This window comes from Rhodococcus sp. NPDC003348 (assembly GCF_053589375.1).
On sequence record NZ_JBSFRT010000003.1, the window covers coordinates 1 to 56,359 of the forward strand.

53 protein-coding genes (1 of these 53 cut by a window edge) are annotated in these 56,359 nt (G+C 68.8%); 20 read left to right on the plus strand and 33 right to left on the minus strand.

Annotated elements, in window-relative coordinates; genetic code table 11:
• Positions 1–97 precede the first annotated feature (97 nt).
• On the minus strand, positions 98–973 hold the full coding sequence (locus ACWDU4_RS02460) for an SDR family NAD(P)-dependent oxidoreductase (protein WP_450112257.1): 876 nt from the start codon (positions 971–973) through the stop codon (positions 98–100).
• Positions 974–1,137: 164 nt separating this feature from the next.
• Between ACWDU4_RS02460 and ACWDU4_RS02465 the strand changes: the two genes are divergently transcribed.
• Positions 1,138–2,172: a 2Fe-2S iron-sulfur cluster-binding protein gene (locus tag ACWDU4_RS02465; protein ID WP_450112258.1), complete on the plus strand. Its 1,035-nt coding sequence runs from the start codon at positions 1,138–1,140 to the stop codon at positions 2,170–2,172.
• 80 nt (positions 2,173–2,252) lie between these two features.
• Here ACWDU4_RS02465 and hsaB read toward each other — a convergent pair whose 3' ends face one another.
• Genes hsaB through hsaA form a run of 4 tightly spaced genes read right to left on the minus strand, consistent with a single transcriptional unit; the run spans position 2,253 to position 5,796 of the window.
• Positions 2,253–2,834, minus strand: coding sequence for a 3-hydroxy-9,10-secoandrosta-1,3,5(10)-triene-9,17-dione monooxygenase reductase subunit (gene hsaB, locus ACWDU4_RS02470; protein ID WP_450112259.1), 582 nt, complete (start codon positions 2,832–2,834; stop codon positions 2,253–2,255).
• Positions 2,834–3,733 carry an iron-dependent extradiol dioxygenase HsaC gene (gene hsaC / locus ACWDU4_RS02475; protein ID WP_450112260.1) on the minus strand — a complete coding sequence of 300 codons (900 nt, stop codon included), beginning with the start codon at positions 3,731–3,733 and terminating at the stop codon, positions 2,834–2,836. Before hsaC ends, hsaB begins: the two co-directional genes overlap by 1 nt.
• Positions 3,733–4,608, minus strand: a complete 876-nt coding sequence (gene hsaD / locus ACWDU4_RS02480) for a 4,5:9,10-diseco-3-hydroxy-5,9,17-trioxoandrosta-1(10),2-diene-4-oate hydrolase (protein WP_450112261.1) — start codon at positions 4,606–4,608, stop codon at positions 3,733–3,735. The genes hsaC and hsaD overlap by 1 nt, the downstream gene beginning before the upstream one ends.
• A 12-nt stretch (positions 4,609–4,620) precedes the next feature.
• Positions 4,621–5,796 (minus strand): 3-hydroxy-9,10-secoandrosta-1,3,5(10)-triene-9,17-dione monooxygenase oxygenase subunit, encoded by a 1,176-nt coding sequence (gene hsaA / locus ACWDU4_RS02485; RefSeq protein WP_450112262.1) that lies wholly within the window; start codon positions 5,794–5,796, stop codon positions 4,621–4,623.
• 237 nt (positions 5,797–6,033) lie between these two features.
• Between hsaA and ACWDU4_RS02490 the strand changes: the two genes are divergently transcribed.
• Entirely contained in the window at positions 6,034–7,215 is a 1,182-nt protein-coding gene (locus tag ACWDU4_RS02490) for a Rieske 2Fe-2S domain-containing protein (RefSeq protein ID WP_450112263.1), read from the plus strand.
• Positions 7,212–7,553 carry a hypothetical protein gene (locus ACWDU4_RS02495; protein ID WP_450112456.1) on the plus strand — a complete coding sequence of 114 codons (342 nt, stop codon included), beginning with the start codon at positions 7,212–7,214 and terminating at the stop codon, positions 7,551–7,553. The genes ACWDU4_RS02490 and ACWDU4_RS02495 overlap by 4 nt, the downstream gene beginning before the upstream one ends.
• Before the next feature lie 193 nt (positions 7,554–7,746).
• Here ACWDU4_RS02495 and dmpG read toward each other — a convergent pair whose 3' ends face one another.
• The 3 genes from dmpG to ACWDU4_RS02510 all read right to left on the minus strand — a co-directional run bounded on the left by dmpG (position 7,747) and on the right by ACWDU4_RS02510 (position 11,556).
• On the minus strand, positions 7,747–8,799 hold the full coding sequence (gene dmpG, locus ACWDU4_RS02500) for a 4-hydroxy-2-oxovalerate aldolase (RefSeq protein WP_450112457.1): 1,053 nt from the start codon (positions 8,797–8,799) through the stop codon (positions 7,747–7,749).
• Positions 8,800–8,804: 5 nt separating this feature from the next.
• Complete coding sequence (locus ACWDU4_RS02505) at positions 8,805–9,728, minus strand: acetaldehyde dehydrogenase (acetylating) (RefSeq protein ID WP_450112264.1); 924 nt, start codon at positions 9,726–9,728, stop codon at positions 8,805–8,807.
• Between the two features lie 205 nt (positions 9,729–9,933).
• Positions 9,934–11,556: an FAD-binding protein gene (locus ACWDU4_RS02510; RefSeq protein ID WP_450112265.1), complete on the minus strand. Its 1,623-nt coding sequence runs from the start codon at positions 11,554–11,556 to the stop codon at positions 9,934–9,936.
• A gap of 125 nt (positions 11,557–11,681) precedes the next feature.
• Here ACWDU4_RS02510 and kstD point away from each other — a divergent pair, with 125 nt between their 5' ends.
• From kstD to ACWDU4_RS02525, 3 genes are all read left to right on the plus strand, one after another.
• Positions 11,682–13,391: a 3-oxosteroid 1-dehydrogenase gene (kstD, locus tag ACWDU4_RS02515; protein ID WP_450112266.1), complete on the plus strand. Its 1,710-nt coding sequence runs from the start codon at positions 11,682–11,684 to the stop codon at positions 13,389–13,391.
• A gap of 12 nt (positions 13,392–13,403) precedes the next feature.
• Positions 13,404–14,264: a MaoC/PaaZ C-terminal domain-containing protein gene (locus ACWDU4_RS02520; protein WP_450112267.1), complete on the plus strand. Its 861-nt coding sequence runs from the start codon at positions 13,404–13,406 to the stop codon at positions 14,262–14,264.
• 77 nt (positions 14,265–14,341) lie between these two features.
• Positions 14,342–16,126, plus strand: a complete 1,785-nt coding sequence (locus tag ACWDU4_RS02525; protein ID WP_450112268.1) for a cholesterol oxidase substrate-binding domain-containing protein — start codon at positions 14,342–14,344, stop codon at positions 16,124–16,126.
• Between the two features lie 93 nt (positions 16,127–16,219).
• Here the strand turns inward: ACWDU4_RS02525 and ACWDU4_RS02530 are convergent, their stop codons facing one another.
• Both ACWDU4_RS02530 and ACWDU4_RS02535 read right to left on the minus strand, forming a co-directional pair.
• Positions 16,220–17,662, minus strand: a complete 1,443-nt coding sequence (locus ACWDU4_RS02530; RefSeq protein WP_450112269.1) for an MFS transporter — start codon at positions 17,660–17,662, stop codon at positions 16,220–16,222.
• Positions 17,659–18,495, minus strand: a complete 837-nt coding sequence (locus ACWDU4_RS02535; protein WP_450112270.1) for a mycofactocin-coupled SDR family oxidoreductase — start codon at positions 18,493–18,495, stop codon at positions 17,659–17,661. Before ACWDU4_RS02535 ends, ACWDU4_RS02530 begins: the two co-directional genes overlap by 4 nt.
• 185 nt (positions 18,496–18,680) lie before the next feature.
• On the opposite strand from ACWDU4_RS02535, the gene ACWDU4_RS02540 reads away from it, so the two are divergent.
• Positions 18,681–19,589, plus strand: coding sequence for a bile acid:sodium symporter family protein (locus tag ACWDU4_RS02540; protein ID WP_450112271.1), 909 nt, complete (start codon positions 18,681–18,683; stop codon positions 19,587–19,589).
• Here the strand turns inward: ACWDU4_RS02540 and zapE are convergent.
• On the minus strand, positions 19,472–20,536 hold the full coding sequence (zapE, locus tag ACWDU4_RS02545) for a cell division protein ZapE (protein WP_450112272.1): 1,065 nt from the start codon (positions 20,534–20,536) through the stop codon (positions 19,472–19,474). The genes ACWDU4_RS02540 and zapE overlap by 118 nt on opposite strands.
• Positions 20,537–20,604: 68 nt before the next feature.
• Between zapE and ACWDU4_RS02550 the strand changes: the two genes are divergently transcribed.
• Positions 20,605–21,258: a TetR/AcrR family transcriptional regulator gene (locus ACWDU4_RS02550; protein WP_450112273.1), complete on the plus strand. Its 654-nt coding sequence runs from the start codon at positions 20,605–20,607 to the stop codon at positions 21,256–21,258.
• 33 nt (positions 21,259–21,291) lie between these two features.
• On the opposite strand, the gene ACWDU4_RS02555 is transcribed toward ACWDU4_RS02550, so the two are convergent.
• From ACWDU4_RS02555 to ACWDU4_RS02570, 4 genes are read right to left on the minus strand one after another with little or no spacing between them, the layout of a single operon-like run.
• On the minus strand, positions 21,292–21,627 hold the full coding sequence (locus ACWDU4_RS02555) for a DUF202 domain-containing protein (RefSeq protein ID WP_450112274.1): 336 nt from the start codon (positions 21,625–21,627) through the stop codon (positions 21,292–21,294).
• Positions 21,624–22,043 (minus strand): YidH family protein, encoded by a 420-nt coding sequence (locus ACWDU4_RS02560; RefSeq protein ID WP_450112275.1) that lies wholly within the window; start codon positions 22,041–22,043, stop codon positions 21,624–21,626. The genes ACWDU4_RS02555 and ACWDU4_RS02560 overlap by 4 nt, the downstream gene beginning before the upstream one ends.
• The gene (locus ACWDU4_RS02565) at positions 22,030–22,947 is read right to left on the minus strand and encodes a TauD/TfdA dioxygenase family protein (RefSeq protein WP_450112276.1); all 918 of its coding nucleotides are present in this window, start codon (positions 22,945–22,947) and stop codon (positions 22,030–22,032) included. The genes ACWDU4_RS02560 and ACWDU4_RS02565 overlap by 14 nt, the downstream gene beginning before the upstream one ends.
• 21 nt (positions 22,948–22,968) lie before the next feature.
• Entirely contained in the window at positions 22,969–23,628 is a 660-nt protein-coding gene (locus ACWDU4_RS02570; RefSeq protein WP_450112277.1) for a TetR/AcrR family transcriptional regulator, read from the minus strand.
• A gap of 294 nt (positions 23,629–23,922) precedes the next feature.
• On the opposite strand from ACWDU4_RS02570, the gene ACWDU4_RS02575 reads away from it, so the two are divergent.
• The 5 genes from ACWDU4_RS02575 (at position 23,923) to ACWDU4_RS02595 (ending at position 30,123) form a co-directional block, all read left to right on the plus strand.
• The gene (locus ACWDU4_RS02575) at positions 23,923–25,419 is read left to right on the plus strand and encodes an MFS transporter (RefSeq protein WP_450112278.1); all 1,497 of its coding nucleotides are present in this window, start codon (positions 23,923–23,925) and stop codon (positions 25,417–25,419) included.
• A 39-nt stretch (positions 25,420–25,458) separates the two neighbouring features.
• Positions 25,459–27,807 carry an arylsulfatase gene (locus tag ACWDU4_RS02580; protein ID WP_450112279.1) on the plus strand — a complete coding sequence of 783 codons (2,349 nt, stop codon included), beginning with the start codon at positions 25,459–25,461 and terminating at the stop codon, positions 27,805–27,807.
• A 92-nt stretch (positions 27,808–27,899) separates the two neighbouring features.
• The gene (locus tag ACWDU4_RS02585; RefSeq protein ID WP_450112280.1) at positions 27,900–28,835 is read left to right on the plus strand and encodes an ABC transporter ATP-binding protein; all 936 of its coding nucleotides are present in this window, start codon (positions 27,900–27,902) and stop codon (positions 28,833–28,835) included.
• Entirely contained in the window at positions 28,825–29,637 is an 813-nt protein-coding gene (locus ACWDU4_RS02590; RefSeq protein ID WP_450112281.1) for an ABC transporter permease, read from the plus strand. The genes ACWDU4_RS02585 and ACWDU4_RS02590 overlap by 11 nt, the downstream gene beginning before the upstream one ends.
• A 132-nt stretch (positions 29,638–29,769) precedes the next feature.
• Positions 29,770–30,123: a VOC family protein gene (locus ACWDU4_RS02595; protein WP_450112282.1), complete on the plus strand. Its 354-nt coding sequence runs from the start codon at positions 29,770–29,772 to the stop codon at positions 30,121–30,123.
• A gap of 79 nt (positions 30,124–30,202) precedes the next feature.
• On the opposite strand, the gene ACWDU4_RS02600 is transcribed toward ACWDU4_RS02595, so the two are convergent.
• Genes ACWDU4_RS02600 through ACWDU4_RS02625 form a run of 6 tightly spaced genes read right to left on the minus strand, consistent with a single transcriptional unit; the run spans position 30,203 to position 37,018 of the window.
• Positions 30,203–31,930 carry a CocE/NonD family hydrolase gene (locus ACWDU4_RS02600; protein WP_450112283.1) on the minus strand — a complete coding sequence of 576 codons (1,728 nt, stop codon included), beginning with the start codon at positions 31,928–31,930 and terminating at the stop codon, positions 30,203–30,205.
• Positions 31,923–32,888 carry an MBL fold metallo-hydrolase gene (locus ACWDU4_RS02605; protein WP_450112284.1) on the minus strand — a complete coding sequence of 322 codons (966 nt, stop codon included), beginning with the start codon at positions 32,886–32,888 and terminating at the stop codon, positions 31,923–31,925. The genes ACWDU4_RS02600 and ACWDU4_RS02605 overlap by 8 nt, the downstream gene beginning before the upstream one ends.
• A gap of 1 nt (position 32,889) precedes the next feature.
• Entirely contained in the window at positions 32,890–33,807 is a 918-nt protein-coding gene (locus tag ACWDU4_RS02610) for an alpha/beta hydrolase (RefSeq protein WP_450112285.1), read from the minus strand.
• 12 nt (positions 33,808–33,819) lie between these two features.
• Complete coding sequence (locus ACWDU4_RS02615; RefSeq protein ID WP_450112286.1) at positions 33,820–34,947, minus strand: FAD-dependent oxidoreductase; 1,128 nt, start codon at positions 34,945–34,947, stop codon at positions 33,820–33,822.
• Between the two features lie 54 nt (positions 34,948–35,001).
• Entirely contained in the window at positions 35,002–35,955 is a 954-nt protein-coding gene (locus tag ACWDU4_RS02620) for a phosphotriesterase family protein (RefSeq protein WP_450112287.1), read from the minus strand.
• Positions 35,956–36,001: 46 nt separating this feature from the next.
• Positions 36,002–37,018 carry a phosphotriesterase family protein gene (locus tag ACWDU4_RS02625; RefSeq protein WP_450112288.1) on the minus strand — a complete coding sequence of 339 codons (1,017 nt, stop codon included), beginning with the start codon at positions 37,016–37,018 and terminating at the stop codon, positions 36,002–36,004.
• 147 nt (positions 37,019–37,165) lie between these two features.
• On the opposite strand from ACWDU4_RS02625, the gene ACWDU4_RS02630 reads away from it, so the two are divergent.
• Positions 37,166–37,753 carry a TetR/AcrR family transcriptional regulator gene (locus ACWDU4_RS02630; protein ID WP_450112289.1) on the plus strand — a complete coding sequence of 196 codons (588 nt, stop codon included), beginning with the start codon at positions 37,166–37,168 and terminating at the stop codon, positions 37,751–37,753.
• Here ACWDU4_RS02630 and ACWDU4_RS02635 read toward each other — a convergent pair.
• The 6 genes from ACWDU4_RS02635 to ACWDU4_RS02660 form a co-directional block, all read right to left on the minus strand.
• Complete coding sequence (locus ACWDU4_RS02635; RefSeq protein WP_450112290.1) at positions 37,713–39,422, minus strand: MFS transporter; 1,710 nt, start codon at positions 39,420–39,422, stop codon at positions 37,713–37,715. The two genes, ACWDU4_RS02630 and ACWDU4_RS02635, sit on opposite strands and share 41 nt — an antisense overlap.
• Positions 39,423–39,644: 222 nt before the next feature.
• On the minus strand, positions 39,645–40,568 hold the full coding sequence (locus tag ACWDU4_RS02640; RefSeq protein ID WP_450112291.1) for a LysR family transcriptional regulator: 924 nt from the start codon (positions 40,566–40,568) through the stop codon (positions 39,645–39,647).
• 41 nt (positions 40,569–40,609) lie between these two features.
• Positions 40,610–41,746: an NAD(P)/FAD-dependent oxidoreductase gene (locus tag ACWDU4_RS02645; protein ID WP_450112292.1), complete on the minus strand. Its 1,137-nt coding sequence runs from the start codon at positions 41,744–41,746 to the stop codon at positions 40,610–40,612.
• Positions 41,743–41,952, minus strand: a complete 210-nt coding sequence (locus ACWDU4_RS02650; RefSeq protein WP_450112293.1) for a ferredoxin — start codon at positions 41,950–41,952, stop codon at positions 41,743–41,745. Before ACWDU4_RS02650 ends, ACWDU4_RS02645 begins: the two co-directional genes overlap by 4 nt.
• On the minus strand, positions 41,949–43,127 hold the full coding sequence (locus ACWDU4_RS02655; RefSeq protein WP_450112294.1) for a cytochrome P450: 1,179 nt from the start codon (positions 43,125–43,127) through the stop codon (positions 41,949–41,951). The genes ACWDU4_RS02650 and ACWDU4_RS02655 overlap by 4 nt, the downstream gene beginning before the upstream one ends.
• 89 nt (positions 43,128–43,216) lie before the next feature.
• Positions 43,217–43,984, minus strand: coding sequence for an IclR family transcriptional regulator (locus ACWDU4_RS02660; protein WP_450112295.1), 768 nt, complete (start codon positions 43,982–43,984; stop codon positions 43,217–43,219).
• Positions 43,985–44,043: 59 nt separating this feature from the next.
• On the opposite strand from ACWDU4_RS02660, the gene ACWDU4_RS02665 reads away from it, so the two are divergent.
• Genes ACWDU4_RS02665 through ACWDU4_RS02680 form a run of 4 tightly spaced genes read left to right on the plus strand, consistent with a single transcriptional unit; the run spans position 44,044 to position 47,991 of the window.
• Positions 44,044–45,180 carry a cupin domain-containing protein gene (locus tag ACWDU4_RS02665; RefSeq protein ID WP_450112296.1) on the plus strand — a complete coding sequence of 379 codons (1,137 nt, stop codon included), beginning with the start codon at positions 44,044–44,046 and terminating at the stop codon, positions 45,178–45,180.
• Positions 45,177–46,013, plus strand: coding sequence for a fumarylacetoacetate hydrolase family protein (locus ACWDU4_RS02670; RefSeq protein ID WP_450112297.1), 837 nt, complete (start codon positions 45,177–45,179; stop codon positions 46,011–46,013). Before ACWDU4_RS02665 ends, ACWDU4_RS02670 begins: the two co-directional genes overlap by 4 nt.
• A complete protein-coding gene (locus ACWDU4_RS02675; protein WP_450112298.1) occupies positions 46,010–46,720 on the plus strand; it encodes a maleylpyruvate isomerase family mycothiol-dependent enzyme in 711 nt (236 codons plus the stop codon). The genes ACWDU4_RS02670 and ACWDU4_RS02675 overlap by 4 nt, the downstream gene beginning before the upstream one ends.
• 11 nt (positions 46,721–46,731) lie before the next feature.
• The gene (locus ACWDU4_RS02680) at positions 46,732–47,991 is read left to right on the plus strand and encodes an FAD-dependent monooxygenase (RefSeq protein WP_450112299.1); all 1,260 of its coding nucleotides are present in this window, start codon (positions 46,732–46,734) and stop codon (positions 47,989–47,991) included.
• Positions 47,992–48,073: 82 nt separating this feature from the next.
• Here ACWDU4_RS02680 and ACWDU4_RS02685 read toward each other — a convergent pair whose 3' ends face one another.
• The 6 genes from ACWDU4_RS02685 to ACWDU4_RS02710 all read right to left on the minus strand — a co-directional run bounded on the left by ACWDU4_RS02685 (position 48,074) and on the right by ACWDU4_RS02710 (position 55,196).
• On the minus strand, positions 48,074–49,243 hold the full coding sequence (locus ACWDU4_RS02685; protein WP_450112300.1) for a lipid-transfer protein: 1,170 nt from the start codon (positions 49,241–49,243) through the stop codon (positions 48,074–48,076).
• Complete coding sequence (locus ACWDU4_RS02690) at positions 49,240–49,650, minus strand: MaoC family dehydratase (protein WP_450112301.1); 411 nt, start codon at positions 49,648–49,650, stop codon at positions 49,240–49,242. Before ACWDU4_RS02690 ends, ACWDU4_RS02685 begins: the two co-directional genes overlap by 4 nt.
• Positions 49,650–50,651 carry a bifunctional MaoC family dehydratase N-terminal/OB-fold nucleic acid binding domain-containing protein gene (locus tag ACWDU4_RS02695; RefSeq protein WP_450112302.1) on the minus strand — a complete coding sequence of 334 codons (1,002 nt, stop codon included), beginning with the start codon at positions 50,649–50,651 and terminating at the stop codon, positions 49,650–49,652. Before ACWDU4_RS02695 ends, ACWDU4_RS02690 begins: the two co-directional genes overlap by 1 nt.
• Positions 50,648–51,814, minus strand: a complete 1,167-nt coding sequence (locus tag ACWDU4_RS02700) for an acyl-CoA dehydrogenase family protein (RefSeq protein ID WP_450112303.1) — start codon at positions 51,812–51,814, stop codon at positions 50,648–50,650. The genes ACWDU4_RS02695 and ACWDU4_RS02700 overlap by 4 nt, the downstream gene beginning before the upstream one ends.
• Positions 51,799–52,908 carry an acyl-CoA dehydrogenase family protein gene (locus ACWDU4_RS02705; protein WP_450112304.1) on the minus strand — a complete coding sequence of 370 codons (1,110 nt, stop codon included), beginning with the start codon at positions 52,906–52,908 and terminating at the stop codon, positions 51,799–51,801. The genes ACWDU4_RS02700 and ACWDU4_RS02705 overlap by 16 nt, the downstream gene beginning before the upstream one ends.
• Before the next feature lie 110 nt (positions 52,909–53,018).
• A complete protein-coding gene (locus ACWDU4_RS02710) occupies positions 53,019–55,196 on the minus strand; it encodes an acyl-CoA dehydrogenase (protein WP_450112305.1) in 2,178 nt (725 codons plus the stop codon).
• Positions 55,197–55,323: 127 nt separating this feature from the next.
• On the opposite strand from ACWDU4_RS02710, the gene kstR reads away from it, so the two are divergent.
• On the plus strand, positions 55,324–55,980 hold the full coding sequence (kstR, locus tag ACWDU4_RS02715; RefSeq protein WP_450112306.1) for a cholesterol catabolism transcriptional regulator KstR: 657 nt from the start codon (positions 55,324–55,326) through the stop codon (positions 55,978–55,980).
• A 14-nt stretch (positions 55,981–55,994) separates the two neighbouring features.
• On the plus strand, positions 55,995–56,359 hold the 5' end (the start) of the coding sequence (gene otsB / locus ACWDU4_RS02720; RefSeq protein ID WP_450112307.1) for a trehalose-phosphatase. It continues 2,176 nt past the right edge of the window; the window shows 365 of its 2,541 coding nt (coding positions 1–365); it begins with the start codon at positions 55,995–55,997; the stop codon falls past the right edge of the window.

Here is a 56,359-nt window from a genome sequence, read left to right on the forward strand (position 1 = left end):
CACCCCCCCCAATTCCTACTCCTTCGCCCCCCGGGGCGGGGGTGCTTGTTGCGCGAGCCTCCGGACTCGCACACCACGCACGCGCTGCGGAGCGGACCTAGAGCATTCCCGCGAGTTCCTCCAGCCCCCACGGCGGTTCGGTGTTGTGGTCGCGGTAGGCCAGCACCGTCGGGGTCGGGCGGTCGAAGCGACCGACGAATCCGCCCGAACCGACGAAGATCCGACCACTGACGCCCTTGGCGAGGTCGCTGGCGAGGAACGCGTACAGCTGGGCCACGTACTCGGGCGGTGCCGGGTTGAGCGAACCGTACCGTGACGCGTCGTCGAGCATCCCCCGCCGGTGCAGCTCCTCGATGTGCTGCTCGTACTCCTCGCCCTCCGACAGGCGCGTCCGCGCACCCGGGCAGACCACGTTTGCGCGTACCCCGGAGCCTGCGAGTTCGGCGGCGATCGCCATGGTCAGGCTGTTGACCGCCCCCTTGCCCGCCGGATAGCCGGTGCCGCCGTAGTCGCCCAGGTAGGCGAACGAACTCGTGTTGACGATGGTGCCGGAACCGCGCTCGGCCATCAGCGGGGCGATCAGCCGGCACGTCCGGAACGCGGACGTCAGGTGCGCATCGAGCAGGGCGTCCCACTCGCCGTCGGTGACGGTGAGAATCGACGACCCGGGAGGCTCGGCGACGCCGGCACAGTTGACGAGGATGTCGATGTCTCCGAACTCGCCCAGAGCGGTGTCGACCAGCTCCTGCGCGACCGCGCGGGACGACGCCGCCCCGGCGACCGCGACCGCGTTGCCGCCCGCGGCCCGGATCTCGTCGGCGACCTGCTGCGCGACCGCGGCATCGCGACCATTGACCACCACCCCGGCTCCCTGCGCCGCGAGGGCGTGCGCCACGGCCCGTCCGATTCCCCTGCTCGACCCCGTCACCACCGCGCCGCGTCCGGCCAGGTGCCGCCCCACTTCGGTCGTCATCTCCCACCTCTCCTCGTGTCCCGGGCCGTCGGCCCACAGCGTCCGCTCCCACGGCACCATTGCTTCCCAACGCGTGCCAGACTACAGTCCAGACACCTGTCCAGTCCGGGTGAACGGGACATTCACCCGGAAGCCGGCCGAAACGCACGGGGAGCACCGAGACCATGCCCGCACCGACGATCCACCGCCTCCGCGTCAGCGACGTGATCGAGGAGACCCGCGACGCCCGATCCGTGGTCTTCGAGGTCGACGCCACGCTGCGCGAGCGGTTCGCCTACCGGCCCGGGCAGTTTCTGACGCTGCGCATTCCCGGCACGACGCAGGCCCGCTGCTATTCGCTCGCCAGCGCACCCGACCTCGACGAGGACCTGAAGATCACGGTCAAACGAGTCGACCGGGGCCTCGGGTCGAACTGGTTGTGCGACAACGTCCGACGGGGTACCGAGATCGAGGTCCTCGAACCGTCGGGCGTGTTCACCCCGCGCGGCCTCGACGCTCGCTACCTGCTCGTCGCCGGCGGCAGCGGCGTCACCCCGATCATGTCGATCCTCAAGTCGGTGCTCGGCCGCGGCACGGGTGAGATCGTGCTGTTCTACGCCAACCGCGACGAGGGCTCGGTGATCTTCGACGCCGAACTGCGCGAGCTGTGTGCACGTCATCCCGAGCGGTTGACGGTCGAGCACTGGATCGAGACCGACGACGGGCTGCCCACCACCGACCAATTGGTTCAGCGCTTCCGCGCGTGGGCTTTCGACGAGGTCTTCGTGTGCGGGCCGCAACCGTTCATGGACTGCACCCGAAAAGCCCTGACGGAAATGGAGTTTCCTCGGGAGAAGCTGCACATCGAGCGGTTCACCTCCCTCGCAGCCGACCCGTTCGCCGTCGACCACACCCCGCCACAGGCTGCCACCGGGGACGGACCCGCCTCCACCGTGGTGGTGCGCAAGGGCGGCCAGACGCACACTCTGTCCTGGCCTGCCGATCAGCGTCTACTCCAGGTGCTCGACGCCAACGGGATCGTGGTCCCATCCTCCTGCACGGAAGGGGTCTGCGCGGCGTGCGAGTGCCGGCTCACCGCGGGCCGGGTCGAGATGGTCGACAACCGGGTGCTCGAGGAGGACGACCTCGCCGACGGCTACATCCTGGCGTGTCAGGCACTCCCCCGCACCGAGTCCCTCGAGGTCGAGTACGACGGGTGACCGGTGAACACCAAAAGGGCCCGCCCGCGCGAAGGTCGCGCGGACGGGCCCCTTGTCGCCCCTCCGGGTATGCGGTGGCCCTAGAGCCAGGTGTCCTCTGTGGTCGTGGTGAGGAACGCCTCGAGGTCGTCGCGCCAGGGCGCCGGCACGGTCTTGTCCGGTTCGATGGCGGTGTACTGACCACGGTAGAACAGCAGCGGCCGTTCGGTTTTGACCTCGCTCATCGACGCGACCCGACCGAACACGACGTAGTGGTCGCCACCGTCGTGCACGGTCTCGACGGTGCAGTCGATGTGGGCGAGCGAGTTGTCGATGATCGGCGACCCGAGCGGCGAGGCCGTCCAGCCGATGCCCGCGAACTTGTCCGGTTCACGGGACCCGAAGCGTGCGCACACCTCCTGCTGCTCCTCGGCGAGGACGTTCACGCAGAACTTTCCGGTCCGCTCGATCGCCGCCCAGGACCGCGACTCCTTCGTCGGGCAGAACAGCACCAGGGGCGGGTCCAGCGACAGTGCCGCGAAGGACTGGCACGCGAACCCGACCGGCGCGCCGCCGTCTACGGTGGTGATGATCGTGACGCCGGTGCAGAACTGACCGAGGACGGTCCGGAACTGGCGCGGGTCGATGCCGCTGTCGGGCACCGTCGCCTTCTCGGGGCTCATTACTTGAATCCCACCGTGAAGTCGTGCCCCCACAGGCTCACCGCGGTGGACTCGCGCGCGATCCAGGTGTCGTCCTCGACCTCGAGTCCTTCGCAACCGAATTCGACGTCGAAGCCGCCGGGCGTCTTCATGTAGAAGCTGAGCATCAGGTCGTTGACGTGCCGGCCGAGGCTGGCGGACATCTTGACCTTCTTGCGCAGCGCGCGGTCGAGGCACAGGCCGACGTCGTCGGAGTTCTCCACTTCGACCATCAGGTGCACGATGCCGCTGGGGTTCGGCAGCGGAGCGAACGCCAGGCTGTGGTGCCGCGGGTTGCAGCCGAGGAAGCGCAGCCATGCCGGGTCGCCGTCCGCCGGGCGCCCGACCACCTGCGGGGGCAGGCGCATCGAGTCGCGCAGTTTGAACCCGAGCACGTCACGGTAGAACTGCAGGTCCGCCTCGTCGTCCTTGGTCGCGAGCACCACGTGCCCGAGTCCCTGCTCACCGGTCACGAACTTGTGACCGTACGGGCTCACGATGCGCCGGTGCTGCAGTGCGATGGTGTGGAAGATCTCCAGCCGCGACCCCGAGGCGTCCTTGCACTTGATGAACTCGACGACGTTGCGTTCGGCCGCCTCCTCCTTGGTGCCCTCCTCGAACTCCCAGTCGGCCTTGGCCAGACGTTCGCGGATCTCCTGCAGCCCTTCTGCGTTCGCGCACTCCCAGCCTGCCGCGTAGAGGCCGTCGCGCTCGCCGGGGACGATGACCAGGCGGGCCGGGTAGTCGTCCATGCGCAGGTACAGGGCCTCGGGGTCGGAACCCTTGCCCTCGACCATCCCGAGCACCTTGAGCCCGTAATCACGCCAGGCGGCCATGTCGGTCGCCTCGATGCGCAGGTACGCGAGGGAACGGATGCTCATCAGTTGCCTCCATCGAGAAGGAAGTCGGTTGCAAGACGGTTGAATTCGTCGAACTTCTCGAGCTGCGCCCAGTGCCCGCAGCCGCCGAACACGTGCAGCTGCGCGCGGGGGATCATCTTCAGCGCCACGAGGGCGCCGTCGAGCGGGTTGACCCGGTCCTCGCGGCCCCAGATCAGCAGCACGCGCTGGCGCAGCTTGTACGCCTCGCGCCAGAGCATGCCCTTTTCGAACTCGCCGCTGGAGAAGGACTTGCCCATCGCCTTCGCCGCGGCCAGGGATTCCGGGGTGCTCGCCGCGGCGAACCGCTCCTCGACCAGTTCCGGGGTGACCAGCGACTGGTCGAACACCATGATCCGGAGGAACGCCTCGAGGTTCTCACGGGTCGGCTGGTAGCTGAACTTACCGAGGTTCTTCACACCTTCGGTCGGGTCGGGTGCGAAGAGGTTGACGCTCAGGCCACCCGGGCCCATGAGCACGAGCCGGCCGGCCCGGTCCGGGTAGTCGAGCGCGAACCGCACTGCCGCACCGCCGCCGAGCGAATTGCCGAGCAGGTGAACGCGATCGGTGATGCCGATGGTGTCGAGCAGGTCCTTCAGTGCCGAGGAACTGTGCACGAAGTACTGCGGGTGTTCGGTGGGCTTGTCGGACTTGCCGTAGCCCGGCTGGTCGACGGCGAGCACGTGGAAGCGCTCGGCGAGGACGGGGATGTTCTTGGAGAAGTTCGACCAGGAGGAGGCGCCCGGGCCGCCACCGTGCAGCAGCACGATCGTCGGGCCGTTGCCGACGCCGGCCTCGTGGTAGTGCAGCTTCAGGTCCGGTCGGACCTGCGCGAAGCGGGAGGTCGATTCGTACGTGAGTTCTTCGGTTGCCGTCATGTGTGATTCCCCCTAGACCATCGTGTCGGTCAGCGGCAGGCCGAACTCGGCGCCACCGAACATCACGTACGCGCGCTCGGCGTCGTTGGCCGCATGCACCCGGCCCGCATGGGCGTCGCGCCAGAAGCGCTGGATCGGAGTACCGTTCGCGAGCGCGGTGGCACCCGAGTTCTCGAAGAGCAGGTCGATCGAGGCGATCGCGCGGCCGGTGGCACGCACCTGGTCACGGCGCGCCCGCAGCCGCAGCTCCATCGGCACCTCTTCGCCCGCAACGAGATGCGCGTACTCGTCGGCGACGTTGCCGGACAGCTGGCGCCAGGCGGCGTCGATGTCGCTGGACGCCTGGGCGATCCGGATCTTGGCGAACGGATCGTCCTTGGCCTTCTCCCCCGCGTAGGCCGCACGCACCCGCTTGCCCTGGTGCTCGACGTGCGCGTCGTAGGCGCCGTACGCCATGCCGACGATCGGAGTGGAGATGGTGGTGGGATGGATTGTGCCCCAAGGCATCTTGTAGACCGGAGCGGTGTTCTGCTGCAGTCCCGGCGCGGCGAGGTCACTCATCGCCTTGAAGCTCAGGAACCGGTGCCGCGGCACGAAGACGTCCTTGACGACGACCGTGTTCGAGCCGGTGCCGCGCAGGCCGACGACATTCCACACGTCGTCGATCTCGTAGTCCTCGCGCGGGATGAGGAAGCTGCCGAAGTCGACGGGGCGGCCGTCCTTGATCACGGGACCACCGACGACGACCCAGGTCGCGTGGTCGGAACCCGACGACCACGCCCACGCGCCGTTGACCTTGTAGCCACCGTCGACGACCTCACCCGCGCCCATCGGCGCGTAGGACGAGGAGATCCGGACGTCGGTGTCCTTGCCCCAGACGTCCTCCTGCGCCTGCTGATCGAACAGCGCGAGATGCCAGTTGTGAACCCCGATGATGCCGGCGACCCACCCGGTGGAGCCGCAGGCGCTCGCGATGTTGCGGACCGCCGTGTAGAAGGTGACCGGATCCGCCTCGAACCCGCCCCACTGCTTCGGCTGGAGAAGCTTGAAGAAGCCGACCTCCTGCAGGGCCTTGATCGAGTCGTCCGGGATGCGACGCAGGTCCTCGGTCTCCTGGGCACGCTCGCGGAAGGTCGGCAGTAGCTCGTTCAGCTTCTCCATCACCACGTGGCTGTCGTGCTCACTCACTGGTCGCTCCCTATGTCTGTCGATCTGACGGTCTGTCGATCCGGCTTCTTGCGCTCTTGCGTGTTCGGTGGTGCGCTCGCCCCTGAGACTAGAACACGTTCCCATTTGTGTCGAGGGGCGGCGAGCACAGCAGGTCAGGCCGCTACGACAGGAACAACTCGGCTCGAAATCTGGCGAAACTCTCCCGACTTCTATAACGTGTTCTAGTAACGGAGACGAAGGGATGTGAGGGCACAGATGACGCAAACGAGCGGCGCGCCCGCCAACCGCAAGGTTCGTGAAATCGACGTCGGAACCACGCCGACGCGGTTCGCCCGTGGCTGGCACTGCATCGGCCTCGAGCGCGAGTTCCTGGACGGCAAGCCGCACGCGGTGGAGGCGTTCGGCACCAAGCTCGTCGTCTTCGCCGACAGCGAGGGCAAGCTCAACGTGCTCGACGCGTACTGCCGGCACATGGGCGGCGACCTGAGCCAGGGCACCGTCAAGGGCGACTCGGTCGCCTGCCCGTTCCACGACTGGCGCTGGGGCGGCAACGGCAAGTGCACCGACATCCCCTACGCCCGACGGGTTCCGCCGCTCGCGCGCACCCGCTCGTGGACCACACTGCAGCGGAACAAGCAGCTGTTCGTCTGGCACGACCCCGAGGGCAACCCGCCGCCGGACGAGGTCACGATTCCGGAACTGCCGCAGGTTCTGACCGATGACTGGACCGACTGGGAGTGGCACCGCCTCGAGGTCAAGGGCTCCAACTGCCGCGAGATCGTCGACAACGTCGTGGACATGGCGCACTTCTTCTACGTCCACTTCGGGTTCCCGAAGTACTTCAAGAACGTCTTCGAGGGCCACGTCGCGTCCCAGTACCTGCAGAACCACGGACGCCCCGACGTCGGGAACATGGGCACGCAGTACGGCGAGTCCGTCCTCGACTCCGAGGCGTCGTACTTCGGCCCCTCGTACATGATCAACTGGCTGCACAACGACTACAGCGGATACAAGGTCGAAAGCGTCCTGATCAACTGCCACTACCCGATCACGCAGGACTCGTTCATGCTGATGTACGGCGTCAGCGTGGAGAAGCCGAAGGGCCTGGACGAAGCGACGACCAACAAGCTCGCGCGCAAGTTCACCGAGGGCGTGACGATGGGCTTCGAGCAGGACGTCGAGATCTGGAAGAACAAGACCAAGATCGAGAATCCGCTGCTGTGCGAGGAGGACGGCCCGGTCTACCAGCTGCGCCGCTGGTACGAGCAGTTCTACGTCGACGTCGCCGACATCGACGAGAAGGCGACGCAGCGCTTTGAGTTCGAGATCGACACCACCAAGGCGGTGGAGGCGTGGCAGCGCGAGGTGGACGAGAACCTCGCCCGCCAGGCCGCGGAGAAGGCCGCCGCCGAAGCCGACAGCAAGACAGGCGTCTGACGATGACCTCGACCTGGTCCAAGGCCCCGGACTTCGCCGACAGCCCGGCCCGGGTCGAGGCCGTCCGCGCACAGACCGCCGTCGACCTGCAGACCTACCTCGACGACGGCCTGCAGGAGGTGGAGTGCCGGACCTGCCACACCTGCGTGCTGGTCCGTAAGAACAGCTACAACCACACCAGCATCCAGTGGCAGGCCGACCCGGCGACGGTCTGTCCCGAGTTCGCCGGGTCGGGCGCCCGCCCCGGCTCGCGGCAGACGTGCCCACGCCTGATGGCAAGCATCAATCACGCCGTCATGGAGGGCATCGTCGAGGTCCGCGACACGCAGTCGGAGTAAGTCGAGAAGCAGGAAGGGGCGTGCATCCGGATGGATGCACGCCCCTTCCTCGTCCCGGCGGCTGCGGTGGCCGGTGCGCCGACGGCGCCCGCGATTTCGTGGGCGAATTGGTCCTGTTCGGTTCGGCCGACTTCGGCGACTGGGCGGCCGTCACGAAAGTACCTCCTCGAGCGGAAGTGATCCGGGTCGAAGATCAGGCCCCGGCCTGCTCGCGCTGCAGTTCCAGCGCGATGTCGATCAGCTGGTCCTCCTGGCCGCCGACGAGTTTGCGCTTGCCTGCGCGGACGAGCATCTCCGCGGCGGAGACCCCGTACCGCTCGGCCTGCCGCTCCGCGTGCTTGAGGAAGCTCGAGTACACGCCCGCATAGCCCATCATCAGGGCCTGCCTGTCCAGCAGGCACTCGGCCGGCATCACCGGTCGGACGACGTCCTCGGCGGCGTCCGCGATCGCGAAGAAGTCGATGCCGGTCTTGACGCCGATCTTGTCGCACACCCCGACGAACGCCTCGACCGGCGCGTTGCCGGCACCGGCGCCGAACCGGCGGGTGCTGCCGTCGATCTGCCGCGCCCCCGCCCGCACCGCCGCAACGGAATTCGCGACACCGAGGCCGAGGTTCTCGTGCCCGTGAAAGCCCACCTGCGCGTCGGGTCCGAGCTCTGCCGCGAGGGCCTCGACCCGCTCGGCGACCTGTTCGAGCACCAGTGCGCCCGCGGAGTCGACGACGTACACGCACTGGCAGCCGGCGTCGGCCATGATCCGGGCCTGTTCCGCCAGCTTCTCCGGCGCAATCGTGTGCGCCATCATCAGGAATCCGACGGTCTCGAGCCCCCGCTCCCTCGCGAGACCGAAGTGTTGGACGGCCACGTCCGCCTCGGTGCAGTGGGTGGCGATCCGGCAGATCGAGGCGCCGTTGTCCTGGGCCTCGACGATGTCCTCCTTGACGCCGACGCCGGGCAGCATCAGGAACGCGATCTTCGCCTGAGTCGCGGTGTCCACCGCGATCTTGATCAGTTCCTGCTCCGGGGTCCTCGAGAAGCCGTAGTTGAACGACGAGCCACCGAGCCCGTCGCCGTGCGTCACCTCGATGACCGGGACACCGGCGTGGTCGAGGGCGCCGACGATCGCGCGCACCTCCTCGCCGGTGAACTGGTGCCGCTTGTGGTGCGAGCCGTCCCGCAGTGAGGTGTCCGTGACCCGGACGTCCCACGAGGGGTCGAAATGTACTGCGCTGTCGATGAGAGTCATCTCGCTCACGCCTTCACGCTGAGAAGCTTCCGGGCGATCTCCTCGCCCACCCTGGTCGCCGCCGCGGTCATGATGTCGAGGTTGCCCGCATACGGCGGCAGGAAGTCCCCGGCGCCCTCGACCTCCACGAAGGTGGTCACCTTCGCGTGCCCACCGGACATCACGCTCGGCTCGTCGAACTGCGGATCGTTGAGCAGCCGATAGCCGGGCACGTACTGCGCGATGTCGGCGACCATCCGGTGGATCGAGTCGGCGATCGCGTCGCGGTCCGCATCCTCAGGGATCGCGCAGAAGATGGTGTCGCGCATGATCATCGGCGGATCGGCCGGGTTCAGGATGATGATCGCCTTGCCCTTGCGCGCGCCTCCGATCACCTCCACGCCGCGGCTGGTGGTCTTGGTGAACTCGTCGATGTTGGCGCGGGTGCCCGGGCCCGCCGAGACGGACGCGACCGACGCGACGATCTCGGCGTACGGCACGTCAACGACCCGCGACACCGCGTGGACGATCGGGATGGTCGCCTGCCCGCCGCAGGTGATCAGGTTGACGTTCGGCGCGTCGAGGTGCTCGTGCAGATTCGCGGGCGGCACCACCGCCGGTCCGACCGCGGCCGGAGTGAGGTCGATGGCGCGGATGCCGGCGGCCCGGTATCTCGGGGCCGCGTCGCGGTGCACGTGGGCGGAGGTCGCCTCGAACACCAGGTCCGGTTTCTCGGGCCGGGCGAGCAGCCGGTCGATCCCCTCCGCGGAGGTCTCGAGGCCCATCGCGGCGGCCCGGGCCAGGCCCTCGCTGGCCGGGTCGATGCCGATCATCCAGCGCGGCTCGAGCCACTCGGACCGCCGCAGTTTGTACAGCAGGTCGGTGCCGATGTTGCCCGACCCGACGATTGCCACGCTTGCCCTGTTCTCCGACCGTCGTGCGTGAGCCATGGATTCCTCCTACTCGAACCGCGGGGATACGGACCCGAGCCCGGAGAAACCGGCATGGCGCCGATCTCCCGGCCCGGACGTCGGCGGCGCGGGTGCACGAACCCTCGGGTCCGCACCGCCCGCGAGTTCGTCACGCAACTCGGTGCAGAGCATGTGCGGTTCCTTTCGGCTGCGGAGTCGGACTCGGTGCGGCCTCGGGCGCTGGCTAACTCACCAGCGGGACGGGGTCGGGACCCGCCTGGGTCCGCTGGGTGGCATGGACTGCGGCGCGCCGGCCGGAGAACACGGCGTCGGCGAGCGAGAGGCCGCTGACGTAGGAGTTCGAGCAGATTCCGACGGCGGTCCGACCGGCCGCGTACAGACCCTCGATCGGGGCCCCGCCCTCCCCCAGGACCTCGCCGGAGTCCTCGTCGACGACCAGACCCCCCAGCGTGATCATCGGCAGCGGGTTGGTCAGGCTCTTCTTCAGCGAGACGTCGAACAGCGAGAAGGGACCGGTGCGCACCGGACGGCGGAAGTCGTCGGGCTTGCCCATCGGGTCGGGTCCGCCGCTGTCGATGGCGTCGTTGTGCGCCGCGACGGTCGCCGCCAGCCCGGCCGGGTCGATGCCGACCCTGGCGGCGACCTCGTCGAGGGTGGCGGCCGTGGTTCCGTCCAGCCGCATCATGGTCTCGGCCTGGATCCGCTGGAACCAGTTCGTGTGGGTGCCCATTTGCGACCGCGCCTCGGCGACCAGGTCCGCGTCGGCGACCAGCCAGCCGTGGCCCTCCCGCTCGGCGATCATCGCGTGCCCGAGGGCCGCGCCGTAGCGGGACTCGTCGACCATCCGGTTGCCCTGCCGGTCGACCAGGATCGATCCCAGGAAGGCCGGGGGCGGCACGATGAATCGCCATGCCGAGATGTGCGAAAGCTTGTCGGTGGCGCCGCCCGCCGAGGCACCCAAGGCGATGCCGCTGCCGTCGTCGGCGGAGGTGCCGAGCGGGAGCCCACCGAGGTAGCGGGGTGCGTGCTCGGCGACCATCGCGCGGTTGCCGATGAATCCGCCGGCGCTGAGGATGACGCCCGACCGGGCCTCGATGCGGATCGGGCGCGCGTAGCGGGCCTCGATGCGTTCGACGAGCTTGTCCAGCCGCCGCCGCATCGGCGGGTAGTAGATCCCCGGCTTGGCCGACAGCGAGGACAGCCGCGCGTGCCGGGTTCGCACCCTCGCGGGTGCGTCGCGCAGGCTCAGACACTCCACGCCGACCACGGCGCCATTGTCGTCCGTGAGCAGCCGAACCGCACGCGTTTGCTGCTGAAGACGTAGTCCCTTGGTCAGTGCGGACTCGATCAGCGGCCGGTAGAGCATCTTCCCGGAGGTGCCGCGGCCCTTTGCCCGGTGTCCGCGCGGAGCGGGCGGCGCGACGTCTCGGAATCCGCCTGCGGCCTCGCTCCCGGAGTAGTACAGGTAGTGCCGATCCGTGGGGTACGACGTCTTGTACGGGCACAGCGACCCCTCGAAGGGGACCCCGTTGCTCATCAGCCATTCGATCGTCGCGGGACTGTCCGCGCAGAACCGGCGCAGCGTCTCGGGCCGGACGGCGTCACCGACCTCGCGCGTCAGGTACGCGAACATGGCCTCGACGGTGTCCTCCACCCCCGCCTGGCGCTGCACCGACGTCCCGCCACCGGCATAGAAGATGCCACCGGAGATGGTGCTCGTCCCGCCGCCGGCGAACCGGTCCACCGCGACGACCTCGGCGCCCGCGTCCAGTGCTTCGACAGCGGCCGACGCACCCGCCACACCGGTGCCGACCACCACCACGTCGGCTGAAAGATCCCAGGACACGAGCACCGCCCTCCGCTGAAACTGAACGTGTTGCCATTTGCGTCCAAGCAGTTCGCCGCCGTCCGGGGATACTTCCTGGCAGAAAGCATGGACCTAGCGCCACATCATTCTATAACGTGTTCTACATGAGCAAGCAGGAATACGACATCGTCGTCGTCGGCAGCGGCGCTGCCGGCATGACCGCCGCCCTGACCGCCGCCCACCAAGGGCTGAGCGTGGTCCTTCTCGAGAAGGCCGCCCACTGGGGCGGTTCGACGGCCCGCTCCGGCGGTGGCGTCTGGATCCCCGGCAACAAGGCGCTTCTCGCCGCCGGCCGGCCGGACGACCGCGAGGAGGCGCGCAAGTACCTGCACTCGATCATCGGCACCGCGGCGCCGAAGGAGAAGATCGACACCTACATCGATCGCGGTGCCGAGGCGTTCGACTTCGTCCTCGACCACAGCCCGCTGAAGATGAAGTGGGTTCCCGGCTACTCGGACTACTACCCCGAGGCCCCCGGCGGCCTGTCCTCCGGACGCTCCTGTGAGCCGGCGCCTTTCAACGCGAAGGTACTCGGCGCCGAACGTTTCAACCTCGAGCCGCCCTACAGCAAGGCTCCGCTCAACTTCGTCGTCACCCAGGCGGACTTCGTCAAGCTGAACATGATGAAGCGCCAGCCCCGCGTCGGCATGACCCGCGCTATGCGTGTCGGCATCCGCGCCACCTGGGCCCGCGTCACCGGCAAGCACCTGCTCGGCATGGGCCAGGCTCTCGCCGCCGCCATCCGCAAGGGCCTGCAGGACGCGAAGGTCCCCGTTCTCCTGGAGACGCCGCTCACCGGCCTGATCGTCGAGAACGACCGCGTGATCGGCGTGCGCGCGACACACAAGGGCGAGGAGGTCGAGTACATCGCCCGCCACGGCGTCGTCCTGGGCACGGGAGGCTTCGAGCACAACGCGGAGATGCGCGCGCAGTACCAGCGTCAGCCGATCACCACCGAGTGGACCACCGGCGCCCCGGCGAACACCGGCGACGGCATCCGCGCCGGCCGCGACCTCGGCGGCGCCCTGGACGTGATGGCCGACGCGTGGTGGGGCCCGACGATCTTCAAGAGCGGCAAGCCGTGGTTCTGCCTCGCCGAGCGCAATCTTCCCGGCTGCATCATCGTCAACGCCGAGGGCAAGCGGTTCGGCAACGAGTCCGCCCCCTACGTCGAGGCGGTGCACACCATGTACGGCGGCACCTACGGCGAGGGCGAGGGTCCGGGCGAGAACATCCCGGCGTGGCTCGTCTTCGACCAGCGCTACCGCAACAACTACATGTTCGCCGCACTCCAGCCGGGACAGAAGATCCCGTCCCGCTGGATGGAGAACGACAACATCGTCAGCGCGCCGACGCTGGCCGATCTCGCCGCGAAACTCGGTGTGCCCGAAGCGAATCTTGCCGCGACCGTGGAGCGCTTCAACGGGTTCGCCGCGACCGGCGTGGACGAGGACTTCCACCGCGGTGACAGCGCCTACGACAAGTACTACGGCGACCCGACCGTCAAGCCGAACCCGTGCCTGGCCGCGCTGGTGCAGGGCCCGTTCTACGCGGCCAAGATCGTTCCCGGCGACCTCGGCACCAAGGGTGGCCTCGTCACCGACGTCAACGGTCGCGTCCAGCGCGAGGACGGGTCGACGATCGAGAACCTCTACGCGGCGGGCAACACCAGCGCGCCCGTGATGGGTCACACCTACGCCGGCCCCGGCGCCACCATCGGACCCGCGATCACCTTCGGATACCTCGCCGCGCTCGACATCGCCAAGCGCGCGAAGACCGCCGAACCCGATTCCGCCGCAGCCACTTCGAACTGAGAAGGACCCGCCTTGCCCATCGATCCCAAGGTCGCCGTCGGCGCCACGCTGCCCGCCGTCGACTTCACCTGGACCGCCTCGGACGTCCAGCTCTACCACCTCGGCATCGGCGCGGGTGCGCGCCCGCTCGACCAGCGGGAGTTGCGCTACCTCGACGACGCGAAGCCGCAGGTGTTGCCCACCTTCGCCACGGTGGTCGCGAGCATCCACGCCACCGAGGCCCCGCGGGTCTCGTTCCCCGGCGTCGAGATCGACCTGGCGAAGGTCGTCCACGGCAGCCAGGAAGTGACAGTGCACCAGCCGATTCCGGCGCAGGGCAGCGGCCGCACCACCACGCGGATCGCCGAGGTGTGGGACAAGGGCAAGGCAGCGGTGGTCGTGCAGGAGTCGATCACCACCGACACCGAGGGCAATCCGCTGTGGACGGCGCGGTCGTCCATCTTCGCCCGCGGCGAGGGCGGATTCGGCGGGGAACGGGGCCCCTCCGAGTCCGTCGAGTTGCCGGACCGCACCCCGGAGCACGAGGTCGAGGTGCCCACCCTGCCGCAGCAGGCCCTGCTGTACCGGATGTGCGGCGACCGGAACCCACTGCACTCCGATCCCGAATTTGCCAGCGGTGCAGGCTTTCCCGCTCCGATCCTGCACGGTCTGTGCACCTACGGCATCGTCTGCAAGGCTGCGGTCGACACCGCACTGGACGCCGACACGACCCGAGTGAAGGGCTACAAGGCCCGGTTCGCGGGTGTCGTCTACCCCGGCGAGACGCTTCTCGTCCGGATCTGGGAGGAACCGGGACGGCTGCTGATCTCCGCCTCCGTCCCCGAGCGCGAGAATTCTCCCGCATTGGCTGACGTGATCCTCACCCTCGCCTAAGATCCTGGACACTCGACCAACTCAGCTCGACACCCAGATTTCCCCCTCCCCCCTTTGCAACACGTCTGGAGTTACGCATGTCGAAATCGGACAGCAACACCGGGTTTTCCCGGCGCGGCTTCCTCACCGCGGGGGCCGGCGCCCTCGCGGTGACCGCAATGGGCGGGTGGACACCCGTCTACGCCCTCCCGCTCGACACCGGGTCCCTCGGCTCCGGCTCCGGTTCGGGGTCGGCCGGTGGCGGCGCCACCCTGCCCGCACCCCCGAACTTCCCCACCGACATCGATCTCGCGCAGCAGGCCTACCAGAACTGGTCCAAGGAGATCATGCTGGACTCGGTCTGGACCGCGAGCCCGAAGAACTCCGGTGACGTTGTCCGCCTGACCAATTGGGCGCACGCGAACGGATACACCCTGCGTCCCCGCGGCGCCATGCACGGCTGGACGCCGCTGACCGTCGTCGACGGCGCGTCCGTCGACAAGGTCATCCTCGTCGACACCACCAAGCACCTCAACGGTGTCGTCGTCAACGCGGCCGGTTCCCCCGCGACCGTGACCGCCGGCCCCGGCGCCACCCTCGACGCCATCACCTCGGCGCTGCAGGACAAGGGACTCGGCTGGGCGAACCTGCCCGCACCCGGCGTCCTGACCATCGCGGGCTGCCTCGCGGTCGACGCGCACGGCGCTGCTCTGCCCGCCGCCGGTCAGAGCGCGCAGCCCGGTCACACCTACGGCTCCCTGTCGAACCTCGTCACCTCGCTGACCGCCGTGGTGTGGAACGGCACCGAGTACGCCGAGCGTTCCTTCTCGCGCAACGACCCGAAGATCCGGCCGCTGCTGACCGCCCTCGGCCGCACCTTCATCACCTCGGTCACCATGCAGGCCGGCCCGAACTTCCGGATGCGTTGCCAGAGCATCACCGACATCAAGTGGCAGGAACTGTTCGGCGCCAAGGGCGCGTCGGGCCGCACGTTCCAGAGCTACGTCGAGTCCAACGGTGGCGTCGAGGCGATCTGGTACCCCTTCACCGAGAAGCCGTGGCTCAAGGTGTGGTCCGTGTCGCCGAACAAGCCCTCCGGCGCGAAGGAGGTCACCGGCCCGTACAACTACCCGTTCTCGGACAACCTGCCCGAGACGATCACCGACCTGCTCGGCAAGATGAACAGCGGCGCACCGGGTATCGCTCCCCTGTTCGGCCAGACCATGTACGCGACCACCGTCGCCGGCCTCGCCGCGACCAACTCGTCGGACATCTGGGGCTGGTCGAAGGACATCCAGTTCTACATCAAGGCCACCACGCTGCGGCTGACCGAGGGCGGCGGCGCCGTCATCACGAGCCGCGACAAGATCGGCCAGGTCATCCACGACTTCGCCGAGTGGTTCAACGGGCGCATCGAGTTCTACAAGGCGAAAGGCCAGTACCCGCTCAACGGGCCCGTCGAGATCCGCTGCTGCGGCCTCGACCAGCCGGACGACGTCGTGGTGCAGTCGGCGGGCGCGCCCACCATCTCGGCGATGCGTCCGCGGCCGGACCACCCGGAGTGGGACACCGCGATCTGGCTGAACGTGCTCGGCGTTCCCGGCACCCCCGGCATGTTCGCGTTCTACCGCGAGATGGAGCAGTGGATGCGCTCGCACTACTCCGGTGACGACTACACCTTCCGCCCGGAGTGGTCGAAGGGCTGGGCGTTCGGACCGGAGAAGCCGTACACCGACGGCGGCATCATCAGCGGCGCCCTGCCGCAGAGCTACCGCGACGGCCTGCCCTCGGGCGACAACTGGGACACCGCGGTCGCGGTGTTCAACGAGTTCGATCCGCACAAGGTCTACAGCAACACCTTCATGGATCAGCTGCTGCCGTGAGATCTCCCGCGGCGGGGTCGTCAGTGCCCGCCCCGCCGCGGTGACCCAACGCGAGGAAGGTCCGGTGCCGTCGGCACCGGACCTTCTTCGCGTTCACGGTCCTTCGCGTTCACCGCTCAGTGGCAGCAGTGTGACAACAATGGCCGCGGCCGCCACCGCGGCGCCGACCCAGTACATCGTGGTGAACGCCGACAGCGTCGGCACCGTCACCCCGGCCACGGTGATCGTCGATGCGGCCAGCACCGCCGCGCCGACCGCGGCCGCCGAGGACGTCCCGATCGACCTCATCAGCGCGTTGACCGCATTGGCAGTGGCCGTCTGGTCGACCGACACCGCGGTCGTGATCATAACCGGCATCGCGGCCAGCGCCATCGCGACGCCGCTGGAGATCATCGCGGCACTGGTCACCACCACCGGGACCCCGGATCCGCCGACCGCGCGCAGAACGTAGCCGACGGCGATGATCGCCGCACCGGTCGAGAGGGTCACCCGTGCGCCGCGGCTGCGGGTCATCCGCGAGGACAGCGGCGCGAGCACCACCATCAGCAGACCACCCGGGACCATCGCCAGACCGGCGGCCGCCTCGGACAGGCCGGGCCCGTAACCGCTTTCGACCGGCGCCTGCAGTTCCTGCGTCGCTGTGTAAGCGCTGAGGAACATCGCGAAGCCGAGCAGTACCCCACACACGTTGGCGATCAGCACCGGTCGCAGCATCGCTGTCCGCAGGTCGACGAGCGGGTCACTGCTGCGCAACTGCAGCCGCACCCACAGCGCCATCAACAGCACTCCGCCCACCGCGCATCCGACGGTGGCCCGACTACCCCACCCCCACTGACCCCCCTTGGAAATCGCGAGCAGCACCGCGGTGAGCGCGCCCGTGAGGACCACCGCGCCGACCAGGTCGAAGCGGCCGCGCGCCCGCACCGGCGACTCGGGGACCACTACGATCAGCAGCACCGCCATCAGCAGGCCGACGGCGCCGGTCACCCAGAACAGGGCGGGCAGACCGAGATGGGCGTAGATCACCCCGGCCATCGGCATGCCGAGCATGCTGCCGATGCCCATGGTGCCGCTCATCAACCCGACCGCCGCGCCCAGCCGCTCCGGCTCGAGGATGTCGCGCATCAACCCGACCCCCACCGGGAGCAGGGCGATCGCGAACCCCTGCATCACCCGGCCGACCACCACGACGGCGAACACCTGCCCGAGGGCCGCGATCACCGAACCGCAGACCATGACCGCCAGGCACAGCAGCATCATCGCGCGCTTGCCGGTCAGGTCCGCCAGCCGTCCGATCAACGGTGTGGCGACCGCTCCGGTGAGCAGGGTGGCGGTCACCAACCAGGATGCCGTCGTCTGGGAAACCCCCAGTGCCACGCTGAAGTCCGGCAGGATCGGCACGACCAGCGTCTGCTGGAGCGCGACGACCACGCCGGTGAGGCTCAGCACCGCGACGATCAGTCGCTGTCGCACGCCGCTGCCGGGGGCCGCCGATACGACGGCCGGTCCGGCGGTGTGGTTCCGGGTGACGCTCACCCGGTGACGCGAGCGGCGTTGCCTGCGTCGATCGGAAGCACGGTGCCGCTGATGTGCGCGCTGGCCTCGGCGGCGAAGAAGAGGACGGCGCGGGTGATCTCCTCCGGTTCGAGCCACGGCACCGGCTGCGCGTGCAGGGACTGGAACACCGGCGCGACGTCGTCGCGCGTCGGGGTCTCCAGGTCGGGACGCATCATCGAGTAGAGCGCGGCGTTGTGGATCATCGGCGTCGAGATGTTGCCGGGGGCGATCGCGTTGACGGTGATGCCGTTCTGGGCGAGGTCGAGCGCCGCGCTCTTGGTCAGACCGATCACGCCCCACTTCGATGCGGCGTAGGCCGCCATGTTCGTGTTGCCCGCACGCCCGAGCATCGACGAGATCGTGACGATCCGGCCGTACCCGCGCGCGATCATTCCGGGTGCCACGGCGCCGACGGTGTTGAAGACACCGGTGAGATTGCTCGAGATGGTCTCGTTCCACTGCGCCGAGGTCATGGACTGGACCGGCGCGGCAACGGACACACCGGCGTTGGCGACGGCGATGTCGACGCGACCGAATTCGGCCTCGGCGCGCGCCACCAGGGCGTCCATGGCCTGGCGGTCGGCGGTGTCCGCCTTGACCGCGATGCAGCGCCGTCCGGCCGCCTCGACCAGCCGGGCCGTCTCGGCGAGGTCCTCCTCGGTGGCGAGCGGATAGAAGACCGCCTCGCTGTTCTCGCAGCGGTCACAGATCACGATGTCCGCGCCCTGCTCCGCGAAGGCCACCGCGTGCGACCGCCCCTGTCCCCGGGCACCGCCCGTGACCAGTGCGACCTTGCCGTCGAAGTCACCCATGTCGTCCTCCTCCTAGTCGGGTTCACTCCATCACTACCCCGTGGGTGGCCGTCGGCGCGCGACAATCTCGGCCAGCGGTACACCTCCACCCACCTTGCTCCGAATTGTCTGATTTCTCCGCACGACGGCCACCACGGTCGATATGTTGAGCACCCCGACCGCCCGCCGACCACGATGGGGCTGCCATGGACTCCGCACTGTCGACCACCGCCCTGCCGATCGCATTGGCGATCATCATGTTCGGTCTGGGACTGTCACTGACCGTCGCCGACTTCGCCCGGGTCGCGCGGCACCCGAAGGCGGTCGCGATCGCCCTCGCGTGTCAGCTCGTCGTGCTGCCGGCGATCGCGTTCGGCCTGGTTCTCCTGTTCGACCTGCCGCCACTGCTCGCGGTGGGCATGATGCTGCTTGCAGCCTCTCCCGGCGGAACCACCGCGAATCTGTTCTCCCACCTGTTCCGCGGTGACGTCGCACTCAATGTGACTCTCACGGCGGTGAATTCGGTGATCGCGGTGGTGACGCTGCCGCTGATCACCAATCTCGCGATCGACCACTTCGACCCGCCGGAAGGTGGCGCGCTGGGACTGCAGTTCGCCAAGGTGGTGCAGATCTTCGCGATCGTGCTGGTGCCGGTCGCGGCCGGGGTGTGGGTTCGCCGGGTCCGGCCCGTGTTCGCGGACCGAATGGATCGCCCGGTTCGGATCGGTTCGGCCGTGGTGCTCGCACTGGTCATCGTCGGCACCGTGATCGCCGAACGCGAGAACGTCGGCGGCTACCTCGCCGACGTGGGTGTCGTGGTGCTGATCTTCTGTCTGCTCAGCCTCACGATCGGATACTTCGTGCCCCGCGCGGCGGGTGTCACCGACCGCCAGTCCGTTGCCTGTTCGATGGAGATCGGTATCCACAACAGCACGCTCGCGATCACGATCGCGATCAGCTTGCTCGACAGCACCCGAATCGCGGTGCCCGCGGCGGTCTACGGCGTGGTGATGTTCCCCGTCGCAGCACTGTTCGGGTGGGCGATCACCCGCCGGCGCACTCCCGCAGGCGAACCGTCCACGGGACCGGACGAGGTCCCGGCGGAGGCTCGCTGACGCAGAAGGGAAAGCCGGCTGCGGGCACGGTCGAGGTCCGGCCGGCCCGCCGCCGGCCCCGATCGCCAGTCCGCACCGATGACGGTGAGCGCGACATCGGCGTCATACAGGACGTCGACCAGCGTGCAGAACCTCGCCACCCCGAATTCGGTCGCCTGACCGATATCCGGAACGCCGCTGACGACCCAGCGACGATGATCGGCAACGAGTTTCAGGTAGTCCGCGGCGCCCGTGGGCGCCTCACACAGATCCGCGAAGTCGAACCAGACCAGTCCGTCCCGACACGCCATCGCCGTCACCGGCCGACCACAGGGAACGAGGGTGACCCGCTCACTTTCCGGAGGCAGCTCACCTGCCGCCACCCGCGCCCGATACGCACCAGACGCGAATCCCCCTCCCTCGGCACGGGATCCGTCCCGGTAGTCCCGGCCTCCGTCCAGGCTCACCACGGTGAGCCTCCGGCGCAGTCGATCGATCGTCGGCAGGAATGCATCGTGGAACAGTGGGTTCGGCATCAGCCCGTCCGGCGGATAGTTGGACGTGAGCACCAGCGCCACTCCCCGCGCGTCGAGGGTGTCCAGCAGGCGCGCGAGCAGGACCCCGTCCGCGACGTCGTGGACATGGAACTCGTCGAAGAACAGCACCTCGCAGCCGCCCGTCATCCGGTCCAGCGCCTGCGCGATGCCTTCGGTGTGGACGAGCTCGTGCAGTCGGGCGAAGAAGTCGTGGAAGTGCACCCGCAGCGTCCGCGCACCCGACAGCGTCGCCCGCAGTACATCGATCATCCAGGTCTTGCCCCGTCCCACCGGGCCCCACAGGTAGATCCCTCGCCCTCCGCGCGGGTCCAGGTCGGACAGGACCGCCGCGGCGGCCCGCTGGTGCGGGTCGAGGGCGAACCCGCCTCGACGGGCGGCGGCGTCGAACACTTCCTCCGGTGCGAGCGACATGCCCGGACTCTACAAATGTAGAGTGGGCGAAAACAAGGCCGGAAGAGCCGACGTGAGCAGGGAGACACATGACCTCGACGGAGGACCGCCGGAAGTTGATCGCGGACGCCGCGCTGGACATCGTCGCGTCCGACGGCATCCGTGCCCTGACCCACCGCGCGGTGGACCGGCGGCTGGACCTCTCGCTCGGATCGACGTCGTACTACTTTCGCACCAAGCGGGAACTGCTCTATGCCACGGTCGGGCACCTCCACGAGATATCTCGACGCGAGTTCGCCCGATTCCTCGCGACGAGGACGGCCACCCTGCCGGACCTTCCGGTCCTCGCCTCCGACATCGCGGCGGCGATCGACCACATGCTGGCCACCCGCGCCCGGGATCTGCGGGCCCGCTACGCACTGACCCTGGAAATGGTGCACGACAAGGAAATCCAGATCGCGCTGACGTCGAGCATCTTCTCGAAGACCCTGGCCGCCGGCATGGTCGCCGAACTCGGCTCCTCCCGACCCGAGGTGGACAGCGCCAACTTCATCGCACTCCTCGAAGGGTTCGTGCTCGACCGGGTCGTCGGCGCAGGCGCGTTCATCGGGCCGAGGCCCGGCACTCCCGAGAGCGTGTCCGTACTCACCGCGGGAATCCTGACCTTCCTGCGCGGACTCGACCGGGGCGTCGACACCGACCCGAGCACCGCCGCCGAGCGGAATCCCGAACCGCAGCGGTGACCGGACCTGCCACGCGCCGCTGGACTGCGGCACTCACGCCGCGGCCGCCGCGACGATCACGGCACCCGCGGCCGCCGGGACCAGCACGGCGCCGAGCAGCAGTACGTTCCACCCCCACTGCGGAGGTGCGCAGTCCATCTCGAAGTCCTCGCACGACCGTTGGTGCCGTCCGCGCGCGGTGCCGAGCAGCACCAGTGCACCGAGCAGCGCCACCCCGCCGACGGCAGCCGACGCCCAACCGGGCCCCGGCAAGCACCTGACGACGAGCACGGCCAGAGCGGCAAGGGCGGCCGCCGTCCGCACCCAGGACAGCGCGGTTCGCTCGGGCTGCAAACCGGGATCGGCCCGCACCCCAGGGGCGACGCTCATCGAACCGCCAGCGCCACGAGCAATACCAGCGCGATCCCGCCGACCAGCACCACCAGCAGCGCACCGAGTGCAGGCACCGGTAGGCCACGACCGTGCCGCAGTGCATTCTCGACGCCGAGCCAGCGCGCGAACGCGAACACCGACAGCGTCGCAGCGCCGGCAAGCATCCCCAGAACGAGAGCGAGATGCACTGTACTGCTTACCGTTTCCGGCCCGAATGCCTCGAAGCCGACCGCACCGGCGATCAGCCCCATCGCTGTGCGCATCCAGGCGAGAAAGGTGCGCTCGTTCGCGAGAGTGAACCGAGGATCGGGATCGACCCCATCTCTCAGCGCCTGCGGCCGCCATCGATGCGGCGCGGCCGGACCGTCGCCGCGGGTGTCGACCCCTGCGGGCACGGCGTCAGCGAGGGACATCGCCGAGGATGGCGACGCGTTCCATCACCCGCCGGTGCGGAAAGTAGTCACTGGCGGCGTAGTGCTGGGTCGCCCGATTGTCCCAGAATGCAATCGAATTCGGCTCCCAATGGAACCGGCACTGGAAATCGGGGACCTTGGCCTGGTCGAACAGGTGCTGCAGAAGTCGCGCCCCCTCGACCCGATCCAGGTCCGGGATGTGCGTGGTGAACAAGCTGTTGACGAACAGCGTCTTGCGTCCGGTCTCCGGATGGATCCGGACGATCGAGTGCCGCACCGGCGGGTACTGCTCCTGCATCCGGGCCTGTTGTTCCGGCGACATCGACCGTCCGAACGACGGCATGAAGTCGTGGACCGCGTCGAGCCCGTCGATCCTGGCCTTGACCTCGTCGGACAGGCAGTCGTAGGCGTTGCCCATGTCGGACCAGAGGGTGTCTCCACCGGCCGGCGGAACATCGATCGCCCGCAGCACCGACCCGAGCGGGGGACGCTGCTGCCACGTCACGTCGACGTGCCAGATGTTCTCGGTGCCGGGACTGTCCTCGCCACGCTCGAACCGGACCACCGAAGGGACCTCGCCCTGCGGCAGCAGCGGATGCACCTCGAGCTCCCCCCAGTGCTGGGCGAAGTCTCGGTGCTGCTCGCCGGTGATGTCCTGCCCCCGGAAGAACAGCACCTTCCACTCCAGCAGCGCGGTCCGCAGTTCGGCAATCACCTCGTCGCCGGGATCTCTCAGATCCACTCCGCGGACCTCGGCTCCGATGAACGGCGTCACGGGCCGCAGATCTATCGCCCGGTACGGTGCCGGGTCGAATCCGTCGGGATTCCTGCGCATACCTCTTGGCCCGAATTCGATTGCGTGATCACCAATCTCAACTGTCCGCGAGGACGTCGACATACTCATGTCTGGCCTTTCAGGTAGATGTCATCGGGTGGCCGGGGCCCGCCGCCGGCGGCCGGCCTTGGAGTCCGCGGCTTCGAGGGATCCGACTGCCATGTCGATCAGATGGTCGACCGTTTCGTCGAAGGTGGCCTGTACGACCGGAAGCCCCTCGGCGCGCCGCTGTTCGTAGACGGCGAGGGCGGAGACGACCATGTTGTACATCAGGTCGACCCGCTCGTGGGCCGTGCGCCGCGACAGGTGCCCGAGCGCGCGCACGAGCCGGACCACAACCTCGCTGTTGGCGTCCCTGATCTCGTTCAGGGCGCCGCCCGCGAAGTCCACGGACGGCGACACCCTGGCGATGAATCGTGCATAGTGGCTGCCGTCGGGTGCTGCGCCGAGAAAGTCTGTGAGCGGCCGGATTCCGGCCTCCACCAGCGAGCGAAGGTCCTCCCCCCGGCCCTGCCCGTCGATTTCCGCGAGATATTCGTGGCGAGCCTGATTGATCTCGGTCATCCGGTACCGGAAGACCTCGATCAACAGCCCGTCCCGGCCGCCGAAGTGGTACTGCACGGCGGAGTTGTTGCGCTGACCGGCTGCTGCCGCCACGTCGCGCATGGACACCCCGTCGATGCCACGGTCGGCGAACATTCGCTCCGCCACCTCGATCATCGCGGACTTCGCATCATCGGAAGCAGCCATGCCGGAGACGATATAAGTCATTGACTTATCAGTCAAGACACTGCCTTAATTGTTCTATCCCTTTCCGCGACTGCACTATTCGAACCACAACCGAGGACAACCCTCACACGAGCCGGGCGCAACTCCCGGTGAGTGGGACCGACATTGCACCCCGCAACAAGGTGACTACCGTCACTTCTCCAGGCTCGGCGCCCACTCGCCGCCTCGTTCACGGACCTCCGACCCTCCCCCGACGCACCTCCCGCGCAGGGGCCGGCCACCCATTGATTCGTATCCCTCAAGCAAAGGACCACGATGGCGCTCGATCTGAATCCAGCACACGGCCCCGTGCCGAGAAGCCGACTGTTCGCCGTGCTCGCGGTGATCATTCTCTTCTCGGAGATCGCCACCTTCGAGATCCTGATGGTCTATCCCGCCATGCCGCACATGGCGCCGGCGTACCAGACACTGAACATCGCCTGGGTGGTCTCCATCGTGACCCTCACCGGAGCAACCCTGATGCCGTTGATCGGCAAGGCCTCCGACAAGTGGGGCAAGAAGCGGATCATCCTGTGCCTCGGAGCCGTCTTCGTCCTGGGCAGTGTGGTCTGTGCGCTGTCGACCTCGTTCACCGTGCTCCTGGCCGGCCGGGCCATGCAGGGGGTGCTCGTCGGAATCGTCGCCCTGTCCTACAGCCTGGTGCGGGAGATCATGCCGCGCGATTTCGTGCCGATCGCACTGGGCATGGTGGCGACCGGGATCGGCATGTCCGCGGTCGCCGGACCGTTCATCGCGGGCTGGCTGATCGACGGCTTCGGATTCGCGGGCATCTTCTGGTTCATGGCGATCTACCTCGGCATCCTGATTCCCGTCTACTGGCTCGTCGTTCCCGAGAGCCCCACCCGCGCCGATCGCCCCGTCGACTACCTCGGCACCGCCCTGCTCGGGCCCGGCGTCGCCATCCTGCTGCTCACGATCACCAAGGGAGCAGGCTGGGGATGGGGGTCGACACGGACGATCACGCTGTTCGCGGTCGGCGCACTGATGCTGGCCGGCTTCGTGGCCTGGCAGCGCGTCGCGCCGCACCCGCTGATCGACCTTCGCATCCTGTTCGGCCGCCGGTTCGGCCTGACCATCCTCGCGGTGGCGTGCGTCGGCTACATGATGAACGCGCACTCCATGCTGATGCCGACGCTGCTGCAGACCCCGGCGGGCCTTCCGGGAATCACCTACGGCGCCGGGCTCTCGGCCACCCAGTACGCGCTGTGGACGTGCCCCCTCGGCATCATGGCGATGGCCGCCGGCCCCTTCGGTGGCTGGCTGGCCAAACGATTCGGCGCCCGGCACGTCCTGCTTGCGTCCGCCACCCTGTTCGTCGGGGTGATGGTGCTCGGTGCGCAGCTCTTCACGCTGCAGTGGCAGGTCGCCATTCTCAGCGCGATCGCCGGATTCGCGGTCGGGTTCCTGCACTCGTCCAACGCCAACCTCGTCCAGGACTCGCTTCCCGCCGAGAACAGCGGGGTCGGCACCGCCATCGCCGGCGTGAGCATGCAGCTCACCTCCGCGATCGCGGTCACCCTCACCGGCGTGGTGATGTCACACCACGTTGCCTCGGTGAACCCGAAGACCCATGCGGTCCTCTACTCGGACACCGCCCTCACGAACGGCTTCCTCGTCGCCGGCGCCGTCGGCCTCGTCGGGATTCTCATCTCGGCGCTGATGCGGCACGGACGGACCCCCGCGACCGGCGGCATGGTCGAGGCATCCGAACGCGACTCGGCGACAGCCGACGCCGCGATCGCCGCACACTGACGCTCCGCTATCCGTCTGCCCCACAGGAGTTTCACCTCAATGAACCGACATTCGATCCCGATCGTCCGCACCGAGCCGCAGATCGCTCCCGCGGTCAACCTCTGCGACCAGCAGACCCCGTTCGCGCGGCCCACACCGATCCGCCCGCCCGCCGGGGCACCGAACGTCCTGCTGATCATGCTCGACGACGTCGGATTCGGCGCGTCGTCCGCGTTCGGCGGACCGTGCCGCACCCCCACCGCGGAGCGGCTCGCCGAGGACGGCGTCAAGTACACCCGTTTCCACACCACCGCACTCTGCTCCCCGACCCGCGCCGCGACGCTGACCGGGCGCAACCACCACAGTGTCGGGATGGGCGTCATTTCGGAAATGGCCGGTGCCGCACCGGGATACAACGGAACCCGTCCGGACTCCGCCGCCACGGTCGCTCGGGTGCTGCAGGGCAACGGCTACGCGACCGGCGCGTTCGGCAAGATGCACCAGACCCCCGCGTGGGAGGTCACCGAGGCCGGGCCGTTCGACCGCTGGCCGGGCCGTGAGGGCTTCGACAAGTTCTACGGCTTCCTCGGTGCCGAGGCCGACCAGTTCACCCCCGTCCTGTACGAGGACTTCAAGGTCGTGGACCTGCCCCGGACCCCCGAGGAGGGGTACCACCTCAGCGAGGACCTCGTCGACCACGCGCTGCAGTGGATCGAGGGGGTGCACACGATGGATCCGGACAAGCCGTGGTTCTGCTACCTGCCGTTCGGGGCCTGCCACGCCCCGCTCCAGGTGCCCGAGCGCTACCTCGACAAATACCGCGGCGAGTTCGACCACGGCTGGGATCGTCAGCGCGAGATCACCCTCGAACGCCAGAAGGCGCTGGGCGTGGTGGCTCCCGACACTGTGCTGGCGCCCTGGACGGGCGATCTGCCGCACTGGGATTCGCTGAGCGACGACCAGAAGAAGGTCTCCGCGCGCCTGATGGAGCTGTACGCGGCGTTCCTCGAGCACGCCGACGACGAGGTCGGCCGCCTGACCGATCACCTGCGCGAGCTCGGCATGCTGGAGAACACCCTCGTGATCTACATGCTCGGCGACAACGGGGCATCGGCCGAGGGCGGAATCGAAGGGTCGTTCAACTACCTCGCCAACCTCAACGGTTACCGCACCACCACCGAAGAGGTACTCGAGCGGTTCGACGAGCTCGGCACCCCGACGAGCTACCCGCACTACCCCGCCGCGTGGGCGCAGGCCCTCGACACCCCCTACCAGTGGGCCAAACAGGTGGCCTCGCACTACGGCGGCACCCGCAACGGCCTGGTCGTGCACTGGCCGGCCGGCATCACCGAGACCGGCGGTGTCCGCAACCAGTGGCACCACTGCGTCGACATCACCCCCACCATCCTGGAGGCGGTGGGCGTCCCGGCCCCGCACACGGTCGACGGCGTCGCGCAGAAGCCGTTGGAGGGGGTCGCGATGAACTACTCGTTCAACGACCCCAGCGCCGAAGAGCGGCACACCACACAGTATTTCGAGATCTTCGGCAACCGCGGAATCTACGATCACGGCTGGACCGCGGTGACCGTGCATCGGGCACCCTGGCTGATGGCGACCCACGGACTGGAACTCCCGAGCATGGACGACGATCGCTGGGAGCTGTACGACACCACCACCGACTGGTCCCAGGCGCGAGATCTCGCGCAGGAGTATCCGGAGAAGCTCGAACAGCTCAAGCGGAAGTTCCTCGTGGAAGCCGCCAGATACCAGGTGCTTCCACTCGACAACCGCACGGTCGGCCGGAACACCACCCCGGAGTCCCGGCCTCCGCACCCTTTGCGGGGCAGGCACGGCATCACGCTGTACCCGCACATGAACGGGCTGGTGGAGAAGGCTGCGCCGTCGTTCTTCAACCGTTCGTACACGGTCACTGCCTCGCTCGGCACGGCCGGGCAGCCTTGTGAGGGAATGCTGATCGGAATCGGCGGCAGATTCGGTGGTTTCGCCCTGTACGTACTCGATTCACGTCCGGTCTTCTGCTACAACTTCAGCGGCGGTGGACGGACCTACGTTCGTGGCACCGATCCGCTCACCTCATCCGCCCAGGAGGTGTCCGTCGAGTTCGTCTACGACGGCGGCGGCACCGGCAAGGGCGGCACCGCGATTCTGTCCGTGAACGGCATCGAGGTGGCGCGGGAACGGATCGAACAGACCACGCGCGCGATGTTCAGCATGAACGAGCAACTCGATGTCGGGGTCAACCGTGGCAGCCCGGTGTCCGAGGAGTTCGCCGATCGCGGCCGGTTCGCGTTCACGGGCCGGCTCCACCACGTGCGGGTCGACCTTCCGCAGGCGGAGCACGGGGTGAGCGAGAGCGAACGCCGTCGGATCGCCCTCGCGACCCACTGACGGCCGCGGCCGCCCGGTCCCCGGGGTCCACAGCGACTCCGCGACCGGGCGGCCGGACTGCGCCCGGCGGGCGACCGTCCTATATTCGACGAGTGTTCTCAGCGCGGGCGCCGATCGTCGACGTCGACAAGCTGACCCGCCGATTCGGTCCGCGGCGGGGCATCACCGATGTCTGCTTCACCATCGCGCCCGGCGAGGTGTTCGGCTTCCTCGGACCCAACGGCGCGGGCAAGTCCACCACCATCCGGCTCCTGCTCGGTCTGTACCGCCCGACGTCCGGCCGGATGCGGCTGTTCGGCCTGGACCCGACCCGCGAGGGCGTCCGGATCAACCGCCGCGTCGGATACCTACCCGGTGAACTCGCGCTGTACCCCAAGCTGACCGGGGCACAGCACCTGGATCGGCACGCACGCATCCGGGGCCTCACCGACCGCACCTATCTCGACGAACTCGTGCGACGGTTCGGCGCCGAACTCGACCAGCCGATCCGCACGCTGTCCAAGGGCAACCGTCAGAAGATCGGGCTGGTGCTCGCCTTCATGCACCGCCCCGAGCTGCTCGTGCTCGACGAGCCGACGTCGGGGCTGGATCCGTTGATGCAGGACGAGTTCGCGCGGCTGATCCGCGAAACCGTCGACGACGGCCGCACGGTGCTGCTGTCCTCGCACGACCTCGAGGAGGTGCAGCGGCTGGCGCACCGGCTCTCGATCATCAAGGAGGGCCGGATCGTCGTCACCGACAGCGTCGACGGCCTGCGCCGCAGCGCCCCGCGCACCGTCGAGTTCCGGTTCGACCGCGCCGTCACCGCCGCCGACTTCGCCCACCTCGACGGGGTCGAGGTGCGCACATGCGCGGACGGCCGGGTGACGCTGTCTGTGACCGGGCCTGTCGCCGGCCTGTTGTCCCGCGCCGGGAGCCTGGGCGCGGTGGACGTCTCGGCCCGCCGCGCCGATCTCGACGAGCTGTTCCTGCGCTTCTACCGCGACGAGTCGCAGGGGGAGCAGACGGGAGTCCCCGATGCGCACTGAGACCCCGGCGACCGGCGCACTGCAGGTGGCGGGTATCGACCTGCTGCTTCGCCGTCGATCGATGATCTGGTTCGCGGTCGGGATGGGCATCTACGCCCTCGTCGTCATTGCGCTGTACCCGACGTTCAAGGACGACACCGGGCTCGACGACTTCGCCTCGAGCAGCGAGACCATGGCCGCACTGTTCGGGATCAGTGGCTCCCTCACCTCGCCGGTCGGGTGGTTGAACGCGAACATCTACGGCAACTTCCTGCCGCTGGTCGTGCTGCTGGTGACCATCGGCTACGGCGCCTCCAGCCTGGCCGGACAGGACGAGGACGGCACCCTTGGCCTGGTCGTGGCAGCACCGCTGGCCCGGCGCGACATCGCCGCCGCGAAGTTCCTCGCGATGACGCTCCTGGCGATCCCGGTGTGCGTGGTCACCGCGCTGTGTGTCGTGATCGGTCAGGGTTTCGAGCTGACCGTCGACTACGGCGCACTCGCCGGGACCACCATGGGGGTGATCCTGCTCGGCGTGGTGTTCGGCGGGCTGGCGATGGCCCTGGGCGCCGCGACCGGCAGCCGGGGAGCCGCCGTGGGAATCACATCAGCGGTGGCGGCCGCCGCCTACCTGCTCAATTCTCTTGCTCCCGTGGTGCACTGGCTGCACCCTGCCCGGTTCGCGTCACCGTTCTTCTACGCGATCGGCGACAACCAACTCGAGGACGGTCTGCCCCTCGCGTGGGCCGGCGTGCTCCTCGGGCTCGCGGCGCTGACGCTCCTCGCGACCCTCGCGGCATTCGCCCGGCTCGACGTCGACTAGGCCGTTCATCGGATCCGGAGTCGCCGCGGCCGGCCGCCGGGTGGCGCACGGCACGGCCATGCGCCGGCGACTGCGCGCCATTCTCGGCGGATCGCTCTAGTCTGTACGAACTTTCAACGAAGGAGAGAAGTCTTGAGCGACTACGAAGTGAAGATGATCGTGCTGTCCACCGACGATCTCGACGAGTCCATCGGGTTCTACAGCGACACCCTGGGCATGGCGTTGAAGTTCCGCGACGGTGCCCATTTCGCCGCACTCGACGGCGGCGGTGTGACCCTCGCGCTCGCGACCGCGGTCGATCATCCGATCCACGGCCAGGTGGTCGTCGGCATCAAGACCGCGGACGTCGACGCCGCCGCGAAGGCGATCGAGGAGGCCGGTGGCGGCATCGTGAAGGGCCCGTACGACGACGCGCACGAGCGCCGCGCGGTGGTCTACGACAACAAGGGCAACGGGCTGGTGTTCTACAGCCCGCTCAAGCGCTGACACACAGGGCCCGGAAACCCAGCGGCCCGGGTCGACTCCGTGCGGGAATCGACCCGGGCCGCTGCGCACGAACGGGTGACTACTTCCCCGCCGCGCCCGTCGTGAACGGCAGGACGAGCCGCGACGGGTGGGCGGCGTCCCGGTAGATCTTGTGGGTGACGGGGCGACCGACCGGCAGGTGGAAGGCGTCCGGCGGCAGCAGCGCGTTGTGTTCGTCGGCGAGGGGTTCGTTGTTGGACAGCTCCGCCACCAGTTTGTGGCCGGGCCGGAAGGCGTTCGCGAACGGGTACAGACGCAGCACGTACTCCTCGATCACACCCGGCTCGACCGGCACCGCGCGGGTGTGCGGGTGGTACGGGTCGCCCTCGGTGGTGCGCTCGTCGAGCTCACGGTGCGAGGCCTTCAGGTAGCCGGTGGTGATGAGCTGGCGCTTGCCATTCGGCGCGAAGTCCCACAGGCGCAGAATGAAATTCGTGTCGGGCTGGTCGATCTCGGCGAAGATGTGGGCCGCACCGGTGCCGATCATCTCGGTGGGTTCCTCGAAGACGGGTGTCTCCCACGCGAGGATCTCGACCTTGTCGGTGACGGTCAGCGGGGCCTGGTAGAACCCGTCCGGAGCGGCGTACTGCGCGCCCATCGGTTCCGGATCCGTGGAGAGCTTGCCCCGTGGGCGCAGGTACAGCGACCGGTGTTCGACGTCCTTCGGCGGCCACTGGTCGGCGGCGATCTTCTCGCGGGAGCCCTCGACGAACACGCTCACCGCGGGCTCGTCCATGATCCCGTTGTCGATGCCCTTGAGCCAGTGGTCGTACCACCGGAACATCTTGTCGTGCTCCTCGATGAAGGGGCGTGACTGCATTGGCGGGTACGGACCGATGTCGAGCTTCTTGGGCCCCTTCAGGGTGTGGAACAGCTCGATGGTGCCGTCCATCGTCCAGCCACGCCCCTGGTCGATCTGCAGGTAGACGGGGATGTCGATGTTCCGCGCGAGATTGACGGGGTTGCGTTCCTCGTACCACTCGCCGTCGACCTCGTTGGTAACGATGTCGAACCAGGCCTCGTGGTTCTTCGGGTAGTTCAGGACGTGCGCGAGGTTCGGCCAGGCCGCGACGTCGGGGTCGGCGAGGCGCTCGGCGACGCGCTTGGCGATCTCGTCTTCCGAGTAGGTCTCGAGCATGCGGGACTTGACCCGATCGGTGAACGCCCACCCCGAGTCACCGCCACGGCCTTCGCGGGCCGCGCGCGGCATGAACCACATGATGCCGCCGTGATAGGTGGTCTCGTAGAAGTCGTAGTGCCCGCCGGAGACGAAGATCGCCTTGAGATGCGGCGGACGTTCGGCGGCGGCGAGGATCTGCATCGACCCGAAGTAGGAGATGCCGATCATGCCGACGTTGCCGTCGCACCACGGCTGCGCCGCAACCCATTCGATGAAGTCGTACGCGTCCTGCCCGAGCGAAACACCACCGGCGTTGTAGTTGCCGATGTGCTCGCCCTCGGAGGCTCCGGAGCCACGGAGGTCACCGATGACGTGAACGTACCCCTCCTCCACCACCCGGGCGATGTCGCCGGCCTCGATGCAACCGTCCCACATCGGGCTCGGCCGTCGCTGCGGCGGCGTCGTGAGCGCGAGTGCCTGCAGTTCCTTGCCGTAGGGGCTCAGCGCAACCAGGGCGGGCCGCGGTGCGTCGCCCTCGCGGGCGTAGGTGTCGGCGGCGAGTTCGACGCCGTCCCGCATCGGAATCCGGAGGTTCTTGCGGATGTGGATGGTCTGTCCACCCGCATCGAAGGTGTCGACCTCAGCCATGGGTGTGCGGCTCCTGTCGTGTCGAAGGGTCGTGCTGGGTTCGGTAGCCGTGCAGCGTCGTGAAGAACGGGGACGGTTCGAGCGTCGGATCGTTCTCGTAGCCGAGGTCGTCGGCGACCGAGGCGAACGGCGAGTACGGCGAGTCGGTGTCGGGCAGTCCGCTGCACAGGCAGTGGTGCGCCGCGGCGGCGACCCTCGTTTCGACGTCGACGCTCTCGGCGAGCGCCTCGGCGGCCTGGGCGGCGTCGAGTTCGACGCCGTAGGCGACACCGTCGGTGCGCCGGTACGGGTGCCCGAGATACAGGTGCTGGGGGCGGATCTCGTCACGCAGGTACCGCAGGCTCGACCGGTAGCCGTCGGGATCCTCGTAGCCGGGGAATCCGTTGGCCGCTCCGTGCACCTGGACGGCGTCGCCGACAAACACCGAGTTCTGGCCCTCCACCACGTAGGCGACCGATCCCGCGGTGTGGCCGGGGATAGAGTGCACGGAAACGGTGACGTCGCCGCCGAGCGAGAGGGTTTCGCCTCCGCGCACCAGCACGGTCGGTTCCATCTCACCGGAGATGACCGCGTGCGTCGCCGCGGTGACCTTCGCGGCGCCCTCGGCGTCGTTCAGGTACTTGCCGCGTGCCCCCAGGTACTCGTCGACGTGCGCCTGCCGCGAGCGCAGCAGGTGGGCGTCGGCCTCGTGGATCACGACCTGCGCCTTCCGCCCCGTGGCCTCCCACAGCGAGTACGCCCCGCCGATGTGGTCGATGTGCCCGTGGGTCAACAGGATCCAGCGCACATCCTCGATCCGGCGGCCGAGCGCCTCGAGCGCGGGCGCCATGCCTTCGGCGGGCGACGACGCGATGCCGGTGTCGACGATCGCCGGCTCCGGGGCATCGATGAAGAAGGTGTAGAGGCCGAACCGGCCCCACGGCGAGACGATGGGGTGGATCTTCACCTCGCTCGCCACGTCACTCCCCCTGTCGCGTCAGGAACTCGGCGGTCTCCTCGAAGACGCGGTGGAACTCGGGGATCCACGAGAAGTTCTGCACGAAGCCGTGATTGGAGCCTGCGTAGCGGCGGACCGTGACGTCGACTCCGGCCTCCGTCAGCCGCGCGCCGTAGAGTTCCCCTTCGTCGCGCATGGGGTCGAACTCCGCGGTGACGATCAGCGCCGGCGGCAGCCCGGTGAGGTCCGCGCGCTTGATCGGCGAGACCCGCGGGTCGGCGGGGTCGGCACCGCTGTCGAAGTAGCAGGAGTTGAAGCCCTTGAGGCCGGCGGTCTCGACACCGTAGCCTTCGGCGTTCTCCCGCAGGGATGCGTAGCGGTCGACGTCGAAGTCCAGATCGAGCGACGGGTAGTACAGGATCTGATGGGTGATGCGGTCGAAACCCTCGTCGTGCGCCGCCGCCGCCACGGCGGCGACGAACGTGCCGCCCGAGCTGTCGCCGGCCAGCGCGAGGGTCTCACCGTTCCACTGCAGCGTGTCGCCGTTGTCGGCGGCCCACCGCACCACTGCGAGGCAGTCGTCGAGTCCCGCGGGGAACGCGGCCTCGGGGGCGCGGCGGTAGCCGACGGAGACGACCTTCAGTCCCGTTTCCTTCGCCAGGTTCCGGGCGACATGGTCGTGCGTGTCGAGACTGCCGAGGAAGAACGCGCCGCCGTGGAAATACACGAGCAGTCCGTAGGAGGCGGCGTCGACCGGGGTGTAGATCCGGACGGGCACGTCGCCGGCGGTGGTGTCCTCGACGGCGTGCAGGGGCAGGCGCTCCGCGACGGGCGGAACCTGCGATTCCTCGCCGGCGCGCATGGCCGCCGGGTCGAGCGGGCCGTCCGGCGGTGCGGGCAGCGACGCGAGGATCTCGGCGATCTGGGGGTGCAACGGCATGGCGCGCTCTCCTTACTTCGCGGCGGGCTGCTGGGCGGCGGGCTTCTGGCCCGGGAACACGTCGTTGACCTCGTCCTCGGTCCAGCCCTGGCGGGAGATGCGCTGGAGTTCGTCGGTCACAGGCTTGCGGGTCGCCTGGTAGGTCGCGAGTGCCTCCTTGACGGAGGCCTCGTCGCGCAGGGCGTCGGCGAGGGCGCCTGCGTCGAGGATCGCCGAGTTCGCGCCCTGCCCCTGGTGGTGCAGCATCGAGTGGGCGGCGTCGCCGACGAGGACGACGGCATCCGAGTGCCAGCGGTCGACCGGATCGATGTCGTACACGGCGCGCAGGTTCACGGTGTCCATGTCGATGTCGCGGGCGATCTGCACGATCCGCTCGTCGAAGCCCTCGAGCGTGGCGAGGAGGTTCTCCTTGGCGGCCTCCGGCGACCAGGTGCTGTCCGCACAGAGCGCGGTGACGTCGAAGGACACATCGTTGCGATGACGCAGCGGCAGGAAATACACCTTGGTGCCCTTGCCGATGTACATGCGCAGGTTGTCGTCGGTGGCCATGCCCTGTGCCGCGTCGGCGGAGATCACGGCGCGGTAGGCGTGCTCGCCGGAGAAGACAGGCCCCTGGTCGCTGAACAGTTCCTTGCGCACAACGGACTTGATGCCGTCGGCGCCGACGACGAGGTCGGCTTCGACGGTGGTGCCGTTGGTGAACGTGACGACGGACTTGTCGCCGCGGTCCTCGATGGTCTCGAGCTTGTGACCGAGCTTGACCATGCCCTCGGGGAGGACGCCCACGAGCGCGTCGATGAAGTCGCCGCGGTGGATGAGGTGGGTGTGGGTCTTCACCTCGTAGTCGTCCATGCCGGGCCAACTGTCCTTCATGATGGGTTCACCTGTGGCGGTGAGGATCTCGAAGTAGTCGCTGGGCGAGCTGACCTTCGCGATGGCGTCGAAGATCCCCCACTCGCGGAAGCGCTGCATGCTCGACGGGCGCAGGCCGATGCCTGCTCCCACCTCGTGGATCTCGGTGGCCTGTTCGTACACGGTGACGTCGGCGCCGAGCAGGCTCAGCGCCTTGGCCGATGCTGCGCCGGCGTATCCCGCGCCGATGATGGCGATGGTCAGGTTCTTCAGATCGGATGACTGCATGGTCTTTGTCTCTCTGGAGGGGCGCGTCGTTGCGCCGGAAGATCCGGGGTGGCCTCAGGCCTGGATGGTGAGGAAGTCGGCAGGGTTCTCGACGAAGAGCTTGGTGATGGTGGCCTCGTCCAGTCCGGCCCGGCGCAGGTCGGGAATGAGGTCCTCGAACAGGTAGTTCACGGTGTGGCCCTTGACGCCCGGCCAGCCGAGGGGGCTGCAGTTGGCATCGACACCGGCGAGCACCCGGTCCAGGTGGCCCGCCTCGAGGAACCCGAGGAAGTGGTCCAGGCGCTCCTTGCGGGGGCGGGCCCAGAACGGCGGGTCCTCGAGTTCGGTCTCGTAGCCGAAGGTGTCGAAGCCGACCCGGCCGCCCTGCTCGGCGATCCAGCGGTCACGGGTCTGCGACGCGTTCACGCCGTCATCGGCGTGCCCGAACAGCACGCGGTCCAGCGGGAGGCCTTCCTCGGTGAAGATGGCGATGGCGTTCTCGGCGTCGATCGCCAGGTGGGTGAGGATCGGCACGCCGGTGTGCAGCGCGGCGCGGGCGGCGGCGCGGTAGATGCGCTTGTCCAGTTCGGTCATCTTGCCGCCGCGGCTGACTCCGACCTTGATGACGCCGGCACGGCTGCCGGTGTCCCCGATGCCGACGGTGATCTCGTGAACGAACTGCTGCGTCAGGTACTCCACGCTCGCGCGCTCGAAGAACGGCAGCGCGGTGTCGCCGCCGACGAATCCCGTGCAGGCGACGATGTGGACCCCGGTCTTGGCGGACAACGACTTGTAGTAGTCGATGTCGCGACCGTTGCAGATGCCGGTGACGTCGACGAAGGTCCCGCCGCCGTACTCGTGGAACTTGCGCAGCTTCGGGACGGTCTCGGAGTACCGCTCCTCCGGGGTCTTCCACCACCTCGTGTCCAGTTCGGACCCGGGCATGCCGTACCCGATGTGCTCGTGGATGGCGACGATGCCCAACTCCTCGGTCGGGATCGGTCCCAGGACGGTGTTCACTCTCGACACAACAACTCCCCTTCGGGAAAGAAAACTTCGGTGGTCAGGTCCGGTGTCAGCGCACGGATGGTGCCGGGCGGGTCGACTGCACCGTCAGCAGCTCGCGCGGGTTGGCCACGAGGATGCGCTGGACGTCCTCGTCGCTCAGGCCCTGGGCCGCGAGGAGCGGTACGAACGCCGACAGGAGGTGACTGAACGGAACGTCGCGCGCGGGCTGCCCCTTCGCGACACCGATCGCGTTGCTCGAGAGCAGGATTCGGTTGCCGAGGCCGGCCTCTACGAGTTCGCGCACCACGGCTGCCCGCTCGTCGTCCGAGACGAAGGTGTCGCCCTCGGTCCCCACGTTGTCGATCGCGACGAAGGCGCCGAGGCGAGCGATCTCGAGCGGCGCGCCGGCGGCGACCGCGTCCTTGCGGTCGAGGCCGCCGACGACGACCCGATCGGCAGGCAGCTTCTCGCCGAGGACGACCCCGAGGTCGGCCGTCGCGTCGGAGCCGTAGCGGATCGACGCGGCGACACCGGTGCTGCGCGCTGCGCGGGCGGCGCCGCGGAACAGGCTCTCCTCGGTGGCGGTCATACCGTCGTGGTTCGCGGCGGTGACGACGATGCCCGCGGCGCCGCGACGCTCCACCCGGGGCACCACCATGCCCTCGGTGACCTCCTTGGCGAACAGGTCGGCGAACTTCTCCGCCGGCCACGGCATCGGCGGATTGGTCTGCGGCGTCAGGAAATAGCCGCCGAGCAGGTTCTCCGGACCCATGCCCGTCGACGCGATGATGTGCACACCGGTCGAGCGGGAGAGCGCCTCGTACAGCCTCACATCGCGGCCGTGGAACATGCCGGTGCTGTCGACGATCGTCCGGCCGCCGTGGTTCCGGAAGTCGGTGAGCTTCGCCTTCAACGTCTCGAAGATCTCGGCGCGGTCGAAGGTGATGTCGAATGCGTGCTCCGCGCCGGGCACCACCGACAGCATCGCCTCGTGAATCGAGACGACACCCAGGTCGTCGGCGGAAACGGGGCCGAGGACCGTGCGGACGGTGCGTCCCTCGGCGGAGGTCTGGGTGCCCATCATCGGCACTTCCTTTCGTCGGCGTCGTGCCGGCACGACGTGGTCCACCTCACGGTAGATTTAGGATTACAGAGTGTCAAGTAACATTTCATTGCGATGTGTGGAGTTGCAAAATGCCACGTCAGTGCACTGAAGCTAGAATCTGGGTCCATGTCACTTCGCGCCGCGCAGAAGCAGATGACCTACGAGCTCTTCCTCGCCAAGGGGCTCGAGCTGTTCGACACCAAGGGCTACGCGGCGACGACGATCGACGACATCGCCACCGCGGCGGGCTCCACCCGAACCACCTTCTACCTGCACTTCTCGTCCAAGGCCGACGTGATGAGCGCGTTGCTGACCAAGGTCGACGGGATTCTCACCGCCGCGGACAAGCCGCCGCTGACCGAGCTGGTCGCCTCGGGTTCGCGCAGCGAGATCCGCGCGTGGCTGGACCGCAAGTTCTCCCAGTGGGACGAGATCAAGCCCTACCTCACCGCGTCCTACCAGGCCTTCACCGAGCCGGCCGTGGCGGCCAAGACCGAGCAGTGGTTCGAGGACGCCGTCGGCGAGATGATCGAAGGACTCAACAGGGCGGATCGTGTGGCGCCCGATCGTCGTCGGATCCGCTGCGTGCTCGCCTTCGGCCAGCTCGAACACCTCTCGCGCCGCTACTTCTCCGTCGGCTGGCTCACCCCCCGCGAGATCTGCCTCGACGAGATCACCGAATCGTGGTGCTACCTGCTCGAGGCGGCGAACTGAGCACCGCTCGGCGGACGGGCACGTCCCCGACCACGTCGGCGACCTCGTGCGCGGCATCCGTGCCCGGATCGGCGGCGACAGCGGATTCCGGGCGACTGCCGACCAGACCGAACAGTGTCAGCGCGGCGGACGCCGCGGCGCACAGGGCACACACCAGGAAGGCCAGGGCGTAGCCGCTGCCGAGCGAGGTGAGCGCCAGATCGTGGATCGCCGCCGGCATCCGCACCATCGGGTTGTCGGGACCGGGGACCCGAGTCGGATCGGTCGGCACCGGGATCACCGGCATCGAGTTGAGCGCCATCGCGCCGCCCTGGTCGCCGATCCCCATGACCGCGCCGGCATGAGCGTCACCGAGCCCGGACTCCCCCACGGCCGCATCGAGCCCGTCGCGGACCTTGCCGCCGGCGACACTGTTGGCCACCGCGGCGACCAGGACCGGCCCCAGCGCGAAACCGAAGTCGCGCAAGAGGTTCGTCGTGGCACTGGCCATTCCGGCCAGGTGCAGGGGAACCGTGGTGATGGCCACCGCGGTGATCGAGGCGACCGTGAACGCGAAGCCGACACCGAGCAGCAGCATCGGGAGCAGGAAGTCCGTCCACTCCGACGTGTGGACGTCGAAACGCGAGCACACGAATCCGGAGGCGGCGATCAGACCGAAGCCCGCGGTCAGCACCCACCGGGGTGAGACCCGGTGGATCAGCCGGGACACGACCGGCACCAGCAGGAACGCCGGACCCTGGATGACCAGGAACAGGACGCCGATCTTCAGCGGCGACACGTGCTGGACCGCTCCGAGCCAGATGCTCATCGAGAAGCAGGTGCCGAGGAATGCGAACATGCCGACGACGGCAGTGATGCCCGAGATCGCAAAGGCCCTGTTGGCGAACAGGTTCAGGTGCAGCAGCGGAACCTCGGTCCGCAGTTCGATGACAACGAACGCGATCAGGCAGGCGACGCCGAGGAGGAAGCCCGCCACGATCGCGGTCTCCCCCCATCCGACCTCCGACCCCTGGGTCAGCGCCCAGAGCACCGCGACGAGACCGACGGCCAAGGTGAGCTGCCCGGGCACGTCGAGCCGGCGCCCCTCCGGCGCGGACGAGTCCTGAGCACCCGCCGAGACGACGAACGAGAGCAGTGCCGCAGCGATCACGACACCGAATGCCCAGCGCCAGTTGGCATATTCGGCAATCAGCGCGGCCATCATCGGCGAGACTGCCGCGCCGAGCGACAAGAAGCCCGCCCACAGCGCGATCGCCCGGGCGCGAGCCTGGGCGTCGGGTGCAACGGCGGCGATCATCGTCAGCGAAATCGGATACAGGGCACCGGCGCCGACGCCTGCCACGGCCTGACCCACCCACATCACCTGCACCGTGTCGGCGAGCACGCACAGTGCCGCGCCAGCGACGATCAGCAGCGCCCCTCCGAGGAGCAGGCGCTTGCGCCCGAACATGTCGCCGAGGACTCCGAAGGTCAGCTCGAAGACGACCATCGTCGTCGCGAAGGCGGCGCTGATCCAGGTCAGTTCCGCGCCGGAGATGTTGAAATGCTGCTGGAACGTGCCGTTCAGCGCTCCGGGCAGCGAGTACGCCACCTGCGCCACCATGACGGCGAGGCACGCGGCGACGAGGGTCGCCCGGTATCCGGACGGCCGCACGGACGTCTCACTCATCGATTGCTCCTTGGTCGAATGTCCTGGCCGTCGACCCGACAGCCGGAAGCGTTCTGTGACCCCCATCACGAACTGAGTGAGCAATCTGTCACATCGCACAACAGAGCGTCAAGTATTTGAACAGAGCATCAACCCAAGGCGGGTGGCCGAAGCGGGAGGCGGGCCTTCACACGCGGGAGGCCGGACCCCGGCGCGCTCCGAGCAGGGTGGCCCGAGGTTCGGTCAGACCTCGTCGAAGGCGGCGACCTCGACCAGGATGCGACGCAACCATCCGACGAATTCGTCGTCGGCGAGGCGCGGGTTCCACACCATGTCGATGTCCAGCGACGGAATCGGCAGCGGGAACTCTTCGATGCGCAGGTCCTCCCGGGTCGCCACCGCCACCCGGTAGGTGTGGATCGCAACGCCGCCGGCCTGCGCCACCAGGTGCGGGATCGTCATGAAGTCGGAGATCAGCTGCCCGATCCGGTACTGCACACCGTGCGCGTCCAGGGCGGCGTAGGGCATCACCCGATGCCGGGCGTCGTAGGTCGCGTGGGGCAGCGTGGTGAGCAGGTCGAGCGCCGTCGCGGCGGGATCGGTGTCGGGATGCGCGATCACGACCCAGCGATTCTCGTAGAGCCGCTCACGCGGATAGGGCGCGGCGAACGCCGTCGGCAGCAGGACGACGTCGACCCCGTCGTCGGTGAAGTCGCTCGGCTGCGGATCGACGAAAGTGCGCAGCCGCAGGGTCGAGTTCGGCGCCCGCTCGGCGATCAAGCGCGCCAGCGCCGGACCGATCACGAACGCGATACTGCTGGTTGTCGACACCGTGATCGTGCGACGGTCACGCGCGGGGTCGAAACCGGCGAAGTTCACCACGCGCGCGGCCTGCCGCAGCACCTCGCGCAGCGGCGCGACCAGCTCGTGGGCGCGGGGAGTCAGGACCAGACCGGTCCCCTGCCGCACGACCAGGTCGTCACCGATCAGCCGGCGCATCCGGCCCAGCGCGTGACTCATCGCCGGCTGCGACATGCCGACCCGCTCGGCGGCGCGGGTGACCGACACCTCCTCGAACAGCGCGAGCATCGGCACCAGCAGGTTCAGGTTGACCGACGCGAGTCGCTCCAGAGCGAGATCACTCGGGCGGTCCCGGGATTCGTTCATCAACCCGGACTGTACGCGCCCGTTCGCCGATGCCCCATCGGTCACACGAGGGCAGCTGCGCCGCTGTGAGCCAAGCGGCGCAGCTTCGGAATCGGGATGCGGTGGTTGACCGCCACCGCGACCCCCGCGCCGTCGTCGTGCGTCCAGTGCATCACCGAAGGTCCGCACGGGCTCTCGCCGACGAGAAAACCGGGACCACCGGTCACGGGCAGGTGTCCGACCGCCTTGAGGTTCACCCCGAACTGTTCGGTCCAGAAGTAGGGGTTCAGGTCGAGTTCGGGCGCGTCGTCGCCCGTGAGCAGTGCCGCCGCAGCGACCTTCGCCTGGTCGATCGCGCTGCTCCACAACGGGATCCGGCGCACACCCCACCGGGTCGGGACGGCAGCGACATCACCGGCAGCGACGATGTCGGCGCGCAGACGGCAGCGGGTGTCGGTGACGAGGCGACCGTCCGGACACAGCGCGCCCAGCCACTCGGTGTTGGGGATGTCGCCGACGGCGCTCACGATCAGGTCCGCACCGATCCGGGATCCGTCACCGAGAAGCACGGAGCCCCCGCCGATCCCAGTGGCCACACCGGTGACGACGGTAAGACCACGGTCGAGGGCCGCGGCGGTCAAGGTGTCCGACAGGTACCGGCCCAGATGGGTCAGCATCGGCGGTCCGTCCGCGACGAGCGTGACCCGGCTGCCCGCCGACAGTGCCGCCGATGCGATCTCCATGCCGAGCGGACCGGCGCCGACGACCACGACGGACGGCTGCTGCGCGAGCCGTTCGCGCAGCACGAGCGCGTCGTCGAGAGTGCGCAGCGTCAGCTCGGGGCTGTCGGCTCCGTCGAGCCGCCGCGCGCGAGAACCGGACGCGATGACGAGCCGGTCGTAGCCGAGTTCGGTGCCGTCGTCGAACCTCACGCGACGGATGTCGGGGTCGAGCCCGACCACGGCGACCCCGAGGATCTCGGTGGCCCCGTGGGTGGGCGGCGCCAGTTCGTGGGAGCCGCCGTCGACGAGCAGTGCCTTCGACAGTGCCGGTCGCGAGTACGCCGCGCGCGGTTCGTCGCCGACGACGGTCAGATCGCCGTCGAATCCGTTGGCGCGGAGGCTGTCGCACGCGGTCTGGCCGGCGATGCCGTTGCCGACGACCAGGATGCGGCGTGGTGTGCCGGTGGTGGTGGTCATTGCCGTCCCGTCAGGACGAGTTCGAGTGCGGCGACGGGGCAGACCCGGACGGCGGCGCCGGCGGCGGCGGCTTCGGGGCTGCCGTCGGTGAGCTCACCGGCGTCGATGACCAGTTCGCCGTCGTCGTCGAGGTGCATCAGGGCGGGAGCGGCTTCTTCACACAGTCCGTGGCCCTCACAGCGGGGCCGGTCGAGGACGATTCTCATGCGGGAACAACCTCCAGGATCTCGAGTTCGTCGATGGAACGGGTGATGTTGCTTGGCAAGCGGATCGGGTCCGCGCAGACGAGTCGCCTGGCGTGGACGGCGAGCGCCGCGATGACCGCGTGCGCTTCGAGCCGGGCCAGGCCCTGTCCCGCGCAGCCGTGCGGGCCGTACCCGAAGGACAGGTGGTCGGCCGGGTTGCGTTCGACGAGGAACTCGTCGGGGTTCGCGTAGTGCCGCGGGTCTCGGTTGCCTGCGCCGAACAGGACCGCGACCTGGGTTCCGGCGGGCACGTCGATGCCCTCGATCTCGACGTCACGGGTGACTTCCCTGCCCCAGGCGTGGACGGGCGCCCAGAAGCGAAGGACCTCGTTGAAGGCCGCCGAGACCAGGGAGGGGTCCCGGCGGACGAGCTCGAACTGATCGGGATGCTTGGCGAACAGCGCCACGACGTTGCCGATCGCGGAGATCGTGGTGTCCACACCGGCACCCAGGTACTGATGGATGATGTGACCGGCGGTGTTCGGCGGGATCGCGCCGCGGGCCTCGGCGTCGAAGATGCCGCGTCCCACCGATCCCGGGGCCAGGTCCTCGGCCCGGACACCGGCACACCAGGCGTAGAGCTCCCCCGCGATCGGGAAGTTCTCGGCGGTGCGCTGGTTCATCGGGCCGATGACCTCCATCGCGGCCTGTCCCCAGCGCAGCATGTTCTCCCGGACCTCGCCGGTGAAGCCGATCAGGTCGGCGACCACTTCCAGCGGAAACGCGCGGGCGAGGGCGTCGATCGCCTCGAAGGAACCCTGCGCGACCAGATTCGCGACCAGAGCGTCGGCCTTGGACTCGATCTGCCCCTTGAGTCCACGCAGGGCCCGCGGGGAGAGGTTCTCGGTGAGGGTCGCCCGCAGCTCGGTGTGGATCGGCGGATCCGAGGCGAGCGAAGTGCCCTGTAGCGCCTCGTTCACCGCCGGATTGAAGCCGATCGTGCGGGACGAGAACGTCGCGGGATCGCCGAGCGCGGCTCGGATCGTGTCGTAGCGGGTCAGGGCATGGACGTTGTTGGCGGGCAGGTGCACGACCGGGCCGAGCTCGCGGATCTGCGCGAACGTCGGGTACGGATCGGTGAGGACATCGTCGGCGAAGAGGTCCACGTCGGAGGTGGGCGGGGGGCTGCTGGTCATGCCTCCAGTGAAGTGACTGCAGTCACATTAATCCAACTCATAGTTTGCATGGATCGGCATTCACCTCGTTCATGGTTCCGGGGCGTGGTTCAGCGGGCCAGGTCGGCCTCGATGCCGTCCGCGGCCATGCGCAGGGTGGCCACGAGCGCCGGCAGCCGCTGACGGTCGTAGCGGACCGAGGGCATCGAGACCGACAGTCCGGCAACGACTTTCCCGGAGGCATCGCGCACCGGCACGCCGACCGCGACGACTCCGCGTTCGGAGCGCCCCTGGTTGACCGCGAAGCCCTGCCTGCGGATTCGGGTCAGTTCGGCCCTCAGCCGGGCCAGGTCCGGCGAGTCCCCCTCGGCCTCCTCGTAGCGCGCGACACCCACCTCGCCCAGTTCGCCGGGCTCGAGGTCGGCGAGCAGCAGCAGGCCGCCCGATGTGCGGCGCGCGGGAAAGACCATGCCCTCTCGCGAACCCACCCGCAGCGCCTGCGCGGACTCCACCGAGGCGATGAACCGGACCTCCGCACCGGTGCGGATGGTCAGGTTGGCCGACTCCCCCAACGCCTGCACCAGGCGTTCCATGTGCGGCAGTGCCGCCGATCGCAGGAGGGAGGTGGCCGAACGGGAGTGCTCGGCCAGCTCCAGGACCGGCCCGGCGCCGTACTGCCGTCCGGGCCGTTGCACCGCGAAGTCCCGGAAGACGAGCATCTGCAGCAGACGGTGCGCGGTGGACCGGGCGACCCCGAGCCGCTCGGCCGCCTCCGCGACGGTCAGGTCCCCCTCCAACTGCAGGATCGTCGCCAATCGCAGGGCGTGGTCCACGCTCGCGATCGCGTAGGCAGGCGGGGTCTTCTGCGGGTTCTGCACAGAATTCTGTATAGCAGAATCAGTTGTTCTGTACTGAGAAACAGCCTCACCCTGGAAGCATGACTTCGACCGACAACCCCGTCCGGCTCCGGGCCGTCGAGGCCCCGGGCCAGCCGGAGGTGACCCCGGCGCTCGAGGAGCTCTACCGCGGCTTCGAGTCCGAACTGCTGGTGCCGCTGTGGACCGAGATCGGCGACCTGATGCCCGCCCACCCACGCTCGCGTGCCGTGCCGCACCTGTGGAAGTGGGAGAACCTGGTCCGGCTCGCCGAGCGGGCCGGCGAGATCGTCCCGGTCGGTCGGGGCGGCGAGCGACGCGCGATCGCGCTGGCCAATCCGTCCCTCGGCGGACGCCCCTTCGCCACCCCCACCCTGTGGGCGGCCATCCAGTACCTCATGCCGGGCGAGGACGCCCCCGAGCACCGGCACACCCAGCACGCGTTCCGCTTCGTCGTCGAGGGCTCCGGGGTGTGGACGGTCGTCGGCGGGGACGCCGTCCCGATGAACCGCGGCGACTTCCTGCCGCAGGCGGGCTGGAACTGGCACGCGCACCACAACGCCACCGACAGGCCGATGGCCTGGATCGACGGACTCGACATCCCGTTCCAGTACCTGACGGAGGCACAGTTCTTCGAGTTCGGCCGCGACGAGATCACCGACGCGGAGCGGATCACCCCCGAGCGGTCCCGCTCCGAACGGCTGTGGGGTCACCCCGGGCTGCGCCCGCTGAGTGCGAACCCGGTCGCGCCGGGCACCCCACTGCTGTCCTACAAGTGGGAGCACACCGACCGTGCGCTCACCGACCAGCTGGCGATCGAGGCCGAGGGCCACGGCGGCACCGTCGAACCCGGCCACGCCGCGGTCCGCTACACCAATCCGCACACCGGAAGCGACGTCCTGCCGACGATGCGCACCGAGTTCCACCGCGTCGCGCGGGGCGCCGAGACCGCCCCGGTGCGGGAAACCGGGTCGAGCGTCTACCAGGTCTTCGACGGCTCGGGCACGGTCACCGTCGGCGACCACAGCTGGACCGTCACCCGCGGCGACCTGTTCGTCGTACCGTCCTGGACCGCCTTCTCGGTCCGATCCGAAGCCGGCGGCACCGACTCCGATTCCGGCGCCCTCGACCTGTTCCGCTTCGGCGACGCCCCCGTCTTCGAAGCACTCGCGCTCAACCGAATGGAGATTTCCCGATGAGGCTCAGCACAATTCGCACCGGCGGCTCGACCCGCGCAGTCAAGCTCGAGGGCGACCTGCTTGTCGATCTGGGCGATGCCGATCTGGGTGTCTTCCTGGCCCGCGACGACTGGCGAGAACGGGCCGCCGGTACCTCTGCCGACGGTGCCGCCACCTACCCGCTCGAAGGCGCCGACTTCGCGCCGGTGGTCCCGCAGCCGTCGAAAGTGGTGTGCGTCGGGCACAACTACACCAACCACATCAAGGAGATGGGCCGCGAGCTGCCCTCCTACCCGACGCTGTTCCCGAAGTTCGCCGACACGCTGATCGGCGCCAACGACGACGTCGTCAAGCCCGCCGAGACCGACGCCCTCGACTGGGAGGTCGAGCTCGTCGTCGTCATCGGCAAGCAGGTCCGCCGAGCGAACGACGCCGAGGCCGAGGCCGCGATCGCCGGCTTCACCGTGATGAACGACATCTCGGTGCGCGACTGGCAGTTCCGCACGATCGAGTGGACCCAGGGCAAGATCTGGGACTCCTCGACCCCGGTCGGCCCGTTCCTGGTCACTCCCGACGAGGTCGGTAGCGTCCGCCCCGCGCTGAAGGTCACCACGACCGTCGACGGCGAGGTCATGCAGCACGACGACACCGGAACACTGCTGTTCGACCCGGTCACCCTCGTCAAGTACGTCTCGACCGTCATCCGGCTCAACCCGGGTGACCTGATCGCGACCGGCACTCCCGCCGGCGTCGGGCACGCCCGCGACCCGAAGGTCTACCTGGTCGGCGGCGAGACCGTCGTGACCTCCGTCGAGGGCCTCGGTGCGTGCACCAACAAGGTGATCAAGGAATGACCCGCGAGTTCGCCGACACCCGCCGGTGGATGCAGCAGGGCACCGCGCTGTACCTCGCCGGTGTCGCGGGCCTCGACGAGGCGGGTCTCGCCGCGCCGTCCGGCCTGCCGGGTTGGAGCCGACGCCACCTCGTCGCCCACGTCGCCGCGAACGCCGAGGCCCTCGGCAACCTCGTGCACTGGGCCGAGACCGGGATCACCACCCCGATGTACGCCTCCCCCGACGCCCGCGCGCAGGGGATCGAGGAGGGTGCCCGGCGACCGGCGGCCGAACTGCTGTCCTGGGCACCGTCCTCGGCGGAGTGGCTCGAGGCGGAGATGGGCCGGCTCACCGACGAGCAGTGGAGCCGGTCGATCGTCACCGCCCAGGGGCGCACCGTCCCGGCAACCGAGATCCCGTGGCTGCGCACGCGCGAGGTCTGCATGCACGCGGTCGATCTCGGCACCGGCACCACGTTCGCCGACCTGCCGGCCGACTTCCTGGCTGCGCTCGGCGACGACATCGTCGCCAAGCGCAGCGCCGCACCCGCCGTCGCACTGCGGCTCGAGGCGACCGACGCCGACATCGCCTGGGACCTGCCGGGCACCGAAGCGGCGGTCATGGTCGCCGCACCCCTGGCCGACCTGATCGCCTACCTCAGCGGCCGCGCCGCCTACCTGTCGACCACCGACGGATCCCCCGCGCCGGCGCTGCCGGCATGGCTGTGAACGGAGACACCATGAACACACCCGACGTCATCGTCGTCGGCGGCGGCATCGGCGGTCTCAGCGCGGCGTTCGCGCTGACCCGGAAGGGCCTGACCGTCCGGGTACTGGAGCGGGCAGCGGCCTTCGGCGAGGTCGGTGCCGGTCTGCAGATCGCACCGAACTGCACCCGCATCCTCGACGAGTACGGGCTGCTCGACGAAGCCAAGAGCCTCGGCGTCGTTCCCGAGGCGATGGTCATGCGCGACGCCGTCGATGCAACGGAGCTGACCCGGCTGGACCTGGTCGACCTCGAAAGGCGTTACGGTTTCCCGTATCTGGTCATCCACCGGAGCGACCTGCACGGGATGTTCCTGCGGGCCTGCGAGCGCGCCGGCGTCGAGCTGATCACCGATGCCAAGGCCGTCGCCTACGAGAACACCGCAACAGGAGCGCTCGTCCGCCTCGCGAACGGGGACGTACACGAGGCCGGCCTGGTGATCGCGGCCGACGGCCTGCACTCCGTTGCCCGCAAGCTGCTGGTCGAGGACGAGCCGGTCTCGTCCGCGTACGTCGCGTACCGCGGCACGGTCCCGGTCGCGGACCTGGGCGACCGGCCGGTGGACCTGTCCGAGGTCGTCGTCTACGTCGGTCCCCGGCACCACTTCGTGCACTACGGACTGCGGGGCGGCGAAATGCTCAACCAGGTCGCCGTTTTCGAGTCTCCCAAGGCACTGGCCGGAGAGGACGACTGGGGCACCCCCGACGAGCTCGACGCCGCGTTCACCGGGGCCTGCCCGGAGGTCCGCGAAGGCATCCCGTTCATGTGGCGGGACAAGTGGTGGCGGATGTTCGACCGGGACCCGATCTCGAACTGGGTGCACGGCCGGATCGCGCTGCTCGGCGACGCGGCACACCCGCCACTGCAGTACATGGCCCAGGGCGCGATCATGGCCATCGAGGACGGCTGGGTGCTCGCCGAGCACGTCGCCCGGCTGCGGGACACCGACTCCGGTGCCTCGGTCGACTGGGACGCAATCCTGGCCTCGTACAACGCGGTTCGGCCCGAGCACTGCCGCCGCGTGCTCACCACCGCACGCGCGTGGGGTGAGCTGTGGCATCTCGACGGCGTGCCGCGTGAGCAGCGGAACCTGCTGCTGCGGGACCGCGACACGCACGACTACACCTACACCGACTGGATCTACGGGCCCACCGCCCTGTTCCCGGAAGACGAGGCACCGATGTACCCGATCGTGCCCCTCGCCTCGGCGGCCGAGCTGGTTCTGGACCGCTAGCCGCCGAGAACGAGAAACGGGTGGCTCCCGCACTCCCCACAAGGGACTGCGCCGGGAGCCACCCGTTTTCGGTTCCGGAGGGTCAGGCCGTGAGCACCAGGCCCGACGTCGGGACGCCGGTGCCGGCGGTGACGAGCACGTTCTGCACGTCCGGCACCTGGTTGACGGAGGTGCCGCGGATCTGGCGCACGCCCTCGGCGATGCCGTTCATGCCGTGGATGTAGCCCTCGCCGAGCTGGCCGCCGTGCGTGTTGAGCGGCAGCCGCCCGCCGAGTTCGATCGCGCCGTCGGCGATGAAGTCCTTCGCCTCGCCGCGACCGCAGAACCCGAGCTCCTCGAGCTGCATCAGCACGTACGGGGTGAAGTGGTCGTACAGCACCGCCGTCTGCATGTCCTGCGGCCGCAGCCCCGACTGGGCCCACAACTGGTCGCCCACCAGACCCATTTCCGGCAGACCGCTCAGGCCGTCCCGGTAGTAGCTGGTCATGATGTACTGGTCGGCCCCGCTGCCCTGCGCGGCGGCGGCGATGATCGCCGGCTTGTTCGGCAGATCCTTCGCCCGCTCCGGAGACGTCACCACGATCGCGATGCCGCCGTCGGTCTCCTGACAGCAGTCCAGCAGGTGGAGCGGCTCCGCGATGTAGCGCGAGTTCTGGTGGTCCTCGATGGTGATCGGCTTGCCGTAGAAGAACGCGTTCGGGTTGGTCGCGGCGTGCTTGCGGTCGGCGACCGCCACCCGGCCGAAGTCGGCACTGGTCGCACCGTAGACGTGCATGTAGCGCTGCGCGATCATCGCCACGAACGACGCCGGGGTGCTCAGGCCGTGCGGGTACGAGAAGGCGTTGTCGGTGCCCGACGAGTTCACCTGCTGCACCAGAGCCGAATTGACCTGGCCGAAGCGCATTCCCGACCGCTCGTTGAAGGCGCGGTACGCGACGACGACGTCCGCGACGCCGGTGGCCACGGCCATCGCCGCCTGCTGGATGGTCGCGCAGGCCGCACCGCCCCCGTAGTGGATGCGGGAGAAGAACTTCAGGTTCGGGATGCCCACCGAACGGGCCACGGCCACTTCGGTGTTGGTGTCCATCGTGAACGACGTCAGCCCGTCCACGTCCGACGGCTTCAGGCCCGCGTCGTCGAGGGCGGCCTGCACCGCTTCCGCGGCCAGACGCAGTTCGCTGCGACCGGAATCCTTGGAGAAGTCGGTGGCGCCGATGCCGACGATCGCGGCCTTGCCGGACAGCTCGCTCACTGGGCTGCTCCATCCATCACGAGGGTGACCGTGGACTTGATGTGGTCACCGAGGCTGTCCTTGCCGACGATGTCGAGGGTGACCAGGCCGTCCTCGACGGAGGCGACCGAGCCGGTCAGGGTCAGGGTGTCGTACGCGTACCACGGCACGCCGAGACGCAGCTTGATCGACTTGATCACCGCGCGCGGGCCCGCCCAGTCCGTGACGTACCGCTGCACCAGGCCGGTGTCGGTGAGGATGTTGACGAAGATGTCCTTCGACCCGCGCTGCTGCGCCTTGTCACGGTCGTGATGGACGTCCTGGAAGTCCCTGGTGGCCAACGCCGTCGACACGATGAACGTCGGGTCGCCATGAATGGACAGGGGCGGCAGGGTCTCCCCCACCGTCGCGGTCAGGGTCGAGCTCATCACTGCTCCTTCACGGGACGCCACGCGTACAGGGTCCACGGCTGCTGGTCGGTCTCGTCGTCGCCGGGCAGGTCGAGGAACTCCACCTGGACGCGCTGGCCGATGGTCACGTCGGCCGGGTCGATGCCGCGCAACTCACCGAGCATGCGCACGCCCTCGTCGAGTTCGACGAGCGCGACCACGAACGGCAGCGAGCGGCCCGGCACCTTCGGCGCGTGGTGCACCACGTGACTGAACACGGTGCCCTGACCGGACGCGACCACGTAATCGGTCCGCTCGGACTTGTCCTTCCAGATCGCGGGCACCGGCGGGTGCTGCAACGACCCGTCCTGCCGCTGCTGGATCCGCAACTCGTGGGCGGCCACACCCTCCCAGAAGAACTCGGTGTCCCGCGAGACCGACGGGCGCAGCATCCGAGCCGGGTTCAGGTCGTCGAGCGAACCACCCAGCGACGAGGACGCCTCTGTGCGGGTCGGCTCGGCCTCGGACTTGGCCGGCGGCGCGAACTTCAGGATCCGGAACAGCATCTCGGCGACGACCTCGTCGCCCACCTTCCAGTAGTTGCGCGTGGTGAAGAACCAGCCCTCACCGAGGCCCGTCTTCTTCGGTCCCACAACGTCTTCGAGGACCGACTCGATGGTCACCTCCTCACCGGGACGCAGGTAGCGGTGGTAGGTCTGGTCGCAGTTGGTGGCGACCACCGAGGTGTACCCGGCCTCGTCGAGGATCTCGGTCATCCGGCCGAGCGGGTCGTCCTCCTCGCGCACCGCACCGAGACCGCGCATCGTCCACACCTGTGCCATCGCGGGCGGTGCCACGAGGCCGCCGTGACCGGCGGCGATCGCCGCGTCCTCGTCGACGTAGATGGGATTCTCGTCGCCGATCGCCTCGACCCAGTTGCGGATCATCGGCATGTTGATCGGATCACGACCCTTGCGCGGCTTGCTGGCGCCGCCGTCCCGAACCCGCTGCGCCGCAGCGAGAATGTCCTGCTCGCTCATCGGCGTGCCACCTTCGGCAGACCCAGACCGGCGGTGGAGATGAGGTCACGCATGACCTCGTTGACGCCGCCGCCGAAGGTGATGGTGAGGTTGCGCTTGGTCTGCGCGTCCAGCCACCTCAGCAGGTGCCCGGTCTCGGGGTCTGCCAGGTCGCCCCAGCGGCCCACGACCTCCTCGGCCAGGCGACCCATACGCTGGATCTGCTCGGTGGCGAACACCTTCGTCGCCGAGGCGTCGGCCATGTCGACGGCGCCCTCCGCCGACGCGACCTGCCAGTTGAGCAGTTCGTTGAGCCGGTAGATCGCGCGGATCTCACCGAGCGCACGCTGCACGTCGGGCTGCGTGACGAGCGGCCGCCCGTCCGGGCCCGGACGCTTCGCCCACTCGCTGATCTGGTCGTACAGCCCGCCGACGCGGCCGGACGGGCCGAGCATGACACGCTCGTGGTTGAGCTGGGTGGTGATCAGCTTCCAGCCCTTGTTCTCCTCCCCGACGAGCATCGAGGCCGGCACGCGCACGTTCTCGTAGTACGTGGCGTTGACGTGGTGTGCGCCGTCCGCGGTGATGACCGGGGTCGACGAGAAGCCCGGATCCGTGGTGTCGACGATGAGGATCGAGATGCCGCGGTGGCGGTCCTCGGTGGTACCGGTGCGGCAGGCCAGCCAGATGTAATCGGCGGCGTGTCCACCGGTGGTGAAATACTTCTGGCCGTTGACGATGTAGTGATCACCGTCGCGGACCGCGGTGGTGCGCAGCGACGCCAGGTCGGTGCCCGCCTCGGGTTCGGTGTACCCGATCGCGAAATGCACCTCGCCGGTGAGGATGCCGGGCAGGAACTTCTGCTTCTGCTCCTCGGTGCCGTACACCTGCAGGGTCGGGCCGACGGTCTGCAGCGTCACCGACGGCAGCGGCACGTCCGCGCGGACCGCCTCGTTGGTGAAGATCTGCTGCTCGATCTCACCGAAGCCCTTGCCGCCGAACTCCTTCGGCCAGCCGACACCAAGCCAGCCGTCGCGGCCCATGCGGCGGATGACCTCGTGGTAGACCGGGCCGTGCCGGTCGGTGAGCATGATCTCGGCCTCCTCCGGCGAGATCAGGTCGGCGAAATACTTCCGCAGTTCCGCCTGGAGCTTCTTCTGCTCGGGGGTCAGATCGATGAGCATGCTGCCTCCACACCGAGGTCGCGGGCGCCGAGGGCGCCGAGAATGGACAGACGGGACGACGGGCCGCCGACGAGCCGGACGAAGTCCTTGGTCTGCTCGTAGTACAGATGCGCCGGGTAGGTCACGTCGGCGCCGAGACCGCCGTGCATGTGGATGCACTGCTGCATCGCCACCGGCAGCTGCTCGGCCAGCCAGTAGGCGGCCACCGCGGTGTCCTCTGTGGCGTCGAGGCCCTCCGCGAGTCGCCAGCACGCCGACGTCGCGGCCAGCTCCAGCGTGCGAGCGGTCACGTAGGAGTCGGCGAGTTGCTGCGAGACGGCCTGGAATGCGGCAATCGGCTTGCCGAACTGCTCGCGGGTGCTCACGTGCTTGGCGGCCAGGTTGGTCATCCCGGTCCCCAGGCCCGCGGCCTGTGCGGCGACCGCGGCGAGCGCGATCCGGTACAGCTCCTCGACCCGGGCACCCGTGAGCAACGCTCCCGAGTCGATGCGCACGCCGTCGAGCGCCATCGTGTATTCCGGCGCCAGGGACGGGGTGAACGTGCGGGTGAGCGTGACGCCGTCGGCGTCGGGCGCCACGACGGCCACCCCGGCCGACGTCGGCACCAGCACGAAGGCGGCCTGCTCGGCGTACCGCACGCCCACCTTGCGGCCGGTCACGACGTATCCGTCGCCGTCGGCGGTCGCCGTGGTCGCCGGCGTCGCGGGCAGCGGCGCGCCCGGCTCGCTCAGCGCCGCGGTGAGGATCGCGCCGCCGGCCACACCGGCGAGGAACCGCTGCGGGTCACCGCCGAGCGCGAGCAGCGGCAGCACACCGAACCCGAGGGTCTCGAGAACCGGGACCTGCGCCGCATGCCGGCCGACCTGGCCGAGCAGCACACCGATCTCGGCGATGCCGAGGTCGTCGCCGCCGAGCGCGGACGGCAGCGGCAGCGAGAGCACCCCCTCGTCGGCGAGACGCTGCCACAGGGTGGCGTCCCACACGGGGGCGTTGCGATCCATGGCCGCGAGCGTCTCTGCGCTCGCCGCCGTCTGCAGCACGGCAGAGGCCACCTCGGCCACCGCCTGCTGTTCACTGCCAAGAGTGAAGTCCACCTGAGAAACCGTCCTATCGAAATACGTGGAAATCAGTGCACGTGTGACTGATCAGCATTGAAACACCGGGTTCGCGGCCGAGCCCGCCGCGTTCCCACTCTCCAGTAGTGCTAGCCGCGCGGCAGCCCGAGCAGCTGTTCGGCGGCGACGGTGAGCAGGATCTGCTCGGTGCCTCCGGCGATCGTCAGGCACCGGGTGTTGAGGAACTCCCGGGACAGCGGCCCTTCGACCGCGCCGCCGACGCCCGCGCACTCGAGCGCGTACTCGGCGACCGCCTGCCGGTGCCGCACACCGACCAGCTTGCGCACGCTCGACGCCGGACCGGGATCCTGGCCGTCGAGCTGACGCAGGGTGGTGCGGTGCTCGAGCAGCGAGCCGACCATCGCGTCACCGACGAGAAAGCCGATCCGGTCCTCGGTGACCGGATCCGTGCCCCCGCGGCCTGCCAGCTCGAGGAGCTCCTCCATCGCCTTGCCGAGCGAGGACCCGCCGCTCATCGCGACGCGCTCGTTGGCGAGGGTGGTGCGCGCCAGCCTCCAGCCGCCGTTCACCTGCCCGACCACGCAGTCGTCGGGCACGAAGACACCGTCGAGGAACACCTCGTTGAACAGGGCGTCGCCGGTGATCTCCCGCAGCGGCGAGATCCGGATCCCCGCACTGCGCATGTCGACCAGGAAGTAGGTGATGCCCTTGTGCTTCGCTGCGTCCTTGTCGGTGCGAGCCAGGCAGATCGCCCAATCCGCTTCGCGGGCAAGGGAAGTCCACACCTTCTGGCCGTTGAGGACCCAGCCTCCGTCGACCTTCTCCGCGGTCGTGCGCAGGGAGGCCAGGTCGGAGCCTGCGCCCGGCTCGGAGAACAGCTGGCACCAGATCAGGTCACCGCGCAGGGTCGGCATCGCGAACCGCTCGATCTGCTCGGCGGTGCCGTGCTCGAGGACGGTCGGCACCGCCCACCACCCGATCACCAGGTTCGGGGTCTCGAGCCCCGCGCGGGCGAGCTCCTCACCGATGAGGATCTGTTCGGCCGCCTTCGCGGACTTCCCGTACGGCGCGGGCCAGTGCGGGGCGAGGTAGCCGGACTCGGCGAAGGCGACGCGACGGTCGGTCTCGGGCACGGCGACGATCGCCTCGATCTCGGCGCGCACCGAGGCGCGCTGCGCCTCGAGGTCGCCGAGGTCGACGGTGAGGTGTCTGCGCGCACCGGCGCGGGTCAGCTCCGCCACGCGCGCCCGCCACGCGGCGCCGCCGCCGAGCAGCTGCCGCAGGGAGACGACCCGTCGCAGGTAGAAGTGCGCGTCGTGCTCCCACGTGAAGCCGATGCCACCGAGCACCTGGATGCAGTCCTTGGCGGTGTCCACGGCGGCGTCCAGCGCCACGGACGCGGCGACGGCGGCCGCGATCGGCAGCTCGTCACCGGTCTCGGCGGCCACCGCGGCGTCCCACGCGACCGCGCGGATCTGCTCGACGCGGCACAGCATCTCCGCGCACAGGTGCTTGATCGCCTGGAACGAGCCGATCGGCTTGCCGAACTGCTCGCGGATCTTCGCGTACTCGACGGCCGTGGTCAGGCACCAGCCCGCGATGCCCGCGGCCTCGGCGGCAGCCAGCGTCGCCGCGAGGTCGCGCACCAACCCGGGACGCACCTCCGAGAGCACGCGGTCCGACGAGACCCGCACCCCGTCACAGGTCACCGTCGCCAGCGGGACGCTCACGTCGACGTTCTGGACGGCTTCGACCGTCAGCCCGGGCGCGCCGGCCTCGACCAGGCACCAGACAACATCACCCGAGGCTTCGCCCGAGGTGGTGTCGCCGGCCCGGGTGGCGGGCACCAGCACGCCGATCTCGGGTGCGCCGCCGAGCGCGAACCCGGCCGCCCCGGTCAGCACCACGGTGCCGTCGGCGTCGACGGCGGCGCTCACGTCGCCGTCCAGCACGACACCGACCGGCAGCGCACCCTCGGCGAGTTCCGGACCCCACTGCTTGGCGGCCGGCTCTCCGCTGCGACCCACGACGAGTGCGGCGAGCGCGGTCGAGAGCACCGGACCGGCGGCGAGGGACGCGGCGGACTGCTCGAGCATCACCGCGAGGTCGACGACCTCACCGTCGGCGCCACCGACCTCCTCCGCCTGCGCGACCATGAACAGGCCGAGTTCGGCGAGCGCGCCCCAGTGCGTCCGCCACGAGTCGGTCGGACCCTGGCGCAGCGTCTCGACCGGATTCGCCGAACGGGCCCAGGACTGGATCGATTCCTGGACCGCACGCTGCTCGTCTGTCGTGGCAATACTCACAAGTCTGGCCACCCTTTCAGTGCTGACAAAACCCTCTAGAACGTGTTCTAATCTCTTAGTCGGCTCTCAGTCAAGGCCGGAACCGAAGCGCACATAAAACCATTAGACATTTCAAGGAAGCTCGTCGATGACCTCCTCCCCCCGCACCCGCTCCGCCGGCAAGGCCGGAGCGAACGGCGCCGTCTCCACGCTGACGGACGACGACCTCAGCTCGAACGCGCAGCGCGAACGTCGCAAGCGCATTCTCGACGCGACTCTCGCGCTCGCGTCGAAGGGCGGATACGAGGCCGTGCAGATGCGGGCGGTCGCCGAGCGCGCCGACGTCGCGGTCGGCACCCTGTACCGGTACTTCCCGTCGAAGGTGCACCTGCTGGTCTCGGCGCTGGGCCGCGAGTTCGAGAAGATCGACTCCCGCAAGAAGATGCCGCCCGGCGACAGCCCGATCGAGCGGATGCACCTGATCCTCGGCCAGATCACCCGGGCGATGCAGCGCGACCCGCTGCTCACCGAAGCGATGACCCGCGCATTCATGTTCGCCGACGCGTCCGCCGCGGCCGAGGTGGACCAGGTCGGCCGGCTGATGGATTCGCTGTTCGCCCGCGCGATCAGCGACGGCACGCCGACCGAGGAGCAGCTTCAGATCGCCCGCGTCATCTCCGACGTGTGGCTGTCGAACCTGGTCGCGTGGCTGACGCGCCGCTCGTCGGCCACCGATGTCGCCAACCGTCTGGAACTGACCGTCGAACTGTTGCTCGGTGGGTACAAGCTCAAGCACAGTTCGTAAGTAGACTTTGCGCGGTGAGTGCGCAGGATCTACCAGTCGAGCTCCGACGGCGTCTCGTCTCCATCGCGAGGACGCCGCGACTTCTCGTGACCTCCGACTACGACGGCACCATGGCGCCGATCGTGTCGGATCCGGCGAAGGCGTTCCCCCATCCGGACGCGGTCCGCGCCCTGCGCGCACTCGCGATCCTGCCGGGGACCACGTCCGCCGTCGTATCCGGACGCGCCCTGCGCGATCTGGCGGTGCTCTCCCGGTTGCCGGTCGAGGTGCAACTCGTCGGCAGCCACGGCTCCGAGTTCGACGTGGGGTTCGTGCACGAGATCAGCGACGACGCCCGCCGCCTCCTCCGGGAACTCACCACCGAGTTGCAGGGCATCGC

Coding starts and splice junctions, on each gene's coding strand:
- hsaC (WP_450112260.1), bottom strand. CDS start 3,733: ATGAGCATCCGTTCCCTCGCGTACCTGCGCATCGAGGCGACCGACATG.
- ACWDU4_RS02645 (WP_450112292.1), bottom strand. CDS start 41,746: ATGACCACCACCACCGGCACACCACGCCGCATCCTGGTCGTCGGCAAC.
- ACWDU4_RS02695 (WP_450112302.1), bottom strand. CDS start 50,651: ATGAGCGAGCAGGACATTCTCGCTGCGGCGCAGCGGGTTCGGGACGGC.
- hsaB (WP_450112259.1), bottom strand. CDS start 2,834: ATGAGCCCCGAGAAGGCGACGGTGCCCGACAGCGGCATCGACCCGCGC.
- ACWDU4_RS02650 (WP_450112293.1), bottom strand. CDS start 41,952: ATGAGAATCGTCCTCGACCGGCCCCGCTGTGAGGGCCACGGACTGTGT.
- ACWDU4_RS02575 (WP_450112278.1), top strand. CDS start 23,923: ATGGCGCTCGATCTGAATCCAGCACACGGCCCCGTGCCGAGAAGCCGA.
- ACWDU4_RS02610 (WP_450112285.1), bottom strand. CDS start 33,807: ATGCCGTTGCACCCCCAGATCGCCGAGATCCTCGCGTCGCTGCCCGCA.
- ACWDU4_RS02680 (WP_450112299.1), top strand. CDS start 46,732: ATGAACACACCCGACGTCATCGTCGTCGGCGGCGGCATCGGCGGTCTC.
- kstR (WP_450112306.1), top strand. CDS start 55,324: ATGACCTCCTCCCCCCGCACCCGCTCCGCCGGCAAGGCCGGAGCGAAC.
- ACWDU4_RS02635 (WP_450112290.1), bottom strand. CDS start 39,422: ATGAGTGAGACGTCCGTGCGGCCGTCCGGATACCGGGCGACCCTCGTC.
- ACWDU4_RS02670 (WP_450112297.1), top strand. CDS start 45,177: ATGAGGCTCAGCACAATTCGCACCGGCGGCTCGACCCGCGCAGTCAAG.
- ACWDU4_RS02580 (WP_450112279.1), top strand. CDS start 25,459: ATGAACCGACATTCGATCCCGATCGTCCGCACCGAGCCGCAGATCGCT.
- ACWDU4_RS02555 (WP_450112274.1), bottom strand. CDS start 21,627: ATGAGCGTCGCCCCTGGGGTGCGGGCCGATCCCGGTTTGCAGCCCGAG.
- zapE (WP_450112272.1), bottom strand. CDS start 20,536: ATGTCGCTCGCACCGGAGGAAGTGTTCGACGCCGCCGCCCGTCGAGGC.
- ACWDU4_RS02690 (WP_450112301.1), bottom strand. CDS start 49,650: ATGAGCTCGACCCTGACCGCGACGGTGGGGGAGACCCTGCCGCCCCTG.
- ACWDU4_RS02655 (WP_450112294.1), bottom strand. CDS start 43,127: ATGACCAGCAGCCCCCCGCCCACCTCCGACGTGGACCTCTTCGCCGAC.
- ACWDU4_RS02640 (WP_450112291.1), bottom strand. CDS start 40,568: ATGAACGAATCCCGGGACCGCCCGAGTGATCTCGCTCTGGAGCGACTC.
- ACWDU4_RS02490 (WP_450112263.1), top strand. CDS start 6,034: ATGACGCAAACGAGCGGCGCGCCCGCCAACCGCAAGGTTCGTGAAATC.
- ACWDU4_RS02665 (WP_450112296.1), top strand. CDS start 44,044: ATGACTTCGACCGACAACCCCGTCCGGCTCCGGGCCGTCGAGGCCCCG.
- ACWDU4_RS02590 (WP_450112281.1), top strand. CDS start 28,825: ATGCGCACTGAGACCCCGGCGACCGGCGCACTGCAGGTGGCGGGTATC.
- dmpG (WP_450112457.1), bottom strand. CDS start 8,799: ATGACTCTCATCGACAGCGCAGTACATTTCGACCCCTCGTGGGACGTC.
- ACWDU4_RS02625 (WP_450112288.1), bottom strand. CDS start 37,018: ATGATGGGCACCCAGACCTCCGCCGAGGGACGCACCGTCCGCACGGTC.
- ACWDU4_RS02550 (WP_450112273.1), top strand. CDS start 20,605: ATGACCTCGACGGAGGACCGCCGGAAGTTGATCGCGGACGCCGCGCTG.
- ACWDU4_RS02525 (WP_450112268.1), top strand. CDS start 14,342: ATGTCGAAATCGGACAGCAACACCGGGTTTTCCCGGCGCGGCTTCCTC.
- ACWDU4_RS02600 (WP_450112283.1), bottom strand. CDS start 31,930: ATGGCTGAGGTCGACACCTTCGATGCGGGTGGACAGACCATCCACATC.
- ACWDU4_RS02630 (WP_450112289.1), top strand. CDS start 37,166: ATGTCACTTCGCGCCGCGCAGAAGCAGATGACCTACGAGCTCTTCCTC.
- ACWDU4_RS02465 (WP_450112258.1), top strand. CDS start 1,138: ATGCCCGCACCGACGATCCACCGCCTCCGCGTCAGCGACGTGATCGAG.
- ACWDU4_RS02460 (WP_450112257.1), bottom strand. CDS start 973: ATGACGACCGAAGTGGGGCGGCACCTGGCCGGACGCGGCGCGGTGGTG.
- kstD (WP_450112266.1), top strand. CDS start 11,682: ATGAGCAAGCAGGAATACGACATCGTCGTCGTCGGCAGCGGCGCTGCC.
- ACWDU4_RS02570 (WP_450112277.1), bottom strand. CDS start 23,628: ATGGCTGCTTCCGATGATGCGAAGTCCGCGATGATCGAGGTGGCGGAG.
- ACWDU4_RS02700 (WP_450112303.1), bottom strand. CDS start 51,814: ATGCTCATCGATCTGACCCCCGAGCAGAAGAAGCTCCAGGCGGAACTG.
- ACWDU4_RS02675 (WP_450112298.1), top strand. CDS start 46,010: ATGACCCGCGAGTTCGCCGACACCCGCCGGTGGATGCAGCAGGGCACC.
- ACWDU4_RS02505 (WP_450112264.1), bottom strand. CDS start 9,728: ATGGCTCACGCACGACGGTCGGAGAACAGGGCAAGCGTGGCAATCGTC.
- ACWDU4_RS02565 (WP_450112276.1), bottom strand. CDS start 22,947: ATGAGTATGTCGACGTCCTCGCGGACAGTTGAGATTGGTGATCACGCA.
- ACWDU4_RS02615 (WP_450112286.1), bottom strand. CDS start 34,947: ATGCAGTCATCCGATCTGAAGAACCTGACCATCGCCATCATCGGCGCG.
- ACWDU4_RS02560 (WP_450112275.1), bottom strand. CDS start 22,043: ATGTCCCTCGCTGACGCCGTGCCCGCAGGGGTCGACACCCGCGGCGAC.
- ACWDU4_RS02535 (WP_450112270.1), bottom strand. CDS start 18,495: ATGGGTGACTTCGACGGCAAGGTCGCACTGGTCACGGGCGGTGCCCGG.
- ACWDU4_RS02540 (WP_450112271.1), top strand. CDS start 18,681: ATGGACTCCGCACTGTCGACCACCGCCCTGCCGATCGCATTGGCGATC.
- hsaD (WP_450112261.1), bottom strand. CDS start 4,608: ATGACGGCAACCGAAGAACTCACGTACGAATCGACCTCCCGCTTCGCG.